The 48934-nt window shown below is 70.7% G+C and carries 51 protein-coding genes and 1 pseudogene (1 of these 52 cut by a window edge); 30 read left to right on the forward strand and 22 right to left on the reverse strand.

Annotated elements, in window-relative coordinates; translation table 11 throughout:
- Positions 1 to 228, reverse strand: partial view of a DoxX family protein gene (locus ACLQ26_RS17830; RefSeq protein ID WP_425745459.1) — the 5' portion only. Its footprint begins 219 nt before the window's first position; 228 of the gene's 447 nt are visible here — the first part of the coding sequence; it begins with the start codon at positions 226 to 228; the stop codon falls past the left edge of the window.
- 83 nt (positions 229 to 311) lie between these two features.
- Between ACLQ26_RS17830 and ACLQ26_RS17835 the strand changes: the two genes are divergently transcribed.
- A complete protein-coding gene (locus ACLQ26_RS17835; RefSeq protein ID WP_425745460.1) occupies positions 312 to 872 on the forward strand; it encodes a TetR/AcrR family transcriptional regulator in 561 nt (186 codons plus the stop codon).
- A gap of 191 nt (positions 873 to 1063) precedes the next feature.
- On the opposite strand, the gene ACLQ26_RS17840 is transcribed toward ACLQ26_RS17835, so the two are convergent.
- The 3 genes from ACLQ26_RS17840 to ACLQ26_RS17850 all read right to left on the reverse strand — a co-directional run bounded on the left by ACLQ26_RS17840 (position 1064) and on the right by ACLQ26_RS17850 (position 5273).
- Positions 1064 to 1561 (reverse strand): CAP family protein, encoded by a 498-nt coding sequence (locus ACLQ26_RS17840; RefSeq protein WP_425745461.1) that lies wholly within the window; start codon positions 1559 to 1561, stop codon positions 1064 to 1066.
- A 412-nt stretch (positions 1562 to 1973) separates the two neighbouring features.
- Positions 1974 to 3413: a GuaB1 family IMP dehydrogenase-related protein gene (locus ACLQ26_RS17845; RefSeq protein WP_425745462.1), complete on the reverse strand. Its 1440-nt coding sequence runs from the start codon at positions 3411 to 3413 to the stop codon at positions 1974 to 1976.
- Positions 3414 to 3521: 108 nt separating this feature from the next.
- The gene (locus tag ACLQ26_RS17850) at positions 3522 to 5273 is read right to left on the reverse strand and encodes an acetyl/propionyl/methylcrotonyl-CoA carboxylase subunit alpha (protein WP_425745463.1); all 1752 of its coding nucleotides are present in this window, start codon (positions 5271 to 5273) and stop codon (positions 3522 to 3524) included.
- A gap of 140 nt (positions 5274 to 5413) precedes the next feature.
- Here ACLQ26_RS17850 and ACLQ26_RS17855 point away from each other — a divergent pair, with 140 nt between their 5' ends.
- From ACLQ26_RS17855 to ACLQ26_RS17865, 3 genes are all read left to right on the forward strand, one after another.
- The gene (locus ACLQ26_RS17855) at positions 5414 to 6028 is read left to right on the forward strand and encodes a PadR family transcriptional regulator (RefSeq protein ID WP_425745510.1); all 615 of its coding nucleotides are present in this window, start codon (positions 5414 to 5416) and stop codon (positions 6026 to 6028) included.
- Positions 6029 to 6149: 121 nt separating this feature from the next.
- On the forward strand, positions 6150 to 7109 hold the full coding sequence (locus ACLQ26_RS17860) for an ATP-binding cassette domain-containing protein (protein WP_425745464.1): 960 nt from the start codon (positions 6150 to 6152) through the stop codon (positions 7107 to 7109).
- Positions 7110 to 7127: 18 nt separating this feature from the next.
- Positions 7128 to 7883, forward strand: a complete 756-nt coding sequence (locus tag ACLQ26_RS17865) for an ABC transporter permease (protein WP_363678449.1) — start codon at positions 7128 to 7130, stop codon at positions 7881 to 7883.
- A gap of 213 nt (positions 7884 to 8096) precedes the next feature.
- Here the strand turns inward: ACLQ26_RS17865 and ACLQ26_RS17870 are convergent, their stop codons facing one another.
- The 3 genes from ACLQ26_RS17870 to mycP all read right to left on the reverse strand — a co-directional run bounded on the left by ACLQ26_RS17870 (position 8097) and on the right by mycP (position 10834).
- Positions 8097 to 8750: an O-methyltransferase gene (locus tag ACLQ26_RS17870; protein ID WP_425745465.1), complete on the reverse strand. Its 654-nt coding sequence runs from the start codon at positions 8748 to 8750 to the stop codon at positions 8097 to 8099.
- Positions 8747 to 9535: a Maf family protein gene (locus ACLQ26_RS17875; RefSeq protein ID WP_425745466.1), complete on the reverse strand. Its 789-nt coding sequence runs from the start codon at positions 9533 to 9535 to the stop codon at positions 8747 to 8749. The genes ACLQ26_RS17870 and ACLQ26_RS17875 overlap by 4 nt, the downstream gene beginning before the upstream one ends.
- A gap of 183 nt (positions 9536 to 9718) precedes the next feature.
- Positions 9719 to 10834 carry a type VII secretion-associated serine protease mycosin gene (mycP, locus tag ACLQ26_RS17880; RefSeq protein ID WP_425745511.1) on the reverse strand — a complete coding sequence of 372 codons (1116 nt, stop codon included), beginning with the start codon at positions 10832 to 10834 and terminating at the stop codon, positions 9719 to 9721.
- An 847-nt stretch (positions 10835 to 11681) separates the two neighbouring features.
- On the opposite strand from mycP, the gene ACLQ26_RS17885 reads away from it, so the two are divergent.
- The gene (locus tag ACLQ26_RS17885; RefSeq protein WP_425745467.1) at positions 11682 to 11984 is read left to right on the forward strand and encodes a hypothetical protein; all 303 of its coding nucleotides are present in this window, start codon (positions 11682 to 11684) and stop codon (positions 11982 to 11984) included.
- 230 nt (positions 11985 to 12214) lie between these two features.
- Here the strand turns inward: ACLQ26_RS17885 and ACLQ26_RS17890 are convergent, their stop codons facing one another.
- Entirely contained in the window at positions 12215 to 12673 is a 459-nt protein-coding gene (locus tag ACLQ26_RS17890; RefSeq protein ID WP_425745468.1) for a hypothetical protein, read from the reverse strand.
- Positions 12674 to 12760: 87 nt separating this feature from the next.
- Complete coding sequence (locus ACLQ26_RS17895; protein ID WP_425745469.1) at positions 12761 to 12955, reverse strand: acyl-CoA carboxylase subunit epsilon; 195 nt, start codon at positions 12953 to 12955, stop codon at positions 12761 to 12763.
- Between the two features lie 90 nt (positions 12956 to 13045).
- Between ACLQ26_RS17895 and ACLQ26_RS17900 the strand changes: the two genes are divergently transcribed.
- Entirely contained in the window at positions 13046 to 15022 is a 1977-nt protein-coding gene (locus ACLQ26_RS17900; protein WP_425745470.1) for a protein kinase domain-containing protein, read from the forward strand.
- Positions 15023 to 15099: 77 nt separating this feature from the next.
- A complete protein-coding gene (locus ACLQ26_RS17905; protein ID WP_425745471.1) occupies positions 15100 to 15333 on the forward strand; it encodes a hypothetical protein in 234 nt (77 codons plus the stop codon).
- A gap of 82 nt (positions 15334 to 15415) precedes the next feature.
- On the opposite strand, the gene ACLQ26_RS17910 is transcribed toward ACLQ26_RS17905, so the two are convergent.
- Both ACLQ26_RS17910 and ACLQ26_RS17915 read right to left on the reverse strand, forming a co-directional pair.
- On the reverse strand, positions 15416 to 16168 hold the full coding sequence (locus ACLQ26_RS17910) for a GH25 family lysozyme (protein ID WP_393293471.1): 753 nt from the start codon (positions 16166 to 16168) through the stop codon (positions 15416 to 15418).
- 125 nt (positions 16169 to 16293) lie between these two features.
- Positions 16294 to 16838: pseudogene (locus tag ACLQ26_RS17915) on the reverse strand (Uma2 family endonuclease).
- A 90-nt stretch (positions 16839 to 16928) separates the two neighbouring features.
- On the opposite strand from ACLQ26_RS17915, the gene ACLQ26_RS17920 reads away from it, so the two are divergent.
- From ACLQ26_RS17920 to ACLQ26_RS17935, 4 genes are all read left to right on the forward strand, one after another.
- A complete protein-coding gene (locus ACLQ26_RS17920) occupies positions 16929 to 17672 on the forward strand; it encodes a M50 family metallopeptidase (RefSeq protein ID WP_425745472.1) in 744 nt (247 codons plus the stop codon).
- A gap of 83 nt (positions 17673 to 17755) precedes the next feature.
- Positions 17756 to 18739: a ketopantoate reductase family protein gene (locus ACLQ26_RS17925; RefSeq protein WP_425745473.1), complete on the forward strand. Its 984-nt coding sequence runs from the start codon at positions 17756 to 17758 to the stop codon at positions 18737 to 18739.
- A 62-nt stretch (positions 18740 to 18801) separates the two neighbouring features.
- Positions 18802 to 19302: a SigE family RNA polymerase sigma factor gene (locus ACLQ26_RS17930; protein ID WP_266248870.1), complete on the forward strand. Its 501-nt coding sequence runs from the start codon at positions 18802 to 18804 to the stop codon at positions 19300 to 19302.
- Positions 19295 to 20164, forward strand: a complete 870-nt coding sequence (locus ACLQ26_RS17935) for a hypothetical protein (RefSeq protein ID WP_425745474.1) — start codon at positions 19295 to 19297, stop codon at positions 20162 to 20164. The genes ACLQ26_RS17930 and ACLQ26_RS17935 overlap by 8 nt, the downstream gene beginning before the upstream one ends.
- A 21-nt stretch (positions 20165 to 20185) precedes the next feature.
- Here ACLQ26_RS17935 and ACLQ26_RS17940 read toward each other — a convergent pair whose 3' ends face one another.
- Entirely contained in the window at positions 20186 to 21769 is a 1584-nt protein-coding gene (locus tag ACLQ26_RS17940) for an acyl-CoA carboxylase subunit beta (protein ID WP_425745475.1), read from the reverse strand.
- 85 nt (positions 21770 to 21854) lie between these two features.
- Between ACLQ26_RS17940 and ACLQ26_RS17945 the strand changes: the two genes are divergently transcribed.
- A complete protein-coding gene (locus tag ACLQ26_RS17945) occupies positions 21855 to 22730 on the forward strand; it encodes a biotin--[acetyl-CoA-carboxylase] ligase (RefSeq protein ID WP_425745476.1) in 876 nt (291 codons plus the stop codon).
- Positions 22731 to 22842: 112 nt separating this feature from the next.
- Positions 22843 to 23415 (forward strand): PH domain-containing protein, encoded by a 573-nt coding sequence (locus ACLQ26_RS17950; protein ID WP_425745477.1) that lies wholly within the window; start codon positions 22843 to 22845, stop codon positions 23413 to 23415.
- Between the two features lie 46 nt (positions 23416 to 23461).
- Here ACLQ26_RS17950 and ACLQ26_RS17955 read toward each other — a convergent pair whose 3' ends face one another.
- From ACLQ26_RS17955 to ACLQ26_RS17965, 3 genes are all read right to left on the reverse strand, one after another.
- Positions 23462 to 24172 (reverse strand): MaoC/PaaZ C-terminal domain-containing protein, encoded by a 711-nt coding sequence (locus tag ACLQ26_RS17955; protein WP_425745478.1) that lies wholly within the window; start codon positions 24170 to 24172, stop codon positions 23462 to 23464.
- Positions 24169 to 24885: a GtrA family protein gene (locus tag ACLQ26_RS17960; protein ID WP_425745512.1), complete on the reverse strand. Its 717-nt coding sequence runs from the start codon at positions 24883 to 24885 to the stop codon at positions 24169 to 24171. Before ACLQ26_RS17960 ends, ACLQ26_RS17955 begins: the two co-directional genes overlap by 4 nt.
- Positions 24886 to 24948: 63 nt before the next feature.
- Complete coding sequence (locus ACLQ26_RS17965; RefSeq protein ID WP_425745513.1) at positions 24949 to 25485, reverse strand: GtrA family protein; 537 nt, start codon at positions 25483 to 25485, stop codon at positions 24949 to 24951.
- Between the two features lie 440 nt (positions 25486 to 25925).
- Here ACLQ26_RS17965 and ACLQ26_RS17970 point away from each other — a divergent pair, with 440 nt between their 5' ends.
- The 8 genes from ACLQ26_RS17970 to ACLQ26_RS18005 all read left to right on the forward strand — a co-directional run bounded on the left by ACLQ26_RS17970 (position 25926) and on the right by ACLQ26_RS18005 (position 34300).
- Positions 25926 to 27767: a phosphoenolpyruvate carboxykinase (GTP) gene (locus ACLQ26_RS17970; RefSeq protein WP_425745479.1), complete on the forward strand. Its 1842-nt coding sequence runs from the start codon at positions 25926 to 25928 to the stop codon at positions 27765 to 27767.
- Between the two features lie 37 nt (positions 27768 to 27804).
- Positions 27805 to 28662 carry a hypothetical protein gene (locus tag ACLQ26_RS17975; protein WP_425745480.1) on the forward strand — a complete coding sequence of 286 codons (858 nt, stop codon included), beginning with the start codon at positions 27805 to 27807 and terminating at the stop codon, positions 28660 to 28662.
- A 137-nt stretch (positions 28663 to 28799) separates the two neighbouring features.
- Complete coding sequence (locus ACLQ26_RS17980; protein ID WP_425745481.1) at positions 28800 to 29639, forward strand: ABC transporter ATP-binding protein; 840 nt, start codon at positions 28800 to 28802, stop codon at positions 29637 to 29639.
- Position 29640: 1 nt separating this feature from the next.
- Positions 29641 to 30372, forward strand: coding sequence for an ABC transporter permease (locus ACLQ26_RS17985; protein WP_425745482.1), 732 nt, complete (start codon positions 29641 to 29643; stop codon positions 30370 to 30372).
- Positions 30373 to 30392: 20 nt separating this feature from the next.
- Positions 30393 to 31565 (forward strand): sensor histidine kinase, encoded by a 1173-nt coding sequence (locus ACLQ26_RS17990; protein WP_425745483.1) that lies wholly within the window; start codon positions 30393 to 30395, stop codon positions 31563 to 31565.
- Entirely contained in the window at positions 31562 to 32167 is a 606-nt protein-coding gene (locus tag ACLQ26_RS17995; RefSeq protein ID WP_425745484.1) for a response regulator transcription factor, read from the forward strand. The genes ACLQ26_RS17990 and ACLQ26_RS17995 overlap by 4 nt, the downstream gene beginning before the upstream one ends.
- Positions 32168 to 32262: 95 nt before the next feature.
- On the forward strand, positions 32263 to 33498 hold the full coding sequence (locus ACLQ26_RS18000; protein WP_425745485.1) for an NAD(P)/FAD-dependent oxidoreductase: 1236 nt from the start codon (positions 32263 to 32265) through the stop codon (positions 33496 to 33498).
- 31 nt (positions 33499 to 33529) lie between these two features.
- Positions 33530 to 34300: an isoprenyl transferase gene (locus ACLQ26_RS18005; RefSeq protein ID WP_363678495.1), complete on the forward strand. Its 771-nt coding sequence runs from the start codon at positions 33530 to 33532 to the stop codon at positions 34298 to 34300.
- A gap of 28 nt (positions 34301 to 34328) precedes the next feature.
- On the opposite strand, the gene otsB is transcribed toward ACLQ26_RS18005, so the two are convergent.
- From otsB to ACLQ26_RS18020, 3 genes are all read right to left on the reverse strand, one after another.
- The gene (otsB, locus tag ACLQ26_RS18010) at positions 34329 to 35153 is read right to left on the reverse strand and encodes a trehalose-phosphatase (protein WP_425745486.1); all 825 of its coding nucleotides are present in this window, start codon (positions 35151 to 35153) and stop codon (positions 34329 to 34331) included.
- A gap of 67 nt (positions 35154 to 35220) precedes the next feature.
- Positions 35221 to 35574 carry a hypothetical protein gene (locus ACLQ26_RS18015; RefSeq protein ID WP_363678499.1) on the reverse strand — a complete coding sequence of 118 codons (354 nt, stop codon included), beginning with the start codon at positions 35572 to 35574 and terminating at the stop codon, positions 35221 to 35223.
- A gap of 162 nt (positions 35575 to 35736) precedes the next feature.
- Complete coding sequence (locus ACLQ26_RS18020; RefSeq protein WP_425745487.1) at positions 35737 to 36180, reverse strand: XRE family transcriptional regulator; 444 nt, start codon at positions 36178 to 36180, stop codon at positions 35737 to 35739.
- A gap of 264 nt (positions 36181 to 36444) precedes the next feature.
- Between ACLQ26_RS18020 and ACLQ26_RS18025 the strand changes: the two genes are divergently transcribed.
- From ACLQ26_RS18025 to ACLQ26_RS18050, 6 genes are all read left to right on the forward strand, one after another.
- Positions 36445 to 36801 carry a hypothetical protein gene (locus ACLQ26_RS18025; protein ID WP_425745488.1) on the forward strand — a complete coding sequence of 119 codons (357 nt, stop codon included), beginning with the start codon at positions 36445 to 36447 and terminating at the stop codon, positions 36799 to 36801.
- A 31-nt stretch (positions 36802 to 36832) separates the two neighbouring features.
- Entirely contained in the window at positions 36833 to 37168 is a 336-nt protein-coding gene (locus ACLQ26_RS18030) for a hypothetical protein (protein WP_007455629.1), read from the forward strand.
- Between the two features lie 469 nt (positions 37169 to 37637).
- Positions 37638 to 39053 carry a PhoH family protein gene (locus ACLQ26_RS18035; RefSeq protein ID WP_425745489.1) on the forward strand — a complete coding sequence of 472 codons (1416 nt, stop codon included), beginning with the start codon at positions 37638 to 37640 and terminating at the stop codon, positions 39051 to 39053.
- A gap of 285 nt (positions 39054 to 39338) precedes the next feature.
- Positions 39339 to 40019, forward strand: a complete 681-nt coding sequence (locus ACLQ26_RS18040) for a lytic transglycosylase domain-containing protein (RefSeq protein ID WP_425745490.1) — start codon at positions 39339 to 39341, stop codon at positions 40017 to 40019.
- A 117-nt stretch (positions 40020 to 40136) separates the two neighbouring features.
- Positions 40137 to 40790: a rhomboid family intramembrane serine protease gene (locus ACLQ26_RS18045; RefSeq protein WP_425745491.1), complete on the forward strand. Its 654-nt coding sequence runs from the start codon at positions 40137 to 40139 to the stop codon at positions 40788 to 40790.
- Positions 40791 to 40895: 105 nt separating this feature from the next.
- Positions 40896 to 41864, forward strand: coding sequence for an NAD(P)/FAD-dependent oxidoreductase (locus ACLQ26_RS18050; protein WP_425745514.1), 969 nt, complete (start codon positions 40896 to 40898; stop codon positions 41862 to 41864).
- Positions 41865 to 42170: 306 nt separating this feature from the next.
- Here ACLQ26_RS18050 and ACLQ26_RS18055 read toward each other — a convergent pair whose 3' ends face one another.
- A complete protein-coding gene (locus ACLQ26_RS18055; RefSeq protein WP_425745492.1) occupies positions 42171 to 43142 on the reverse strand; it encodes a DMT family transporter in 972 nt (323 codons plus the stop codon).
- On the reverse strand, positions 43139 to 44170 hold the full coding sequence (gene glpX, locus ACLQ26_RS18060) for a class II fructose-bisphosphatase (RefSeq protein WP_425745493.1): 1032 nt from the start codon (positions 44168 to 44170) through the stop codon (positions 43139 to 43141). The genes ACLQ26_RS18055 and glpX overlap by 4 nt, the downstream gene beginning before the upstream one ends.
- Before the next feature lie 158 nt (positions 44171 to 44328).
- Between glpX and ACLQ26_RS18065 the strand changes: the two genes are divergently transcribed.
- The 3 genes from ACLQ26_RS18065 (at position 44329) to ACLQ26_RS18075 (ending at position 47225) form a co-directional block, all read left to right on the forward strand.
- Complete coding sequence (locus ACLQ26_RS18065) at positions 44329 to 45213, forward strand: DUF4245 family protein (protein WP_425745494.1); 885 nt, start codon at positions 44329 to 44331, stop codon at positions 45211 to 45213.
- A gap of 114 nt (positions 45214 to 45327) precedes the next feature.
- A complete protein-coding gene (locus tag ACLQ26_RS18070) occupies positions 45328 to 46140 on the forward strand; it encodes a hypothetical protein (RefSeq protein WP_425745495.1) in 813 nt (270 codons plus the stop codon).
- Between the two features lie 233 nt (positions 46141 to 46373).
- Positions 46374 to 47225, forward strand: coding sequence for a hypothetical protein (locus tag ACLQ26_RS18075; RefSeq protein ID WP_425745496.1), 852 nt, complete (start codon positions 46374 to 46376; stop codon positions 47223 to 47225).
- Between the two features lie 64 nt (positions 47226 to 47289).
- Here ACLQ26_RS18075 and ACLQ26_RS18080 read toward each other — a convergent pair whose 3' ends face one another.
- Together ACLQ26_RS18080 and xseA are read right to left on the reverse strand one after the other, a co-directional pair.
- Entirely contained in the window at positions 47290 to 47511 is a 222-nt protein-coding gene (locus ACLQ26_RS18080) for an exodeoxyribonuclease VII small subunit (RefSeq protein ID WP_204943368.1), read from the reverse strand.
- A 30-nt stretch (positions 47512 to 47541) separates the two neighbouring features.
- Positions 47542 to 48792: an exodeoxyribonuclease VII large subunit gene (xseA, locus tag ACLQ26_RS18085; RefSeq protein ID WP_425745497.1), complete on the reverse strand. Its 1251-nt coding sequence runs from the start codon at positions 48790 to 48792 to the stop codon at positions 47542 to 47544.
- Positions 48793 to 48934 lie beyond the last annotated feature (142 nt).

Below are 48934 nucleotides of genomic sequence, written 5' to 3' on the forward strand. Positions count from 1 at the left end.
CACGCCGGTGAGGGTGACCAGCAGGTCCGGTCGCGGCAGGCCCGGCGGGACCATCGCGATCAGGCCGGCGCGGCGTCGACCGGCGAAGTGCGCGAGACCGGTCACCACGAACAGCAGCGCCAGCCCGACCCGTAGTGCGGGGTGCCAGCCGTCGAGGGCGGCGACGCCGGCCAGGCCGGCCAATCGGGCCAGGGTGGTGCCGACGATCAGGGCGATCAGGGGTGCCATCGGAGTCCTCCTCGAAGAAACTTGTCAGTGACAAGATTGCGAGACCGGATGGCATCTTGTCAATGACAAGATAGGGTTCGGGCATGACCGAGACGCGCGCGTACCACCACGGCGACCTGCGCCGCGCCCTGCTCGCCGCGGCCCTGGAGGCCATCGAGGAGGTGGGGCCAGCCGCGCTGAGCCTGCGCGACCTCGCCCGTCGTGCCGGCGTCTCACACGCCGCGCCCGCACACCATTTCGGCGACAAGGCGGGCCTGCTCACCGCGCTCGCCGCTCAGGGCTTCGACCTGCTGGCCCAGGCGTTGGTAGCCACGCACGACGACTTTCTGGAGGCCGGTGTCGCGTACGTCGACTTCGCCGTCACGCACCGCGCGTACTTCGAGGTGATGTTCCGGCCCGAGCTTCACCGGGCCGACGACCCCGAGCTGATCGCCGCACGGGAGCGTTCCGGTGCCGCGCTCCGCTCCGGAGTGGCCGCTCTGTCCGGCGGCGGTGGTCCGGTCGACACCGACCGGGACGCGCTCGCGGCCTGGTCGATCGCCCACGGCTTCGCGACCCTCTGGTTGTCGGGTGCCCTACCGGAGCGCGTCGGCGGCAACCCACGTGAGGCGGCCCGCGTCGTGCTACGCCGACTGTCGGCCTGAGAGCACCCGCCCGCGGCCTTTCACGGTGTCGATCATGGAGCATTCTCTAACCGGCTTGCACGGCTGAACGCGCCGGAATCGACGTGAAATTCCACGTTGACTAGTGCGATCCACCGAGGTGGGAAATTCCAGGCTTGATTCGCGGCCGAGCATTCCCTCCAGGCGCATCCCGCGCCTGGAGGGAATGGCATTCAGGCTTGTTTCGGCGACACGTTCGCCGCGAAGCTTCCCCTCATGTTCCCGGGTGGGGAGAAGTTCGCCACGATGAACGTCTCGTAGTACTCGGCGCCCTGACCCGCGACTCGCCCTATGCCCACCTTGGTGCTGCCTTTCCACACCGTTGCGGTGAAGTGACCGACGACCCCGGAGTGGGGGCCCTCCGGGCTGGTGAAGTTGAAATTGTCGACCTCGCTGTACCAGTCGGAGGTCGCTCCGGCTGCCGCTCCCGGCGTACCCGGAGTGGATGTGGCCTGCCAGGCCGCATTCTCGCCGTACTGCTGGCGGTCGAGACCGTCGTGGCTGATCTGCCCGGCCGCGGACATCTTCGCCGCCCGCGACTTGGCATATTCCACCAGTTGCGGGTCGAGAGTGAGCGGTGGCGCCCCGTGCTGCGCCCGGTAACTGTTGATCTGACTCAACGCTTCCTGGAGAAATGCCGGGTCCGTGTGGTCCGCAAACGCTTCGCGCATGATTTCTCAACTTTCGCCGAGGAATTGTTTCGGGCGCCCGCCACATCTTGTCACGGTTCAATCACACGCGGCAAGTGTGCTCACCACAATGTCAGTCATCGAGTTGGCTGGCCGGTGTAAATCTCATCAATATGGTGCTATAGCGGAATTGTTGTGTCCTATTAGCGACATCGAAATCCTGTCGTTCGATACTCCCGTTGGAAGCAATTTGCAGCGCGATCCCGATCGACCGGGTGTCACCAGAAGTCGCATTACTCCGGCAACACGGACGGCAGGGCATGGACGTGTCCGCCCGGCAGAAGGCGGTGAACAACCCCACGCCCGTGTCCACCAGGCTCGCAAAGAGCGCGCTGTCACGATCTTGAGAACGTGGAACTCCTGGCCAGACTGCCGCCGGAAGGCGGGACGCGCGTCACCAACTGGTGGGCAGGGGCATTCCCTCGGTGAAACCGGCGGCGCTCTGCACGCCGACGATCGCCCGCTCGTGGAACTGCGTCAGGTTGCGTGCGCCGGCGTAGGTGAACGCGCTGCGTACCCCGGCGATGATCTCGTCGATCAGGTCCTCGACGCCGGGCCGGGTGGGGTCCAGATACATCCGGGCCGAGGAGATGCCCTCCTCGAACACCGCCTTGCGGGCCCGGTCGTAGGGGCTGTCGTCGGCGGTGCGGGCGCTTACCGCGCGCGCCGAGGCCATCCCGAAGCTCTCCTTGTACCGCCGGCCGTCCGGCTCGGTGTAGAGGTCGCCGGGGGACTCGTAGGTGCCGGCGAACCAGGAGCCGATCATCACGTTCGACGCGCCGGCGGCGAGCGCGAGCGCCACGTCGCGGGGGTGCCGGACGCCACCGTCGGCCCAGACGTGCCGGCCCAGCTCACGGGCCGCCGTCGAGCAGTCGAGCACTGCGGAGAACTGCGGCCGACCCACCCCGGTCATCATCCGGGTGGTGCACATCGCGCCCGGCCCGACACCCACCTTGATGATGTCGGCGCCCGCGTCGACCAGGTCGCGGACGCCCTCGGCGGTGACCACGTTGCCGGCCGCCACCGGTACGCCCGGGTCCAGCTTGCGGACCGCCCGCAACGCCGAGATCATCCGCTCCTGGTGACCGTGCGCGGTGTCCACGACCAGCGTGTCCACACCCGCCTCCAGCAGCGCGGCGGCCTTGCCTGTGACGTCGCCGTTGATCCCGACCGCCGCCGCGATGCGCAGCCGACCCCGGTCGTCCACGGCAGGCGTGTAGAGGGTGGCCCGTAGCGCGCCCTGCCGGGTCAGCACACCGACCAGCCGGCCGTCCGCGTCCACCACCGGGGCGAGTCGGCGTCGACCGGCGGAGAGCCTGTCGAAGCCGGTACGCGGGTCCGCGTCCGCGGGCACGGTGTGCAGCTCGGTGGACATCACGTGCCGCAGCTGGGCGAACCGGTCCACGCCCAGGGTGTCCGCCTCGGTGACCACACCCATCGGCCGACCGGCCTCGTCGACCACTATCACCGCGCCGTGCGACCGCTTCGGCAGCAGGTGGATGGCGTCGCCGACGGTCTCGGTGGGGCCCAGGGTGATGGGCGTGTCGTAGACCAGGTGCCGCTGCTTGACCCAGGCGACGACGTTCGCGACGACCTCGATCGGGATGTCCTGCGGGATCACGGCGATCGCACCGCGCCGGGCCACCGTCTCGGCCATCCGCCGCCCGGCGACCGCCGTCATGTTCGACACCACAAGCGGAATGGTGGTGCCGGTGCCGTCACCGGTCGACAGGTCCACGTCCAGCCGGGAGCCGAGGTCGGAGCGGGCCGGCGCCATGAAGACGTCGGTATAGGTCAGGTCGTGCGCGGGGGCCGCGCCGTGAAGGAACCGCACCTGGCCATCATTCCCGGCTCCGGCCGCCCGCGCCCACCTCGGTGCCGCAAACCACCCCCGTCGCACTCCCGCCGGCGGGATGAAGTATCCGGGCCTGGGGCAAAGCCCTCAGGAGATGGTGCAGATGGGCGCCCCGGCGGTGATCACGGCGCCGACCTCGGCGGTGAGTCCGCTGACCGTACCCGCCTTGTGGGCGTGCAGCGGCTGCTCCATCTTCATCGCCTCCAGCACCACCACCAGGTCTCCCTCGGCCACCGTGTCGCCCTCGGCGACCGCGATCTTGACGATGGTGCCCTGCATGGGAGACGTGAGCGCGTCGCCGCCGACAGGTGCTCCTGCCGTGGCCCCGCCCCCGCGACGGGTCGGCTTACGGGAGGCGGGTGCCGCGGTGGTCGTACTCCCGCCGAAGCCGGCGGGGAGGCTGACCTCGATGCGCTTGCCGCCGACCTCGACCACGACGGTGTCGCGTTCCGCCGGCGCCTCGGCGGCGCCGGCGGCGGCGGCGAACGGCGGCACGGTGTTGTGGAACTCGGTCTCGATCCACCGGGTGTGCACGGTGAACGGTTCGGCGGTGAATGCCTCGTCCCGCACGACCAGCCGGTGGAACGGCAGCGCGGTGGCCATCCCGTCGACGACCATCTCGTCAAGCGCGCGGCGGGCGCGCTCCAACGCCTCGGTCCGCGTCTCACCGACGATGATCACCTTGGCCAGCAGTGAGTCGAAGTTGCCGCCGATCACGTCGCCGGCCGAGATGCCGGTGTCCACCCGGACGCCCGGGCCGCTGGGCAGGCGCAACGTGGTGACGGTGCCCGGCGCGGGCAGGAAGTTGCGCCCCGGGTCCTCGCCGTTGATGCGGAACTCGATGGCGTGCCCGCGCGGCGTCGGGTCCTCGGTGATCCGCAGTTTGTCGCCGTCGGCGATCCGGAACTGCTCGCGGACCAGGTCGATGCCGGCGGTCTCCTCGGTGACCGGGTGCTCGACCTGGAGCCGGGTGTTGACCTCCAGGAAGGAGATCGTGCCGTCCTTGCCGACCAGGTACTCCACCGTGCCGGCGCCGTGGTAGCCGGCCTCCCGGCAGATCGCCTTGGCGCTGTCGTGGATCTGGGCACGCTGGGCGTCGGTGAGGAACGGCGCGGGCGCCTCCTCCACGAGCTTCTGGTGCCGGCGCTGCAGGGAGCAGTCCCGGGTGCCCACCACGATCACGTTGCCGTGCTGGTCGGCGAGGACCTGCGCCTCCACGTGCCGGGGCTGGTCCAGGTAGCGCTCGACGAAGCACTCGCCCCGGCCGAACGCCGCGACCGCCTCGCGGGTGGCCGACTCGAAGAGCTGGGGGATCTCCTCCATGGTCCGGGCGACCTTGAGGCCGCGCCCGCCACCGCCGAACGCGGCCTTGATGGCGACCGGCAGCCCGTGGTCGACGGCGAACGCCATCACCTCGTCCGGGCTGCCCACCGGGTCCGGGGTGCCCGGGACCAGCGGGGCGCCGGCGCGCTGGGCGATGTGCCGGGCGGTCACCTTGTCGCCCAGGTCGCGGATCGCCTGCGGGGTGGGGCCGATCCAGGTCTGCCCGGCGTCGATGACCGCCTGGGCGAAGTCGGCGTTCTCGGACAGAAAGCCATAACCCGGGTGTACGGCGTCCGCGCCGGCCCGGGCGGCGACGTCGAGCAGCTTGTCGATGCGCAGGTAGGTCTCGGTCGCGCTGTCCCCGCCGAGCGCGTACGCCTCGTCCGCGAGCGTCGCGTGCAGGGCGTCCCGGTCGGAGTCCGCGTACACGGCGACGCTGCCCAGGCCGGCGTCGCGGCAGGCGCGGATGACCCGGACGGCGATCTCGCCGCGGTTGGCGATGAGTACCTTGCGCACCTTCGTGGCTCCTCCCGGCAGGTTACTGACGGGGAGTGTATCGGCCACCGTGTGGTGGCCCTAACGATCGCTCAGTGTGGGATGGGGCACTGAACTTAGTCAAACTTGCCTATTACGCTTGCTGGGTGTCTGCGACTCGGATGATGATTCTCGGCCTGGTGCGGTGGATGCAGCCCGTGCACGGCTACGACGTGCGCCGCGAGCTGTTGAGCTGGAGCGCCGACAAGTGGGCGAACGTGCAGCCCGGCTCGATCTATCACGCACTGCGCAAACTCAGTGAGGAGGGGCTGCTCCGCGCCGTCGCCACCGAGCAGGTAGGCGCTCGCCCGGCGCGGACCACCTACGAGGTGACCCCCAAGGGCGAGGACGAGTTCGAGACGCTGCTGCGCAACTTCTGGTGGAACCTCAGCGAGCCGTCCGACCCGTTCGCGGCGGCGTTCTCCTTCCTGCCCGCCATGCCGCGCGCCGAGGCCGCCGCGGCCCTGCGTAACCGGGCCAACCTGCTGCGGGCCGGTGTCGAGTCGATGCGTGCATCCCTCGAGTCGGACTGGGTGCGTAACCGGAAGCCGGTGCACGTGGGTTGGATGTTCGAGCTGTGGGCGGCGCGGGCCGAGGCGGAGATGGGCTGGTGCGAGCGGATCGCGGAGCGGATCGACTCCGGAGTGTCGTACCTGCCTGGTGAGCTGGAGAACGTCGAGGGTTGGTCGGGGTGGAAGGACGGCCCTGAGGGCAGCCGGTCGACCACGGCGGAATAATCAACGTTGACTAGAAGAGTTATATCGCGTTAGCCTGCTGGCGGCACAGCGGGGGAGTGCGCCGTTCGGCGTCGTCCCACTCGACGGCCGGCACCGCCGGCCCGACCGACCAGGAGCAGAAATGATCGAGACCAGGGGGCTGCGGAAGTCGTTCCGCTCCCGCGCGGGTCGAGAGACGAAGACGGTTGACGCCGTGCGGGGCGTCAACCTCCAGGTCGCCGAGGGCGAGATCTTCGGCTTCCTCGGCCCCAACGGCGCCGGCAAGACCACCACGCTGCGGATGCTCGCCACGCTTATCGAGCCGGACGGCGGCGAGGCCACCATCGCCGGGGCCGACCTGCGCAAGGATCCGGCGGAGGTGCGGCGTCGCATCGGGTACGTCCCGCAGGGCGGCAGCACCTGGGACGAGTCCACCGCCCGCGAGGAGCTGGTCCTGCACGCCCGCATGTACGGCATCGGCAAGGCCGACGCGCAGCAGCGCGCGACCCGCGCGCTGGACGCCTTCCAGCTCACCGAGTACGCCGACCGCAAGTGCAAGACCTACTCCGGCGGTCAGCGCCGGCGCGTCGAGATCGCGCTCGGCATCATCCACGAGCCGAAGATCGTCTTCCTGGACGAGCCGACCACAGGCCTCGACCCGCAGAGCCGCGCCCACATGTGGGACGAGATCCGGCGACTGCGCAGCGACGGCATGACCGTCTTCATCACCACGCACTACCTGGACGAGGCCGACGCGCTCTGCGACCGGATCGCGATCATGGACAACGGCGAGGTCGTCGCCGAGGGCACACCGACCGAACTCAAGCGGGAGATCTCCGGCGACGTCGTGCTCGTCGGTCTCGACCTGGCCGCCACCCCGCAGGCCGCCAAGCTGCTCGACGGCGAGCCGTACGTCAACAAGCTGGAGACCGCCGACGAGGGCGGCCTGCGCCTCTACGTCGACGAGGGCGCCACAGCCATTCCCCAGGTGCTGCGCCGACTCGACCACGCCGGGCTGGAGCTGCGCTCGATCGAGCTGCACCGGCCCAGCCTGGACGACGTCTTCCTCACCAAGACCGGCCGCTCGCTGCGCGAGTCCTGACCACCGGAGAGACGACTCATGAAATTCGCCCGTGACACGTGGCTGATCTTCCAGCGGCAGATCCAGCTCCTGCTGCGCAACCCGGTCTGGGTCTTCGTCGGCGTGTTCCAGCCGGTGATGTACCTGCTGCTCTTCGCCCCGCTGCTCAAGCCCGCCCTGAACGCGCCCACCCAGGCCGCCGCCTACAAGATCTTCGTACCGGGTCTGCTGGTGCTGCTGGCCATCTTCGGCGGCCTGTTCCAGGGCTTCGGCCTGATCGCCGAACTGCGCGCCGGCGTCATCGAACGGTCCCGGGTCACCCCGATCAGCCGGCTCGCCCTGCTGCTCGGCCGCTCGCTGCGCGACGTGGTCTCGCTCATCGTGCAGGCCGTCATCATCACCCTGCTGGCGCTCCTGTTCGACCTGCGGGTGTTCATCGGTGACCTGCTGCTCGCGTACCTCATGCTCGCCCTCATCGCGCTCATGACCTCGGCCGTCTCGTACGGTGTCGCACTCAAGGTCAAGAGCGAGGACGCGCTGGCCCCACTGATGAACACCGTGGCGCAGCCGGTGCTGCTGCTCTCCGGCATCCTGCTCCCGCTGACCTTCGCTCCCGGCTGGTTGCAGGGCATCGCCGACTGGAACCCGTTCTCCTGGGCGGTCGACGGCACCCGCGCGCTCTTCGCCGGCGACCTGGGCAGCGACAAGGTCTGGCAGGGCCTCAGCATCACCGCGGTCCTCGCCGCGCTGGGTGTCTTCTGGGCCGCCCGCCAGTTCGCCCGCAGCGTCCGCTGACGTCTTCGACCATCGGGGTGCCCCTTGTCTGGGGGCACCCCGATGTCGTGCTGTCCGGCTGTCGGCGTTCGCTCCGTGGTGCGTGGCGTTCCGCGTTCGGTGCGTGGCGTTTCGGCGCTCGTCGCTGGTGGGCGCTGCTGGCCGGTGGTGCCGGCGCTCGCCGGCGCTGGGCGGTGCTCGCCTGTGCTGGCTGGTGCTGGGCGGTCGCGGCGGTCAGCGCACTCGGGCGAGGGTGAGGCCGTCCGCGATCGGCAGCATCACCGGGTCGACCCGTACGTCGGCGAGCACCTCGTCGTTGAAGGCGGCGATCGCCCGGTCGTTGGCGTCCCGCGGGGCGAGCACCCGCCCGCCGCGCAGCACGTTGTCGACGGCGATCACCCCGCCCGGCCGCATCCGGGGCACCAGCTCGGCCCAGTAGACCGGATACCCGGTCTTGTCCGCGTCGATGAACGCGAAGTCCAGGTGACGCTCGTGCGGCAACTCCCGCAGCGTCTCGCCGGCCGGGCCGATGCGCAGGTCGATGCGATCCTGCACGCCCGCGCGGGCCCAGTACCGCCTGGCGATGCCGGTGAACTCCTCGGAGATGTCGAAGCAGGTCAGCCGCCCGCCCTCGGGCAACCCCCGGGCGATGGCCAGCGCCGACAATCCGGTGAACGTGCCCACCTCGACGGCTTGCCGTACGCCCAGCAGCCGGGTCAGGAACGTCAGGAACGCGGCCTGCTCCGGCGCCACCTGCATGGTGGCGTGCTCCGGCAGCACCGACCGGGTCTCCTCGGCCAGATCCCGAATGATCTCGTCCGGTGGGGCGCCGTGCGCGACCAGGTAGGCGTGCAACTCGTCGGTGAGCGGGATCGACTTGGTGGTCATGAACGGACGTTACCGAGCGGCTCGACCGATTGGCCGCCAGGCGCGACAGTTGTCCACAGGTCAGTTATCTGCAGACCCAGTTCGGCGAGGAGCCGACGCAACAGCGGCATCGACAGCCCGACGACAGTCCCCGGGTCACCCTCGATCCGCTCCACGAACGGCCCGCCCAACCCGTCGATCGTGAATGCGCCGGCCACCGCCAGCGGCTCGCCGGTGGCAACGTACGCGGCGATCTCGTCATCGCTGATGTCCGCAAAATGGACAGTCGTCGAGGCAACCGCCTCCGCGCGCCGGCCGGTGACACTGTCGATAAGACAGTGCCCACTGTGCAGCACACCACTGCGCCCCCGCATCCGCAGCCAGCGCTGGGTAGCGTCCGCCGGATCCGCCGGCTTGCCGAGAATCTCCCCGTCGAACGCGAGCACCGAGTCGCAGCCGATAATCAGCGTCCGCTGCCCGGTCCCGGTGCTGGCCGTCTTGCCGGTTTCGTTGCGGGTGCCGGCCGTGGTTCCGTTGCCGGTGTTGGCCGTGCTCCCATTGCTGGCCGTGTTTCCGGTCGCGGTGTCTTCGTTGGCGCTGGTGGCCGGACTCAGTCGGGCCAGCACGGCCTGCGCCTTGAGCCGGGCCAGTTCCAGGCACAGATCCTCGGCCCGGTCGGTCACGACCACGGATTCGTCCACCCCGCTGACCAGCACGTCCGGTTGGATGCCAGCGGCCTGTAGAGACTTGCGACGAGCAGGGCTGGCCGAGGCGAGCACGAGGCGGAGCGGCAGAGAATCAGACACCAGCCCGACGTTACCGGCTCACCACCCACCACACCGGTCCACCCGGCCGCCCGTCGCGCTCTCCCGCCCCGCCGCGCGACGCCATGCCCTTGATCCACTCGACTTCCTGGAGATCGCGGTATCCCACTCGCCCGGACACCCCGATATCAAGGAACCCGAGTCGATCAAGGCGTGCCGGCCCGATCAGCGACTGATTCTGGGTGGCGGATCATCACTGCGCCGACGGCGCCGCGCCACCAGCGCCCATCCGGCGCCAATGGCCGCGATCGCAGCCAGGGTGGCCAGGCCGCGGACTTGAGCGCCATCATCGCCCCCACCAGGCCGAGCATCGTCCGTCGCGGTGGGGCCAGCGCCGGCCGGAGCGCTGACCGACTCAAACCCCAACGGGGGTACGTCCGCCGTCAGCGCCGCGACAAGATCGATCACGCCGTACCCGTACTCGTCGTCCCGGCCAGGCGGACCTTTGTCGATGGCCGTGGCCGTGAGCCGATGCGCCACCTCCTGGGCCGGCAGGTAGGGGTACTTCGACCTGATCAACGCCGCCGCCCCAGCCACAATCGCCGTGGCGTCAGATGTACCAGTGCCTCTGCGGTACTTGCCGTTAATGCTCGTGCTGTAGATGTCGACCGCAGGTGCAACCACATCAATCTCAGGGCCGGTCACCGAAACTTCGGCATGAGTCCCGTCGCGGCCTATCCCTCCGACAGCGATCACCCCTGGATATGATGCTGGAAATCCAACATGCTGCTCCCGTGGGTTATTCCCAGCTGCTGCGACAATTAGAATATTCGCTCGCATCGCAGCATCTACAGCTCGTTGCAGATTCAGGCTTGGTCCAGAGACCGAAGAGATGCTGATAATATCCGCCCCTTTTGTGGTCGAATATTCGATGGCAGTGGCAAGGTTGTCGCTGTCACCCTGCTCATCTAACATTTGAATCCGGATGGGAAGAATGCTGGATTCCGGAGCGATTCCAAGTGCCCCCGAGTTTCCGCCACTTCCATGTGCTGCGATTAAGCCTGCCATTCCCGTGCCGTGACTGCTGATATCGGTGTGGCCGTCACCGGTTTCTCCCGAGATGACGTCACTGCCGGGCAGTAGGTTCTTCTGTAGATCGGGGTGTCTCTCTACGCCCGTGTCTGGCACGGCAACCATAACTCCGCTCCCGCGGCTGATCTTTTGGGCTTCAGAGGCGTGAAGATACTTCAGATGCCACTGGTCGTCGCGGATCAGATGGGCGTTGTTCGGCTCGGGGGAAGCATAAGCTGGTAACGAGAAATGCAGTGTGACGAGCGTGATGCCAAGACTAAGTAGAAGCGTCCAAGAGGCACGCGGCCTACCTATCGAACCCGATTGCCGGGCCGGGGTCGATCGGCTTGTGCGTGTCCGGGGGACGGACCACCGGGTCAACACCCTTATCTGTCTCCCATGGATTATCGGGGTCCCAGCGACGTGGTTCGCTGCGATCTTCCTGAGAAGTTGGACGAGTTGCGTTGCTAGGCGCTGGGGTGGCATTCGGCATACCGCCGAACGGCGGGAATCCCTGCGGGAGGCCGAGAGCGCGGCCAGCGCCTGGCCGGGATCCAGCTCCGCCGGTAGGTCCGGTTCCGGCACCTCCGCCGCCAATTACCCCACCAACTGGATTGATGCGGCGAGGTGATGTGCCGGCAGTCGGGGCTCCTCCAATCAGCCCGCCGGGTGGCGAGGGGCGTTGTGGTGCAGTGGGGAGCATGTTTGGCGGTGTGGCAGTGCCTCCCCTCGGACGGTTCGCTGAATATTCGCCAGATTGAGGAAGGGGCAAGTCAGCGGTTGGTGGCGCGCCCGGTCGAAGCGGTGCGATAGCAGGACCAAGTGCTGGAGTCGGATGCGTCGGTGGCGTCGGTGCCAGACCCAGACTAGCGATCCCCGAAGTGCCCGCTAGTGCACCGCCAGCCGAACCCAGGACCGGCCCAGTAACGGGAGAATTTGATGTAACGACAGGCTGCATAGTCGTGTGGGAACGTGCTGCGGAAGGCGTTCGCGCAGGCACGGCCACGATTGGGGGAATAATCGGGGCGGCTGTTCCGCCGTATACGTCTGAGTTCGCCTGGTCGGCGACCGGTTTAGATGTTGGCGGGGGTGGTGGTTGGCGGAGGGTGACTTGGGCTTGTTGGAGTTCACCGCTGAGGTTGAACATCATGGACCGCGCTTGAACATTCAGCCGTTCCAGATCGCCGTCCGTCACCGGCGACTCGACCACCCGGTTGCCCATGATCGCCTTCGGGTCGGCGGCTGTGGCGTCGTACGCCTGCTTCTGGTGGAGCTTGGTCGCGTACTCCTCGTGGATTTTGCGAAGCTCGGCGCGGGTGCTGCCGATGGCCTGGGTGGCGGCGGACAGCGCGGCGTAGTTGGCGGCGGCGGCGTCGTGGGTGTGCCGCACCTTGGCGATCAGGTCGTCGAGTTGGGCTAGGTACGTGCCGGAGGCGGCGCTGGTTTCCGGGGGCCACGCTTCGGCGAGTCCACGCCGGTACTCCTGGAGTCGGCCGAGGTGGATCTGGGCCAGGTCGCAGACCTTGCGCCAGCCGGCGACCTGTTTCCAGTGGTTGGTGGTGTCGTGGTCCTGGAGGCACGCCCACATGCTGTTGACGTCCATCAGGTGCCAGTTGGTCTGGTCGCCGGTGCGGCCGTTGCCCCGTTCGATCATGGCAGGACCACCGGCCTCTGGCTCTCGGGGCCGGTGGGGTCGGTCAGCATCGGTGTCCGGCCGCCGGGCAGGACGGCTCCCGGGTCGGCCAGGGCCCGTTGGACGTCCACGGCGCGAGCGGCGGAGAAGGCGTCGCTGTCGGCGTACTGGGTGGCTACCCGGTCGGCGGCGGCGGCGAGGTGACCGGTGGCGCCCCGGACGGCGTACACCATGTCGGCGGTGGCCTGCTGCGTCTCGTGGTGGGCGTGCAGGAAGGTGACCAGCTCGATGAACGCGTCGCAGGGGTTGGGCACCTGAGCGGACATGTCATCGGCGATGTACGACAGGTGGGGCGCGTAGTTGCTCTCGACCTCGGCGGCGAGCCGGTCGGCGAACTCGCGGAGCTGGCGGATGTCGGCCTCGATGCCGCCATAGCCGCGCAGCCAGGGGGCCGGCTGGTCCTCTTCGGGGATCATCGATCCTCCCTATCCGTCACGACACCGTTTCCCTGAGTGAGGTTAACGGCTGGACGCCACTCTGGCAGCCCCCGCGTGGCGGGTCGGTCAGCGGGGAAGGCCTGAGGTGCGCCAGGTGTCGCGCCCGGCCGGCCGTGCACTGCGGGACCACGCGGACGTGGTCGCCGGAGCGGGGGCGGCGGCCGGGCGGGACCGCACGATGAGCGCACCGACCAGAGCGGCCAACTCCTCGGCGGTGGGCACGCCGCGAACGACCCGGAACAGGGGCTCTTCGGCAGACATGCCGCCAGCGTACGCGGCCCGAAGTCGTCCGAGGCGCACAGTGGCGTGCCGGCGGTGTGAGCGTCGGCGGGTCCGGGTACCGTCTCACCGATGTCGAACGCGCTTCCCCAACTCGTCGCTGACCGATACCGGCTTCTGTCGCCGCTCGGCCAGGGTGGCATGGGTCGGGTGTGGAAGGCGCGCGACGAGGTGTTGCACCGGGACGTCGCCATCAAGGAGTTGGTGCCGCCTCCCGGCCTCACCGACGAGGAACGCCGCGAGATGCGGGAGCGTTCGCTGCGCGAGGCGCGGGCCATCGCCCGGCTCAACCACGTAAACGTGGTTCGCATCTTCGACGTGCTGCGCACCGACGGCGATCCGTGGATCGTCATGGAGTACGTGGCGTCGAAGTCGTTGCAGGACACCCTCGCCGAGGACGGGCCGGTGTCGGTGGCCCAGACCATCGAGATCGGCCTCGGGGTGCTGGGCGCGTTGAACGCGGCCCACAAGGCTGGCGTCATGCACCGCGACGTCAAGCCGGGCAACGTGCTGCTGGGCGACGACGGCCGGGTGGTGTTGACCGATTTCGGTCTCGCCACGATCCCGGGCGATCCCAACGTGACCCGCACCGGCATGGTGCTCGGTTCGCCCGCGTACATCTCGCCGGAGCGGGCGCGGGAGGGCACCGCCGGTCCGGAGGCCGACCTGTGGTCGCTGGGCGCGACGCTCTACGCGGCGGTCGAGGGCAAGTCGCCGTACGCGCGGCCGTCCGCGATCGCCACGCTGGCCGCGCTGGCGACCGAGCCGATGCCGCCGCCGAAGAACGCCGGCCCACTCAAGCCGGTGCTCAACGGGCTGCTCCAGAAGGACCCGAACGAGCGGATCACCGCCGAGGTGGCCGAGCGGTTGCTGCGCCGCGCCGGGGGCAAGCGGGCGCGGGGGATCTCGCTGCTCGATGGCGTACGCCGGCCGGGGCCCAACGGTCCGCGCGAGCCGCGACCGCCGCTCGTGCCGGCGCCGCGCCCCGCCGAGGAGAGCGCGGCCCGCCCGGTGTCGCCGCCCGCGCCGCGTACCCCGCCGCCGGTCGCCGCCGCTGCCGCTACGCCCGCTGTCGACGCCACGCCGACGGAGGTCGTGCCGGCCGACGCCGACCCGACGGCGGCGGTACCGGCCGAGCCGACCGCGAAGATTGACCGCCCGTCCGAGGCCGAGCCGACCGCGACGGTGGCGGCCGCCGACGACAAACCCGATGACGGTACGACCCAAGCCGACGACGACGAGCCGACGGCCGTCGACGGGCCGCCGGTGGCACCGGAGCAGCGCAAACCGTCGACTCCCACGTCGGTGATGCCTCCGGTGGGCCCGGCCGGGCGCGCGCCGGTGCCGGCGTTCGACGGTACGAAGCCGAACAACACCCGCCGCAACGTGCTGATCGGGGCGCTGGTGGCCCTGCTGCTGATCGGCCTCGTGGTGATCGTGCCGATGCTGACAAAGGGCGACGACAACGAGACGCCGCAGGTCGCCCCGACGACCGGGGCGGCCGTGACGTCGGCCCCGCCGCAGTCTGCGGCTCCGACGGCATCGTCGCCCACGGGCGCGCCGAGCGCTACGCCGTCGGCTACGCCCTCGGCCGACCCGAACGCGCTGCCGGCGGGTTGGAAGCTGTACCGGGGGCCGACTTTCTCCATCCCGCTTCCACCCGGCTGGAGCGGCCGTCAGACCAGAAAGGACACCTTCGTCTTCAACCAGCCCAACGGGCCCGGCATCATGCTGATCCAGTGGACCCCCACCCCGAAGAAGGACGCGGTCGCCGACTGGAAGGCGATCGAACCTGACCGTCGGGATCTGGTCTCCAACTACCAGTTGGTGGGCAGCATCAAGGCTTGCGACTGGTACCGGACCTGCGCCGACTGGGAGTGGTTGGAGACCCGGGACAACACCCGCATCCACGTGCGCAACCGGGGCTTCGTAACCGCCACCAACAGGGGTTTCGCCATCCGGTGGGAGATCGCGGAGAAGGACTGGCAGGCCAACCTCGCCAACTTCGACCAGGTCGTCAAGGGCTTCGTGCCCGACCGCAGGAACTGAGTGCCGCCGCGAGATCCATTCGCATGTTCTTGCGTCGTTCGGGGTATCTGATCTCCAACGACGGAGGGAGGTGCGACATGAGCTACCGATACAGGAGCGCCCGGCCCCGGCTGGCACTGTGGATGCTCGTCGCACTAGGCGATGTGGCACTGCTGCTGATCAGCGTTGGGCTTCCGGTACTCGTCGCGCTGTTGGGCGTCGTTGCCATCACCGTTGGCGCGGTGGGCGTCCGGCGGCTCAGCCGGCGGGACGCGCTGGTCCGCGAGGATGTTCCGGTGATGGTGCCGGCGATGAGCCGACGGCGGGCCTGACCCGTACGCGGTGGCGTGGCGGCAGCCGGACCGATTGTCGACCGTGTGGTGACCGTCGATCCCGCTGCCGCCAACCGCCCGCTCAGGTGTTGTTGGCCAACGCGATCAGCCGGGTGCGGTCGCCGTTCCAGTAGTTGCGGTCCACATTGCCGCTGATCCCGGAGACGGCGCCGCTGCTCGTGTACTGCCAGAAGCTGTACACCGAGGCGCCGGCCGGCAGGGCGCCAGGCGTGCTCGACCAGCGGGCCAGCCAGAGCGGGTGGTTGGCCCACGGGCCGGTCCAGCTGCCCGTGCACTGGTTCCACCAGCTCGTCGTGGTGTAGATGACCGCGTACCGGCCGGTGCGGGAACGGTAGGTGTTCAGGAAGTCCTGCACCCAGTTGCGCATCCCGGTGGTGCTCAACCCGTAGCAGTAGCCCCCGCTGTACGGGTTGGCCTCGATGTCCAGCGCCGCCGGGAGGGTGCGGCTGTCCGCCGACCAGGCGCCGCCGTTGGACGCCAGGTAGTTGGCCTGCGTCGAGCCGGCGGAGATGTTGGGCCGGGCGAAGTGGTACGCGCCGCGGATCACCCCGGCGTTGTACGAGTTGACGTAGTTCGCGTTGAAGGCGGAGTCCTTGACGCTTGTGCCCTCGGTCGCCTTGATGAAGGCGAACTGGATGCCCGCGTTGCGGACGCTCGTCCAGTTGATGGTGCCCTGGTAGTGGGAGACGTCGACGCCGGGCGTGGTGGCCGCCGCCGCCGGGCCGGCGGTCGCGACCAGTGTCGCCGCCGCGGTGGCGAGGACGGTGAGGCCGGCCGCGAGCGCGCGGCGCAGCGATGATCCGGTACGGGCCATGAGTGCCTCCAGAGAAGCGGTCTATTGACGACCATCTTTGGAGGTAACTGCCCTAGATCACAAGAGTTGTTGAAGAAAGTTTCATCGACGGCCGTCGTTCCTCCTGGTGACCGGAGCCGGAACAGTCAGCGCAGGGTGGCCGGGTCGAGCTGCCAGCGGAAGGGTTCGACCACGGTCAGCGTCTCGCCGGGCTTGGCCACTGGTCCTCGACGTAGTGCTCGCCGTCCAGCCGGAACAGCCGCAGCGAGTGACCGTCGCCGTCCTGCTCGACAAGCAGGTACCAGGGGATCCGCGCGATGGCGTAGAGCTGCATCTTGACCAGTCGGTCGGCGGCCGCGTTGCCGGGCGAGACGACCTCACCGACAAGCGTCACCTCGGTAGCCTCCACCACCGTGCCCTCGTCGTCGGTCTCCGCGACGACCAGGTCCGGGATCGCAATCCGATCCACCCCGAGCCGTACGTTTACCGCTCTGAAGACCGCGAGGCCGCCTGCGGCACGCTCGACGTGGTCGGCCAGGCGGCGAGACACCAACTGATGCCGCTTGCTCGGGACCGGGCTGAGGAGCAGGCTCCCGTCGAGCAGTTCGATCCGGTCCGGCGTCTCACCGAGAGCGAAGTAGTCGGCCTCGGTCCAGGGGCCGATGTGGTGTTCCAAGGGCACCGGTCTCATCTGCTATCACCTCAGTTCCCGCTCAGTCTGCTGCGTCACGAGCCGGTGCCTCGCGAGCGACACGGAACGCCGCCGGTAGGCTCGCGCCCCATGATGTCGATCGACGGGCTGGACGATCTGTGGGACACGCTGTTCGGCGCGCAGCCGGACCCGCCCCCGCTGCTGGTGCTGATAACCGCAGCAGTCGCGCTGGTGGTGGTGTCCACCCGGCTGCCGTGGCGGATCGCCCGCAACGCCATCACCATCGCGCACGAGGGCGGGCACGCCCTGGTCGCGCTGCTCACCGGCCGCAAGCTGCGCGGCATCCGGCTGCACTCGGACACCTCCGGGCTGACGCTCTCCGCCGGACGGCCCACCGGACCGGGCATGATCCTCACGCTGCTGGCCGGCTACGTCGCCCCGCCGCTGGTCGGGTTGGCCGGCGCCTGGCTGCTCGGCGGCAACCGGATCACGCTGCTGCTCTGGGTGGCGGTGGTGCTGCTGCTCGCCATGCTCGTCATGATCCGTAATGCCTTCGGCGTGGTATCGCTGCTGGTCACCGGGGCGGTGGTGCTCGCCGTCTCGTGGTACGCGACGCCGCAGGTGCAGGCCGCGTTCGCGTACGCCGGAGTGTGGTTCCTGCTGCTGGGCGGGGTGCGACCGGTGGTCGAGCTGCAACGGCTGCGCGCACGAGGCCGGATGCCCGCCTCCGACGCCGACCAGCTCGCCGGGCTGACCCCGTTCCCGGCGTTCTTCTGGGTGGTCCTCTTCGCCCTGGTCAACCTGGCCGCCCTGGTAGCCGGCGCGCTTCTCCTCACCGGCTCGATCCTCACCGACGCCGGTCTGACGCTCTGACCGCGACGACCGGGCCGGGCGACCCGGGCACGGCCGCTGGGTCGACAACGGCCGCGCCGGGCCGAGGCGGGCAGAATGAGGTCATGCGATACGTGATCATCGGGGCGGGCGCGGTCGGCGGGACCATCGGCGTACGGCTGGCGGAGGCCGACCGGGACGTGACACTTGTGGCGCGCGGCGCGCACCTGGACGCGATCCGGGATCGCGGCCTGACGCTGCGGCAGCCCGACGGTGACGTGACCGCCCGGCTCGCCGCCGTAGACGGTCCGGGCGACCGCCCCCTGCCGGCCGACACGGTGCTGGTGCTCACCGTCAAGTCGCAGGACACCGAGGCCGCGTTGGCGACGTGGGTGGACGCGCCGGTCGCCGGTGGTGGCACGGCCGGCGAACGGCTGCCGCTGCTCACCGCGCAGAACGGGGTGGCGAACGAGCGGGCCGCCCTGCGGCTCTTCGCCGACGTGCACGCGGTCTGCGTCTGGCTGCCCGCCACCCACCTGGACCCGGGCGAGGTGGTGGCCAACGGGCATCCGCACCCCGGGATGCTCCACCTCGGCCGCTACCCGGGCGGCGCCGACGACACCGACCGGGCGATCGCCGCCGACCTGACCGCCGCGGGCTTCGTCGCGCCGGTGCGGGAGGACGTGCTGCGCTGGAAGTACGGCAAGCTGCTCAACAACCTCGGCAACGGCCTCCAGGCGCTGCTCGGGCGGGACATCCCGGACGCGCTGGCCGAGCGGGTACGCGCCGAGGGTCTCGCCGCGCTCGCCGCCGCGCGCATCCCGCACACCTCCCCGGAGGAGGAGGCGGCCGAACGCGGCGATCTGGTCCAGCAGCGCCCGGTCGACGGTGCGGACCGCTCCGGCGGCTCCACGTGGCAGAGCCTCGCCCGGGGCGCCGGCTCGACCGAGGTCGATCACCTCAACGGAGAGGTCGCGCTGCTCGGGCGGCTGCACGGCGTACCGACACCGGCAAACGTGGCCGTGCAGCGGGCGGTACGGCGGGCGGTCCGGGAACGGATCGCGGCCGGCGCGTTCCCGCTCGCCGAGCTGGAGAAGATGATCGCCTGACCGGGGCAACCGAGGGCCCCGCCCGGCGCGTGTTCCCTGCGACCGACACGGGGAGGTAGCGGGTGCCGGACGTCGACGGGTTCGACGAGTTCTACCGGGGGAGCCGACAACGGCTGCTCGGCTTCGTCTACGCCCTCACCGGTGACCGGGTCGAGGCCCAGGACGCGGTGCAGGAGGCGTACATCCGGGCCTGGCAGCGCTGGTCGACGATCAGCGGGTACGACGACCCGGAGGCATGGGTGCGGGTGGTGGCGAGCCGCATCGCGGTGAGTCGCTGGCGCAGCCTGCGCAGTCGCGCCCGCGCCTACCTGCGGCACGGGGCCACCGAGACCGTTCCCGGGCCGGGCACCGACACGGTCGAGGTGGTGGCAGCGCTGCGTCGACTGCCCGAGGAGCAGCGCACCGCCATCGCCCTGTACTACCTGATGGGCATGCCGGTCGCCGAGGTGGCGCGGGAGACCGCCGCCCCGGTGGGCACGGTCAAGGCCCGGCTCTCCCGCGGGCGGACGGCGCTCGCCGGCCTGCTCGCCGTCTCTGACCTGGAGGAGGCCACCGATGCGTGATGACGACCTGGCATTCGTCGAACGGGTCCACCGGGACCTGCGTGACGTCACGTGGCCGGAGCCGGAGGAGATCCGGGCGGCGGCACGCAGGCGTAGGCGTCGCACTGCCGCGTTGGCGGCGGTCGCGGTGCTCGCGGCGGTGGCCGGCCCGGCGTACGCCCTGAAGGACCGGGCGGAGCCTCCGCCCACGGCGGCGACGCGGGTGCCTGTCGACGCCAGCCCCGCCCGGGCGGAGATCCCACTCGACTCCCTGCTGGCTGTCACCGAGGTGCCGGTGAAAAACGCCGTGCAGCTCGGCGACGCCGGCCTCGGTGAGACCGTCCGACTGGATCCGACGTTGCAGAGGTGCGGCGATGACCGTGGCGTGGCGGCGGTGCCCGCGTACTCCCGTTACTCCCGGTCGCAGACCCTGTTGTCGCCGACGAGGGACGGCAGGGCACCCGCCCGGGTCGAACTCAGCCAGGACGTCTACCGGCTGGATCCGCTGGTGAGCGCGCGACTCTTCACTCACCTGAGGGCGCTGCTCGACGCCTGCCCGGAATGGCATGTCGTCGAGAACGTCGTCTCGGCGGGCGAGACGACGCCGAACGAGAGCAAGCACGCCTGGGAGACGGCGGCGAGCAGCTTCGCCGGTGACGAGTCGATTCTGGTGCGGCACGTGCCGTTCGCCCCGCGTGGCCCGGCCTCCGGAAGGACGCTCCAGCGCTCAACGCCGGTGGGGATGACAGTCGTGGTCCGGGTCGGTGACCTGGTAACGGTGCTGGTGCCCGACCCGGGCCTGGGCCTGGGTGACGCGGATCTCGAAGCGCTGGGCCGCACGGCCGCCCAACGACTGTGCCCCGCCGCCAACCCGGCCTGCTGACCGATCAGGGGGCCGGCGCGATCAGAGCGGGATGTTGCCGTGCTTCTTCGGCGGCAGGGTCTCGCGCTTGGTGCGCAGGACGCGGAGCGCCCGGACGATCTGGGTGCGCGTCTCGTGCGGCGGGATCACCGAGTCGACATAGCCGCGTTCGGCCGCCACGTACGGGTTGGCCAAGGTGTCCTCGTACTCGGCGATCTTGTCGGCCCGGACCGCGGCCGGGTCCTCGGCGCCGGCCAGCTCGGAGCGGTAGAGGATGTTCACCGCACCCTGCGCGCCCATCACGGCGATCTGCGCGGTCGGCCAGGCGAAGTTCAGGTCGGCGCCGAGGTGCTTGGAACCCATCACGTCGTACGCCCCGCCGTACGCCTTGCGGGTGATCACGGTGACCTTCGGGACTGTCGCCTCGGCGTACGCGTAGATGAGCTTCGCGCCCCGGCGGATGATGCCGTCCCACTCCTGGCCGGTGCCGGGCAGGAAGCCGGGCACGTCCACGAAGGTCAGCACCGGGATGTTGAACGCGTCGCAGGTGCGCACGAACCGGGCGGCCTTCTCGGAGGCGGCGATGTCGAGCGTGCCGGCGAAGTGCATGGGCTGGTTGGCCACCACACCGACCGGCCGGCCCTCCACCCGGCCGTAGCCGACGACGATGTTCTGCGCGTAGAGCGGCTGGACCTCCAGGAACTCCCCGTCGTCGAGGACGTGCTCGATGACCGTGTGGATGTCGTACGGCTGGTTCGCCGAGTCCGGGACCAGCGTGTCCAGCTCGCGGTCCTCGTCGGTGATCGTCAGGTCGGCGGCGGCGTCGAAGACGACAGGCTCGTCGAGGTTGTTCGACGGCAGGTACGACAGCAGGGCCTTGACGTAGTCGACCGCGTCGTCCTCGTCGCTGGCGAGGTAGTGCGCGTTGCCGCTGCGCGTGTTGTGCGTGCGGGCCCCACCCAGCTCCTCCATGCCGACGTCCTCGCCGGTCACCGTCTTGATCACGTCGGGGCCGGTGATGAACATGTGTGAGGTCTGGTCGACCATCACCGTGAAGTCGGTGACTGCCGGGGAGTAGACCGCGCCGCCGGCGCAGGGCCCCATCACCAGCGAAATCTGCGGGATGACCCCGGAGGCCCGGACGTTGCGGAAGAAGATCTCCCCGTACAGGCCGAGCGAGACGACGCCCTCCTGGATGCGCGCGCCGCCGGAGTCGTTGATGCCTACCACCGGGCAGCCGATCTTCATGGCGAGGTCCATCACCTTGACGATCTTCTCGCCGAAGACCTCGCCGAGCGAGCCACCGAAGACAGTGAAGTCCTGCGCGAACACGCACACCTGCCGGCCGTCGACAGTGCCGTAGCCGGTGACCACGCCGTCGCCGTACGGGCGGTTGCGCTCCAGCCCGAAGGCCGTGGACCGGTGCCGGGCCAGCTCGTCCAGCTCGACGAAGGAGCCCTCGTCGAGCAGCATCTCGATCCGCTCGCGGGCGGTCTTCTTGCCCCGCGCGTGCTGCTTCTCGACCGCCCGCGCCGACCCGGCGTGCACCGCCTCGTCGACCCGGCGCTCCAGGTCCGCCAGCTTGCCCGCCGTGCTGTGGATGTTGGTCCCGGTCTCGGTAGTCACCCAGGGAATATAACGATGGTTCAGGTCGGCGCGTCTGTGCAGTACGCCTCAGTGCCTCCCACGATCACCGCCGTAGGCTGACGGGATGCCGGGCTCCCCGTACACCGATCTCGACCGACCGCCGCTGTCGGCGGCCCGGCTGCGGCGCGCCCTTGTCGCGCCGAACGGGCCGTGGGCCCGCCTGGAGCTGTATGCCGAGACCGGCTCGACAAACGCGGACGTGGCCGAGGCCGCCGCGGCCGGTGAGCCGGAGGGCCTGGTCGTGGTGGCCGAGCGGCAGACCGCCGGCCGTGGCCGGCGCGGTCGGGTCTGGCAGTCACCGCCGCGGGCGGGAATCACCACAAGCGTGCTGCTCCGGCCCGGCGAGGCCGCGCCGGACCGCGACTGGCCGGCGGTGCCACCGACCGGGTACGGCTGGTTGCCCCTGCTCGCCGGTGTCGCGCTTGTCGAGGCGGTCGACCGGTTGGCCGAGTTGGAGGCCACCCTCAAGTGGCCCAACGACCTGCTCATCGGCGACGCCAAGTGCGCCGGCGTGCTGGCCGAGGCGGTGCCCGGACGTTCCCCGGCACAACCGCCTGCCATCGTCCTCGGCATCGGGCTCAACGTGACCCTGCGCGCCGACGAGTTGCCGGTGAACCCGACCGGGTTGCCGGCCACCTCGCTGCGACTGGCCGGTGCGGCGGCCACCGACCGGGACCCGCTGCTGCGGGCCCTGCTGCGGGCCCTCGCCGAGTGGTACGACCGTTGGCGTTCCGCCGGTGGGGACGCCGTGACCAGCGGCCTGCGCGACGCCTACCTGGCGGCCTGCGCGACGGTCGGCCGCGAGGTGCGTGTCCTGCTTCCCGGCGGCGACGACCTGACCGGCACCGCCACCGGCGTGGACCCCGACGGCCAACTCCTGGTCACCAGCGCTACGGGCGAGCGTGCCCTGGCCGCCGGCGACGTCCTGCATCTGCGCTGACGCCGCACAAGTGCAAGATCACGGACAGCGGGTGGGGCCGCGTGGCGGATGTCGGGGCGGGGCTCGGGGGGTTTACGGTCGGCGCGTCGAGTAACTGGCGTTGGAGGTTGTCGTGGCGTTTCCCGAAGACGTGCTCACGAAGGACGAGCACGTCGTGCTGCACCTGCACCCGCACTGGAAGGCGCTGATCCGGCCGATCACGGTGCTGGTGCTGGCCATCGCCGCGGTGGTGGTCGGCGTGCTCCTGCTGCCCGAGAGCAGCGGTGGTTCGATCGCGCTGGCCGTGATCGGAGTGATCGGCCTGGTCGCGGTCCTCTGGCTCGGTCTGTGGCCGTTCCTGGTCTGGCGTACCACCCACTACCTGTTCACAAACGAGCGCGTGCTGTTGCAGCAGGGTGTCTTCTCGCGGGACCGGCGGGACCTTCCGCTCACCCGGATCAACGACCACTCGATGAACCAGCACTTCTTCGAGCGGCTGCTCGGCTGCGGCACCCTCACGATCGAGTCGGCAGGTGAGCGCGGCCAGTCGGTGCTCGCCGATGTGCCGGGTGTCAGCCGGGTGCAGACCACCCTCTACGAGCTGGTCGAGGCGCAGCACGACAAGCACTCGCTCGGCGACGGGGAGATGCGTGACATCCTCGCCGACATGCGCGAGGGCAAGCCGCTGCGTGACACCACGAGCTGATCGCGATCGGCACTGACCGTCCCGGCCCGAGCATCGGGCGGGACGGTCAGGCGCGCTTGTCGGCCCCGGGCCCCACGGCCTCGGACGGCGTGGCCGGAGTCTCGGCCTCGGGCGGCCCGCTCTCGGCGGGCCTGCTCTCCGACGGTCCGGTTCCGGCCGGTCCGCTCTCCGACGAGCTGGTCTCGGGCGGTCCGCCCTCCGGCGGGCCGACCTCGGCTGGTGAGTCGCCCTCGGCCGGTGTGGCGTCGGGGTTCGTCTCGACCGGCCGGAGCGCGAACCAGCCACGGAAGCGGGTCCGCAGCACCTCCTGCTCGGGACGGTTGTCCGGGCCGAGGCGGAGCATGGTGCCGGTGAGGATGACGGTGCCGAGCCCGGGGCGGGCGGACGACGGGCGGGCGCCCATCACGTCGACCCGGACGGCGAGGCGGTCACCGGCGCGTACCGGGGCGAGCCACCGCAACTCCTCCAGACCGGGGGAGGCGTCCGCCGCCGCGCGCGACAGCAGGTGATCGACGTACGCCCGCATGAACAGGCTGACCGTGTAGAAGCCGCTGGCGATCACTCCGCCGTGCCGGCTGGCCTCGGCCAGCTGCGGGTCGACGTGATACCACTGCGGGTCGAAGCGACGGGCGAAGGCAAGCATCTCGTCGCCGTCCACGGTCACCGTCCCGAGGTCGACGGTGAGCCCCGGGACGAGATCCTCGAAGAACAGCTCGGCGGGCGCTCCGGTTCCGGAACGGGTGGCGGGAGGCGTCACCGGCGGGGCGAGCGACGGGTGCCGGCGTGCAGCTCCGCGGCGAGTTCCGCGTCCAGGTCGGCGGAGAGGCCGGCGGTCATCGGTGTGGGCCGTTGCTGGGTGGGAGCGGCGCCGGTCGGGCCGGGCGTCGGGTCGGGTCGGTCACTGGCCTGCGCCTCTTCCAGCTCGGAGACGGATTCGGCCAGCTCGGCGACCGGGTCCATCTCGGCCAGGGTGTCCCACTCGTCGCGCGGGATGTCGTGCCAGGTCGGCTCGGCCTTCGCCTTGTCCTCGGCCGGCGAGACGGGCTGGAAGACGAAGGTCCGGTACGACCAGAACCGGAACAGCGTGCCCAGCAGGACACCAGCGGTCTTCGCCACGTTCAGCGCCAGCAGCCCGTGCACGCCGAGCCCGTACTTGGCCGCGGCCACGGCGCCCAGTTCGATGAGCAGGCCGGCCCCGTTGAACAGGAAGAACAGGAGGTATTCCCGACGAAGCGCCGATTTCGGACGATCCCGGTACGTCCAGTGGCGATTCATCAGATACGACGTGATCGTTGCGACGAGTGTCGCGATCACGTTCGCCTTCAACTGACCATTGGCGAAAACGGTAAGTGCAAGGGCATTGAACACCGCGTAATTGATGACGGTGTTGATGCCGCCGACGATGCCGAATTTGAGCGCCTCGCGGATGAACTTCTGCCAGCGCTCAGGCAACAGACGGACAAGACGCATGCGAAACACCTTAGGGCAGTCGGTGAAGCCGGCGATCACCGGCCGGACGAGGTGGGCGGCAGGTCACGCCCCGTGGTCCCGGTCGTGCTCCACCTGCGGAACGATCGGAGTTCCCGCTTCGACAAAGACGAACCGCCGGTAGGACCAGAATCGGAACAGCGTCCCGAGGCCCGTGCCGACGATGAAGCTGGCGATGTTGTCGGCGAGCTGCGTCTGGAACACGGCCGGCCAGATGCTGCCGAGCCCGTAGCGGCTGATCGCGAGGCAGGCCACCGCGATGCCGAGGCCGACGGCGTTGAAGAAGAAGAACAGCGCGTACTCCCGCGCGGGGTTGCTGCGCTGGCGGTGCCGCCAGGTCCAGAACCGGTTGCCGATGAAGGCGAAGGTCGCCGCGATCACTGTCGAGATCGTCTTCGCGGTGACCTGTTCCATGCCCCGCACGGTCGTCAGGTAGTTGAAGAGCGCGAAGTCGATGAGGAAGGCGATCCCGCCCACGGTGGCGAACTTGCTCAGCTCGCGTACGAGGTGACCGAAACGGTCGAACAGCCCGCGGATCAGACCCGGTCGGGTCTGCCGGGAACCCGGTTGATCCCCGGTCATCGTGGCGGCCACGGGGCGAGCTTACCGGCTGCCGGCCAGTCGGCGGGGTAGCAACGGCGACGGGACATCGTCGCTCGTGCCAGCCCCTTTCGCCCAGTACGCCGCAGTTGAACGCAGCGTAACCACAGGGGAGGACTGATGCGCCCCGGAACGGGAATCCCCGCACCGGTCGGCCGGGGGGTTGACGGTCCGACCGGAACGCGCGTCGACCGGGGTGCACAACAAGATTTGCGTGAAACTGCGCAGGAAAGCGGGTATCAGATCGTGATGCCGCAGCGTGGCCGTATCTTGTGCAGTTCTTCACAACCCGTCCCACTGTCTAGGAAGGCTGCCCGGTTTACGCTGAGGCCAATCCCAGGTTTCCACGAAGGCGGCGCGCGGCGTCGCTGAGACTCGTGCATCCCATAGATCGGTCAGCGTCGACCACAAGGAGATGTGTCATGGTTGCTCCGGCTGTAGTGCGGGGTATCGATCAGGCCCCGACGTCCCATCCGAAACTGCTTGCCTGGGTCCGTGAGGTCGCGGAACTGACCACCCCCGACCGGGTCGTGTGGGTGGACGGGTCGGACGAGGAGTGGCGTCGCCTCACCGATGAGCTGGTCGAGGCCGGCACCCTCATCCGGCTGAACCCGGAGAAGAAGCCGAACTCGTTCTACGCGCGCACCGACCCGACGGATGTCGCCCGGGTCGAGGAGCGCACCTACATCTGCTCCGTCGACGAGGCGGACGCCGGCCCCACCAACAACTGGATGGCGCCGGCCGAGATGAAGCGGACGATGACCGAGCTGTACCGCGGTTCGATGCGCGGTCGCACCATGTACGTCATCCCGTTCGTGATGGGCCCGGTCGAGGCCGCGAGCCCCATGTTCGGCGTAGAGATCACCGACAGCCCGTACGTGGTCGCCTCGATGCGCATCATGACGCGGATGGGGGCGCGCGTCCTCGAGGCGATGGGCGACGACGCCGACTTCGTGCACGCGCTGCACTCGATCGGCGCCCCGCTCGCCCCGGGCCAGCAGGACGTGGCGTGGCCGTGCAACGAGACCAAGTACATCTCGCACTTCCCGGAGACCCGGGAGATCTGGTCGTACGGGTCCGGCTACGGCGGCAACTCGCTGCTCGGCAAGAAGTGCTACTCGCTGCGCATCGCCAGCGTGATGGGCCGGGACGAGGGCTGGCTCGCCGAGCACATGCTCATCCTCAAGATCACCTCGCCGGAGGGCAGGGTCCACCACATCGCCGGCGCCTTCCCGTCCGCGTGCGGCAAGACCAACCTGGCCATGGTGGAGCCGACCATCCCGGGGTGGAAGGTCGAGACGATCGGCGACGACATCGCCTGGATGCGGTTCGGCCCGGACGGCCGGCTCTACGCGGTCAACCCGGAGTACGGCCTCTTCGGCGTGGCGCCCGGCACCGACTGGAAGACCAACGCCAACGCCATGCGGACGCTGGACCGGGGCAACTCCGTCTTCACGAACGTCGGCCTCACCGACGACGGTGACGTCTGGTGGGAGGGCATGGGTGAGCCCCCGGCGCACCTGATCGACTGGAAGGGCAACGACTGGACGCCGGAGAGCGACGGACTCTCCTCCCACGCGAACAGCCGGTTCTGCACTCCGATCACCCAGTGCCCGATCCTCGCCGACGAGTACTTCGACCCGAACGGCGTTCCGATCGACGCGATCCTCTTCGGTGGTCGCCGTAAGGACACCATCCCGCTTGTCACCGAGGCCCGCGACTGGGTGCACGGCGTCTACATGGGCGCGACGCTCTCCTCGGAGACCACCGCCGCCGCGTCCGGCGCGGTGGGCGTGGTCCGCCGCGACCCGATGGCGATGCTGCCGTTCATCGGCTACCACGCGGGTGACTACTTCCGGCACTGGATCGAGATGGGCAAGGGCACCGACGGCGACGAGGCCAAGCTGCCGAAGATCTACTACGTGAACTGGTTCCGTAAGGACCCGGACGGCTCGTTCCTGTGGCCGGGCTTCGGGGAGAACTCCCGGGTGCTCAAGTGGGTCGTCGAGCGGCTCGAGGGCACGGCCGACGCGGTCGAGACCCCGGTGGGCATGGTGCCGACGCCCGATTCGCTCGACGTCGAGGGCCTGGACATGACCCCGGAGGACGTCCGGATCGCGCTGAAGGTCGACCCGGACGAGTGGCGCAACGAGCTGCCGATGATCACCGAGTGGTTCGAGAAGTTCGGTGACAAGCTGCCCGGCGTGCTCTGGGCCGAGCTGGACGCGCTGCGCGCCCGCCTGGACGCCGCACCGACGCGCTAGGTGTGAAGAGCGCGCCCTGCGGGCAACAACGGATCCCATGAGGACGGCCGCCGAGACCGAGGTCCGGCGGCCGTCCGCCGTCCGGGTGCTCACCTTCCTGCTCGCGACGACGGCGGCGGCCACCGTCGTGGTCGAGCTGCTCAACTGGTGGTACGCCCCGGAGCAGGGCTTCGGACTGGCCGTGCGCACCGGCTGGGCGATGCTGCGCTCGTTCGGCTTCCTACTGCTGATCGGGCACGTCCGCCGGGGCCGTACGGTGGCCCGCCCGTTCGGGTTGATCCTCGCGGTCACCACGATCTTCGCCGTCGGCCGGCTGATCGTGCCCCGGCAGGGGGTGCCGCCACTGCCCGGACTGCTCGGCTTCGCCGTCCTGACCGCGCTCTGTGTGACTGTGGTCTGGCTGCTCTACCGCTCGTCGGCGCTCGCCGGGCATTTCGTCCGGCACCGACCCCGGCTGGTCATCGACAAGGCCGGCATCTCCTGGCGGGAGACCCCGCCGCGCCGACCGCAGGCCAGCGGTTGGCTGCTGACCAGCCGGGTGGCGGCGTTCACCTACAGCCCGCTGATGCTGGTGCCGGCCCTGGTGGCGACAGGCGCCATCCTGGACGATCGTCTGTCCGCCGTACCCGCCGTGCTGTTCTGGTTCGGTGCGGGCATCGCGGCCAGTTACGCGGTGCTGTTCTGCACCGCGTTCCTGATGCGCGGCAAGCACTGGGCGCGTGGCCTGCTTGTCGTCGTCACGCTCGCCGTCCTCGCCGTGGACCTGCCGCTGTGCTGGTGGCTGCTGGGCCTGGACGGCCTGGTGCGCGACGGCGCGCCCCTGGTGGCCGCCGCCGGCCTGGCTCTCTACGGCCTGCGCCGCGCGGCCCGAGCCCCGGACGCCGCAGGGGCCTGACCCCGGCCTGCCCGGGACAATTGTCACCGCGCACCCCGTACCGGTGGCTCTGCCGGCACCGTCCGCCCGTTCGTAGCGTGCTGGGCATGGGTGACATCGCCGTACAACTCACTGGACTTACCCGATCGTTCGGACCCGTGCGAGCCCTTGCCGGCATCGACCTGAGCATCGCGCGGGGCAGCATCGTCGCACTGCTCGGCCCCAACGGGGCGGGCAAGACGACAGCCATCTCGATCATGCTCGGTCTCACCCCTGCCGACGCCGGAACGGTGGCCCTGTTCGGCGGCTCCCCGACCGAGGCGGTCCGGGCCGGCCGGGTCGGCGCGATGCTCCAGGGGGCCGGAGTCGTGCCCGCCGCCACCGTTCGAGAGGTGATCGAGTTGGCCCGCGCGCTGTATCCGCGCCCGTCGGCCAGCGAGTGGATCCTCTCGACGGCCGGACTGACGGGCCGGGCGGATCGTCGGCTGGACCGACTCTCCGGCGGGGAGGCGCAGCGCGCCCGGTTCGCGTTCGCGCTGGCCGGCGGGCCGGAGCTGCTGGTCCTCGACGAGCCCACCGCGAGCATGGACGTCGCCGCCCGGCAGGAGTTCTGGGCCGCCCTGGGCAGGTACGCCGCCGAGGGCAACACCGTCCTGTTCAGCACCCACCAGTTACACGAGGCCGACGAGCACGCCGAACGGATCGTGGTGCTGGCCGCGGGCCGGGTGGTGGCCGACGCGCCGCCCGCCCGGATCCGTGCCCTCGCGGGTAGCCGCACCGTCGCCTTCGACGTTGCCGGCGCACCTGTCACTGGGCTGGACCTGCTGCCCGGTGTGCGGACGGTGGAGGTGCGGGGTGACCGGGTGGTGCTCACCACCGACGACGCCGACGCCACTGTCATCGCGTTGGCGGGCGCCCGCGGTTGGCGCGGCCTGGAGGTCTCCGTCGCACTGGAACCCGCCTTCCTCACTCTCACCGCCGCCGAAGGGGAGCACTGACATGCGCGCCTACCTACGATTCGAGCTGCGCCGGCTGGCCCGGGACCCTCGTCTCCTGCTGTTCTCGGTCCTCGGCCCGGTTCTCACGTACCTGATCTTCTCCGGATTCGCCGACGGCGGCGACCAGTTGGAGGGCGTGGACGCGCCCGCCGCGCTCATGGTCGGCCTGGCCGGGTACGGCGCCGTCGCGGGCGTGCTCTCGGTGGGGTCGTCGGTCGCTCAGGAGCGTGCGGTCGGCTGGCTGCACCAACTTCGCCTCACCCCGCTGCCGCCCTGGCGCGCAGTAGTGGTGAAGGCCCTGGTCAGCACGCTGATCGGGGTGCCGTCGGTGGTCGCGGTCGGTGTCGCGGGGCGGCTCCAGCAGCACGTCCACCTGGACGCCGCCCGCTGGGTCGTACTGCTGCTGGTCTTGTGGATCGGCTCGGTACCGTTCGCCCTGCTCGGTCTCGCCATCGGCTACGGGCTCGCTCCGCAGTTGGCCCAGCCGGTCAACTTCCTGGCCTTCCTCGGCCTGTCTGTCCTCGGTGGCCTGCTGCTGCCGGTGACGTACTTCCCCGCCGCGCTGCGGCACCTGGCGCACGCGCTACCGACCTACCGGTACGCCGAACTCGGCTGGCGGTCGGTCGCCGGGCAGGCACCCACCCCGTCCGGGCTGGGCCTGCTCATGGTCTGGACCGTGCTCTTCGCCGCCGTCGCGGCGTGGGCCTACCGACGCGCGGCCGTGGGTCGTTGACCACCGATACGGTCTTCACCATGCCTGGTAGCACCGATATGCCTGGTGGCACGGACGCCACGACGTCCGTCGACCGCAGCCGGCGGCGCCGAGGCGTCGTGCTCGTGATGGCCCACACGTTGTGGTTGTGGCTGCTGCTGCCGCCGGCCACCGCGATCGTGCGAGGACAGGTCCACCCGGTGCCGGTAGCGGCGGTCGGGCTGGCCCTCTTCGCGCTGCTCTACCTCGCCCTGGTGGCGGTGCCCGTGGCCGGACTGGCCGTCCGACCGGCGCTGCACCACACCGGGCTGGCCCTGCTCGCGCTCCTCGGGGTCACGCTCGCCGCCGCGTACGCGGGTGCTTCGGAGGGCTGGCTGGCCCTGCTGATGTACGTGTGTTCGGCGGGCGCGGTGGGACTGCTTCAGGTCGGGTGGGGCTTCGGCTGGGTCGGCGGCAGCGTCGCGGCCGTGCTGACGATCGGGGCAGCCCGACGCGTACCGGGCGACAACACCGCCCAGATCGCGCTGATCACGCTGCTCGCGGGGGCCATGACCCTGGCGTTCGCCCGGGTGGCCCGTCTGGTGGACGAGTTGCGTCGCACCCAGCGTGAGCTGGCCCGCACGGTGGTCGAGCGGGAACGGCTCCGGTTCGCCAAGGACCTGCACGACCTGCTCGGCCACACGCTGTCGCTGGTCGTGGTGAAGGCCGAGGTGGTGCGTCGGCTCACCGCGACGGACCCGCAGCGGGCCACCGCCGAGGCGGCCGACATCGAGCGGATCGGTCGTACCGCCCTCGCCGAGGTGCGGGAGGCGGTCACCGGCTACCGCGAGCACAGCTTCAGCCGCGAACTGGACAACGCCCGTACCGTCCTGGCCGATGTCGGCATCACGGTCACCGTGCGGGCCGGCGGGCAGCTCGACGTCGAGACCGACGACGTGTTCGCCTGGGTGCTCCGAGAGGGGGTGACGAACGTGCTACGACACAGCCGGGCGTCGCGTTGCGCCATCGAGGTCGACACCGACGCCGACGGGTCGGTGCTCACCGTCCGGGACAACGGCGTGGGCGGCCGACCGACGTTCGGCAACGGCCTGCGAGGGCTCACCGAGCGGCTCGATCAGGCGGGCGGCACCCTGCAGGCCGGCCCGGCGCCCGGTGGAGGTCTGCAGCTCACCGTCCGGGTCCCCGCGAGTCGGGTCGCGACGGTGGCCGGATGATCCGGCTGTTGCTCGCGGAGGACCAGGGCATGATGCGCGGCGCGCTGGCCCTGCTGTTGAACCTCGAGCCCGACATGGAGGTGGTGGCCGAGGCCCGAACCGTCGCCGAGACGTTGGAGGCGGCCCGCCGGAGTCGCCCGGACGTGGCACTGCTGGACATCGAGATGCCCGATGGCAGCGGCCTGGACACGGCGGCCCTCCTGCGGGAGCAGGTGCCCGACTGCCGGGTGCTGATCCTCACCACGTTCGGCCGGCCCGGCTACCTCCGACAGGCGATGGAAGCCGGCGCGGCGGGGTTCCTGGTCAAGGACGGGCCGGTGGAGGAACTCGCGGTGACCGTCCGCCGGATACTCGCCGGTGAGCGGGTGATCGATCCGGCGCTCGCGGCGGCCGCGTTGTCGGCCGGGCCGAACCCGCTCACCGACCGGGAGCGGCACGTGCTTGCCGCTGCCGTGGACGGTGCCCCGGTCGCCGACATCGCCGCCCGGCTCCACCTGTCCGAGAGCACCGTCCGCAACTACCTGTCGGCGGCCATCGGCAAGACCGGCACCCGTAACCGGATCAAGGCCGCCCACCGGGCCAGAGCCAACGGTTGGATCTGACGACCGGCCCCGGCCCGCCCGGACGGTGTGGGTGTTCGGCCGGCTCCGGCCGTGCGGCACCGGGCTGGTCGAGCCGCCAGGGGGCAGGATGGCGGATGGCGTCTGTCACAGCGGCTGACGTCGGCGACGCGGGCGGACCGCCGGGCGGGGCAGGAGCGGGCCGCCCACCGAACGGAGGGAGGCGCGCCGTGAGCGACGAGTTCGACGTGGTGGTGGTGGGAGCGGGACCGGCCGGGGCGGCTGCCGCGCTCACGGCCCGCCGGGCGGGCGCCAGCGTGCTGCTGCTGGACCGGGCCGACTTCCCCCGGGACAAGGCGTGCGGCGACGGGATCGCGGCACACTCGGTGGACGTGCTCGCCGAGCTGGGCGTCACCGAGGCGGTCGCCGGGTACGCTCCGCTGCCCGCGCTGCGGATGGTGTCGCCGGGCGGCCAGGCGGTCGCTCGGGCGCTGCCCCGGCCCGCGTACACAGTGCCTCGGGAGGTCTTCGACGCGCGGCTGGTGGCGGCGGCGGTGGCCGCCGGGGCGCAGTTGCGGCGGCACAACGTCCGCCGGGTCCAGCCGCGCGCCGACCGGGTGGTGCTCGACGGGGAGCTGTCCGGCCGGGTGGTGGTGGGCGCGGACGGCGCCGGGTCGGTGGTGCGCCGCGCCCTCGGCCACGAGGTGAATCCCGACCGGCACCTTGCGCTTGCCATCCGGGGATACGCTCCGGCGCTGCCCGGCCCGCCGGAGCAGCTCATCGTCACGTCGAAGGCGCGCTGGCCGGCGTACGCCTGGTCGTTCCCGATCGGCGACGGGCGGGCGAACGTCGGGTACGGGGAGGTCCTGCGCGGCGAGCCACTGAGCCGGGCGTACCTGCTGGATCGGCTCGCCGCGTTGCTGCCCGGCACCGACCTGTCGACGGTGACCGCCCTGCGCGCCCACCACCTGCCCCTGTCCACGCACCGGCCGGCGCCGGGCCGGGACCGCACCCTGCTGGCCGGCGACGCCCTGTCGCTGATCAACCCGTTCACCGGGGAGGGCATCTTCTACGCGCTGCTCTCCGGTGCGCTGGCCGGAGCCGCGGCGGCCCGTACGCCCGAGGCGGCCGCACGTCGCTACGCCGTGGGTCTGCGTCGTCGCCTCGGCACCCACCTGCGGCACAGCTCGGTTGCCGCGTGGCTGGCGCGACGGCGGCGAGTGGTCGACGCGGCGGTCCGGGCGGCCCGCCGGGACGACCGCGTCTTCGACGATGTGGTCGAGCTCGGGCTCGGCGACGGGCGGCTCACGGCCCGTACGCTGGGCATGATCGGCATCGAACTGACCGGCGGGGATCGCCCTCCGAAGGGGTGATCCTGCCGGCGGGTCGCTACGCTGCTAGGTGATGACGCTGCGGAACCTTATCTACTCCGTGTACGAGCGCCGGCTCACGGCGAAGCTCGCGGGCAAGCCGGTGCCCCGACACGTCGGGGTGATGTGCGACGGAAACCGCCGGTGGGCGAGGGAGATGGGCTACGTCGACCCCAACGACGGGCACCGGGTCGGCGCGGCGAAGATCAAGCACGTCCTCGGTTGGTGTGACCAGGCCGGCATCGGTCACGTGACCCTCTACCTGCTGGCCACCGACAATCTGCGCCGCCCGGCCAGCGAGCTGGATCCGCTGCTGCAGATCATCGAGGACCTGGTGGTGGAGCTGGCCGAGGAGGGCAACCCCTGGCGGCTGCGCATCGTCGGCGCACTGGACCTGCTGCCCGCGCAGACGGCGGCGGCGCTCAAGGGCGCCGAGGAGCGCACCCGGGATCGCAGCGGCGGCGCTGAGGTCAACATCGCCGTCGGCTACGGCGGCCGGCGGGAGATCACCGACGCGGTCCGTTCGCTGCTGCTGGAGCACGCTGCCTCCGGCGGAACCATCGAGGAGCTGGCCGAGGTGCTGGACGTCGAGCACATCGCCGAGCACCTCTACACCCGCGGCCAGCCCGACCCCGACCTGGTCATCCGCACCAGCGGGGAGCAGCGGCTGTCCGGGTTCATGCTCTGGCAGTCCGCGCACTCGGAGTTCTACTTCTGCGAGCTCAACTGGCCGGATTTCCGGCACATCGACTTCCTGCGCGCGCTGCGCTCGTACGCGACACGTCAGCGCCGCTACGGGGCGTGAACCCCGCCGGGACGGGAGCCGGTCGGGGTCAGGGCAGCCGGGTCAGGGCCCGGGTGAGGAAGTCACCCAGTGCGGCCGGGGACTCGATGGTCAGGTCGGCGGCGTCGGCCACCTCCTGACCGGTCTCCGGGTTGGCGACGGCCACGCAGACGCCGAAGAAGTCCGGATCGGCCTCGGCGCGGGCGCGCAGCGCGGCGAACGCCTTGATGTCGGACACGTCGTCGCCGAAGTACCAGGCGCCGGTGGCGCCCTGGACCACCTCGCCGATCACCATGCCCTTGTCCCGGTCGACGGGCGGCTTGAGCTCCAGCACCATCCGGCCGGCCTGCACCCGCAGCCCCAGCCGGTCGGCCTGTGCCTGCCCCCACTGCTGCACGGTCGAGCCGAGCTGCGGCGCGGTACGCCAGTGCAGCGCGACCGAGAGCCGCTTGTACTCGACGAGCGTGCCCGGTGGCAGCTCCGCCCGGGCCAGGTCGGCCAGCTCGGCCATGGTGGGCACCCACGGCAGGGCGGTGGGCTCGGTGACGGTCTCCCCACCGGAGTGGCTGTGCTCCAGCCCGTAGAGGCCGTAGAGGTCGACGCCGCTCAGCTCGCCGAGGCGATCCCGGAGGAACTCGACGGGCCGCGCGGAGACGATCGCGATCCGCTGCACCACCGGAGCCAGTGCCTCGATCGCGGCCAGGGCGTTCGGCGCGGGGCGCACCGCCGTCGGGTCGTCGTCGACGGGCGCGAGTGTGCCGTCGAAGTCGAAGAAGAGCACGGTTCCGCCCGCCCGGCCGGCGGTGACCTGCCATGCCTGGTCGGCGTTCAACGGGGTTCTCGGCTGGTGGTTGCCCAGATTCAACGGCGGCACGCGCGTCAGCGTACCCCGGCGTTGAGGGCTCATTCCTGGCCGAGCACCACCGCTCGGCGGCGCGCGGTCAGCGTTCGGCGGCTCCTCGTCCGCGGCGCCCGAACGGCACCACAGCCGCGTCCTGACCGTGGCTGAGCAGGTAGCCCTCCACGAAGCCGGTGTTGCGGTCCCCGGTGTGGGTCTCGATCTCGTTGAGGCGTGCCACCAGGAACTCGGTGAGGGCGCTGATCCGGTCGTCGAGTCGCTCGTGCAGCTCGGCGACGACGGCCAGGATGACCGCCGTACCGGCGCTGGTGAGCGCGAGAAGGTTGACGAGCAGCGGCAGCTGCCCACCGTTGACCGCGAGGGTCACCACGTTGCCGGTCGCCCACAGTGTCATCGACACCGTGGCGACCACGACTGCCCACCACTTCAGGGTCATGGACAGACCCCTCCTTATGTCCCGCAGGGCTGGGTTCGGCCTTGTCCCGTCCCCCCGCCGATGACGAGCCCAAGCAGTACGAGTAGGGACGCTAGCGTGCCCGTTGTGGCCCCGGAGCGAAACGAATGAACCTGACCAGGCGTTCTTTCGCCATCTGAGGAACTACCCTGCTTGATTACCTCTATTTCGGACATCGACCGGCAACGTTGGGCGATATGCGAGGTATCTAATGGTTTCGCGGATGTGGAACTTCTCCGCGTCCGACACGTTCGGGTCGACCAGGCGACGCAGCAGGGCCTCCACGTCCGGGTCCATCGGCGGGGTCGGCTGGCCGGCGCGGGGGCCGCTCGCGGTGCGGTCCCAGCCGAGCGCGGCGAAGGCGGCGGCGGGGTTCAGGCCCAGACCCTCGCAGAAGGCGACGACGCGTTCGGCCTCGGGATCGCTGGCCCAGTCCCCGCGGACCCACCGGTTGATGGTCTGCCGCGAGACGCCGGTACGCCGCGACACCTCGGTGCCGCTCCAGGCCCGCGTCGCTCGCGCCTCGTCGAGGGCGCGCCGGACGAAGGTGGCGAAGGCGATTTTTCGCGCATTGGCCGTCTCGGTCACCCCGTGACGGTACGGCCAGCCGGGCGCGGGTGTGCGCCCAGGCACGCTGCTGTCACGCGGACGTGACGGCACTCTCGGATTTGCGGTAAACGATCCAGCGCCGCTCTGGAGGGGTGTCACCCGGGCAGAATAGATGCCCGTAGTGGCGAATGTAAGCGGACGAAAAGCTGATACTGTCACGCTCATGGGACAATCTACGGTGTGTCACGTGCATGAGACGATTGGTGCTCACATGCGTCACGCCCCCGGTGCCGAGGGGGTGTGGTGACCGAGCTCGCCACCCGAGCCCAGGCCTTCGGGCTGATCGCCGAGGGAGTGGCCGCGGGGCTGAGCGCCCCCTGGCGCCTCTACCTCGCCCGAGGCTGCCGATACCTGTCGCTGAGCGTCGGCGACCGCACCGAGTGGAACGCCTGGCGTACCCACCTCGGCTGCCCCGAGTTGAGCGTCCGTGTCTACGACGCCGGCGGGGAGATCCGCCGGTCCTCCGTGGCCGAGGTCGTGCTGGACGGCTGCCGGATCAGCGTCGAGCTGGTCGAGGAGGTCAGCACCGACGACCTGGACCGGCTGCTGGTCGCGGATCCCACCGTCGACCCCACCACTGTCGAGCCGGAGGAACGATGATCCGGCGTACGGGCCGGGCCGGGGCCGCCCGATGAGCCCGTTCCTCGTGGTCTTCCTCGTCCTGGTGCTCGGTGCCACCAGCTACGCGGCCGGTCGCCTGCACGGGCAGCTCAGCTACCGCATCGGCTACCGCTTCGGCTATCGGCAGGGCTACTTCGACGGCGACCGGGGCGCCTGGAACCGGCGTCGACGCGACGCCCAGGCGGCGATCGCCTCCGCCCTGTCGGTCTCCTCGGCGGGGGCCGTCCGCTCCGCAGGCACGGTGGCCCGCCCCGGCACCACGTACACCGGCTCGTCGTTCACCGCGCCGGCCGCCCCGATCACCGGGCGGCACCCGACCGGCACGCTCGTTCGACGGACCGGCTGAGCCGGCCGGCGGGCCGCCGCGGGCGGTCCCGCCGACCGGCGCGGAGAAACGCGGTGCGTCGTCCGCGGCGGACACGCACCGTCGGGGCCACGTCAGACCGGTGACTGTGGTCCCGCCGGCCGGGATGCGCGCAGGGGGCATGCATCCCGGCCGGCTCGCCGCGCCGCCGGCTCCGCCGGTTCCGGTCGCCGGTGTCGTCCCGTCCGGCGCCGGATCGGCCGTGGTGAGGACCTGGCGGGTCATCCGACCGGGCGGTGTTCACGCGGCCGTTCCCGGAGATCCACGATCGCCCCTAGCCGGGACGGTCCGCCGCCGCTAGCGTCTAGGCATGGCACGGGGTTCTCCCGAGCCAGCCGGCCCGCCCGGATCTGCGACCTCGCACACGGGGTTCCGCATCCGACCCCGTGTCCCCGGGCACCGGACGAGGCGGAACACGGGTGGCCGGGTGCCCATCCGTCGGAGCAGGCCTGTGACGACTCGCCGTACCACCGCCGGTGCCGACCAGACCCCGGCCGCGACTGCCACGACCCGCCGTGCCCCCCGGAGCCGCCGTACTGCGGCAACCGCGCCGGCCGACCCCAAGGAGCCGCGACCAGCGGGCCAGGCGTTCGTTCTGGACACGTCGGTGCTGCTGTCCGATCCTGCGGCGTTCCACCGCTTCGCCGAGCACGAGGTGGTGCTGCCGCTGGTGGTCATCACCGAGTTGGAGGGCAAGCGGCACCATCCGGAGCTGGGCTGGTTCGCCAGGCAGTCGCTGCGGATGCTCGACGAACTGCGGATCCAGCACGGCCGGCTGGACACGCCGGTGCCCGCCAACGACGTGGGCGGCACGCTGCGGGTCGAGCTGAACCACACCGACGACGGGGTGCTGCCTCCCGGGTTCCGCACCGAGAGCAACGACGCCCGGATCCTCTCCGTGGCGCTCAACCTCGCCGCCGAGGGTCGGGACGTCACGCTTGTCAGCAAGGACATGCCGCTGCGGGTCAAGGCCGCCTCGGTGGGCCTGCGCGCCGACGAGTACCGGCACGGTCAGGCCGGTGACCCCACCTGGACGGGCATGTCCGAGCTGAATCTGAGCGAGGAGCAGATCTCCGCGCTGTACGCAGGCGACACGCTCGACCTCGACGAGGCGGCGGGTCTGTCCTGTCACACCGGCCTGGTGCTGCACTCGGGGCGCGGTTCCGCGCTGGGTCGGGTTCTGCCGGACAAGTCCGTCCGGTTGGTCCGGGGCGACCGGGAGGCGTTCGGCCTGCACGGCCGATCGGCCGAGCAGCGGGTCGCCCTCGACCTGCTGCTCGACGAGACGATCGGAATCGTCTCGCTGGGTGGGCGGGCCGGCACCGGCAAGTCCGCGTTGGCGCTCTGCGCCGGCCTGGAGGCGGTGATGGAGCGTCGCCGGCACAAGAAGGTGATCGTCTTCCGCCCGCTGTACGCCGTCGGCGGTCAGGAGCTGGGCTATCTGCCCGGGTCCGAGTCGGAGAAGATGTCGCCGTGGGCGCAGGCGGTCTTCGACACGCTCGGCGCGGTGGTGCACGAGAACGTGCTGGAGGAGGTCACCTCGCGCGGCATCCTCGAGGTGCTGCCGCTGACCCACATCCGAGGGCGCAGCCTGCACGACGCCTTCGTGATCGTGGACGAGGCCCAGTCGCTGGAGCGCGGCGTGCTGCTGACCGTGCTGTCCCGGATCGGGCAGGGCTCCCGGGTGGTGCTCACCCACGACGTCGCGCAGCGGGACAATCTGCGGGTGGGCAGGCACGACGGCGTGACGGCGGTGATCGAGGCGTTGAAGGGGCATCCTCTCTTCGCCCACGTCACGCTCAGCCGGTCGGAGCGGTCGCCGATCGCCGCGATGGTGACCGACCTCCTGGAGGACATCCCGCTGTGATGGGGCTTTTATAGGCTTTCGTCCACATTATCGGTGTGGCCCAAATCACAAACATGCCGGTTGGTTTCCCATCAGCCTCACTGTGCGCGATCGTGTCCCACGAGCGCCCACGCACCACGGGCATCGTTGGTGATCGTTCGTGATCGTTCGTCCGAGGTCTGGGCGGCATCGGTGACGGTCGGTGCGTCGGCGCGACCGGCTCACCGGTCGGGGCGCTCACGGCACGGCTGAGGGCCACCTGGCCTGCGCCGCGCCGTGTCCATGCCCCCGACGAAGGGACACTTCGTGAGTCGGCTGTGGAGCCGGTTGGGCGCCCGTACGGCCGCTGTCGCGCTGCTCTCCGTGGGCGTCGCCGGTGGTTTCTACCTGGGCGAAGATCGGGAAACCCAGCAACAGGGCCTGACCGCGCAGGCAAGCGTCGAGGTCGACCGGATCGACTTCGCCTACCAGCGCGAGCGCCAGGCCAGCCACCAGATCGCGTTCGCGCGGCAACGGGCCGCCGAATACCAGGCGAAGCTGCGGGCGGCGCAGGTCGCCAAGGAGGCCGCCGAGCGGGCCCGCAGGGCCGAGGCCGCCGCGGCGTCCCGCAAGCGCGAGCGCGAGGCCGCCGCCAAGGAGGTCGCCAAGCCGTACGACGGGCCGATCCCGGCGTCCTGCGCGGAGTACAGCGGCAACCGTAAGATCGGCTGCGCGCTGATGCTCGAGGCGGGCTTCGGCATCGCCGAGTTCCCCTGCCTGGACAAGCTCTGGAACAAGGAGAGCGGCTGGAACCACAAGGCCCGCAACTCCTCGTCCGGCGCGTACGGCATTCCGCAGGCGTACCCCGGCAGCAAGATGGGCTCGATCGCGGACGACTGGCAGACCAACCCCGCCACCCAGATCAAGTGGGGCCTGAGCTACGTCAAGGGCAAGTACGACACGCCCTGTGGCGCCTGGTCGCACTTCCAGAGCGCGGGCTCGTACTGACGACGTCGAACGGCGGGGCCGGGTGGGCGACCACCTGCCCCGCCGTTCGCGCGTACACCGGGCAGGGAGGCGGGACGTGAGTGGCGGTCGGCCCCTTTTGCTGATAGCAGTTGGGGGGTGACCCTGCACCCGTCCAACGGCGACCCCTACCGGTTCGGCACCGAGGCGTTCTACGCCGCGCTCGGTCGGGCCTTCGTCGCCATGTGTGCGGTGGTCCCGTTCCTCTTCCTCATCGAGGCCGTCGACCAGGGGCTGGCGTTCGGCCTGGACGCGACCGCCGGCATCATCCCGCACCGCATCGACGGCCTGGACGGGGTCTTCTTCTCACCGTTCCTGCACCACGGCTTCGACCACCTCTACAGCAACAGCATCCCGCTGATCCTGCTGGGCACCTTCGTGCTGGCGGCCGGCACCCGCCGGTTCCTCTGGTCGACCCTGGTCATCATCCTGGTCAGCGGGCTCGGCGTGTGGTTCACCGGCTCACCCAACTCGGTGGTCGTCGGCGCCAGCGGCGTCATCTTCGGCTACCTGGGCATCCTGCTCACCCGGGGCATCATCGAGCGCAGCTGGTGGAACTTCGCCGTCTTCCTCCTGGTCGGTCTGCTCTACGGCTGGCAGTTGGTAGGCATCCTCCCCACCGACGAGCGGATCTCCTGGCAGGGGCACCTGTTCGGCCTGCTCGGTGGCGTGGTGGCGGCGATCCTGTTCCGTCGGCGGCGACCGAGCGTGGACGGCACCGACTACTCGGGTTCCACCCTCAGCCTGCCCTGACCCGCTCCTCGGCGCGCCTCTGGGACATGCTTGCCCGACCGCTGCGCCCCGCCTACCGTCGAGATCAGCACGCGTTGATCCGTGAGCGGAAAGCGACGGTACGCCATGCGCGAGGTCGATGTCGCCGTGATCGGGGCCGGTCCCGCCGGCCTCTTCGCCGCGTACTACGCCGGGTTCCGAGGGTTGTCGGTGGCGGTGATCGACGCGCTTCCGGAACCGGGCGGCCAGGTCACCGCCATGTACCCGGAGAAGCTCATCCTCGACGTGGCCGGCTTCCCCGCCGTGAAGGGCCGCGACCTGGTCGCCAACCTCGTCGCCCAGGCTGCGCCGTTCGGCCCGCAGTACCTGCTCGGCACGAGGGCCGAGAAACTGTCGTACGCCGATGACCGGCCGGTGCTCGGCCTTGCCGGCGGCGAGCAGCTCGGCTGCGGCGCGGTCGTGGTCACCGGCGGGCTCGGCAGCTTCAGCCCGCGCCCACTGCCCTGCGCGGACGGCGCCCCCGGCACCGGCATCGTCTACTTCGTCACCGACCCGGCCGAGCTGGCCGACCGGGACGTCCTCATCGTCGGCGGCGGTGACTCCGCCTTCGACTGGGCGCTGGCCCTGCAACCGCTGGCCCGCTCGGTGACGCTCGTGCACCGGCGGGAGAAGTTCCGGGCGCACGCCTCGACCGTCGCCCGGGTGCTGTCGCTGCCGGTGCGGGTGGTGGTCAACGCCGAGGTCACCCGCCTGCTCGGGGACGCCACGGTGACCGCCGCCGAGGTGACAGTGCGCGGCGGCGCGGCCGAGACCCTGCCGGTGGACACGGTGGTCGCCGCCCTCGGCTTCACCGCCGACCTGGGCCCGCTCGCCGAATGGGGTCTCCGGCTGGACCGCCGGCACATCCTGGTGGACAGCGCCATGGCGACGAACCTGCCCCGGGTCTTCGCGGCCGGCGACATCACCGAGTACCCGGGCAAGGTGCGGCTCATCGCCACCGGCTTCGGCGAGGCCGCGACGGCTGTCAACAACGCGGCGGTGGCCATCGACCCCGACGCCCACCTGTTCCCCGGGCACTCCTCCGACGCCGGCTGACCGCCGGTAGCGGACACTGACTACCCCCTTGCCAGTCCTATCCGCAGCGGCCCGTGTCGTCTCGCTGACCCCGCCCTCGCCATGATCAGGTGATGAGAAGTAGGTCAGGAACCCCTCCCGGCAGCTACTTTTCATCACCTGATCATGCTTGCGCAGCGCGCATCCGCCGGTACGGCTAGGTGAACGGCGTGCGCCTGGTCCACCCGACGAACGCCGTCAACCGGCCCGACCTCGGCGAATGACAACAACAGCAGGAGCCCCGGTCACCCGTGCTGGTTGCCGGGGCATCTTCGTTCTGCGGGTACGTCAGCGGCGGGCGGGTGGCGCCAGCGCGGCGATCAGCACGGCCACCATGGTCAGCGCGGCCCCGAGCAGGGTGTTCACGCCGGGGTGGGAGGCCGCCGTGGGCAGTACCAGGTCCAGCAGGACCGCCCCCACGATCTGGCCGGCGATGGTGGCCAGGCCGAGCAGCAGCACACCGGTGAACCGTACGATCGCGGCGGCGATCGTGATGAACACGATGCCTATCGGTCCGCCCAGGTAGAGCCACGGCTCGCTCGGCAGGTGGCCGGTCGGCCAACCTCGTACCGCGAGGTCGATGGCGAATGCCACGAGCAGGGTGGCCGTGCCGACGGCGAAGTTGACGAGCGTGGCGGTGAACGCGCTGTCGGCCGCCGCCCGGACCCGCCCGTTGACCGCCTGTTGCCAGGCCGTGCCCACCCCGGCGACCAGGGGCAGCAGGGCCAGCTCCAGCGCGCCCGGAGCGCCGAGCCGGTCACCGACGGCCAGGCCGACCGCGAGCACGGTGAGGACGGCGCCGGCCAGCCGTTGCCGGGTCACCGGTTGCCGGCCGGTCGGACCGATGCCGGCCCGGTCCACGGCGAGGCTGCTGCCGGACTGTCCGGCGACCACGGCCACGGTGAAGACCGCCACGCCCAACGTGCCGATGGTGAGGCCCTGGGAGGCCACCAGGAACGCCCCGCACATGCCGCCCAGGCACTGCCACGGCCTGAGCGCGCCGGTCGCGAGGGCGCGCCGTAGCGCGGTCAGCCCGCGTCGCCCGCCAGGAGTGGCGGGCACCAGCACCAGCAGGACCAGCAGACCCAGCCCGAACGAGACCACAGCGGCGGCGAACCCGTCGGCCAGGCGTACGCCCAGCTCGCCGTTGATCCGAGACTGCACCGCCACCGCGACCCCGGAGACCGACGCCAGCGCGACACCGAGGATCCGGCGGGTGGCCGACAGGGTCTGCGGGGTCGCCGTGTCGGCGGCCGTCACTCCTGCTCGGCCAGCGGACGACCGTCGAAGTCGACAGCGGAGTAGAGAGCCAGCTTCTCCAACCGGTGGTACGAGTCGATCACCCGGATGGTGCCGCTCTTCGAGCGCATCACGATCGACTGGGTGTACGCGCCGCCGGCCCGGTACCGCACTCCGCGCAGCAGGTCCCCCGAGGTGACCCCGGTTGCCACGAAGAAGCAGTTGTCCCCGGTGACCAGGTCGTCGGTGGCGAGCACCCGGTCCAGGTCGTGCCCGGCGGCGAGCGCCTTCTCCCGCTCCCGGTCGTCCTGCGGCCAGAGCTTGGCCTGCATCGCCCCGCCCATGCACTTCAGCGCGCAGGCCGAGATGATGCCCTCGGGCGTGCCGCCGATGCCCATCAGCACGTCGACGTCCGACTCGCCCCGGGCCGCCGCGATGGTGCCGGCGATGTCGCCGTCGGAGATGAACCGGATGCCCGCCCCGGTCCGGCGGATCTGGGCGACCAGGTCGTCGTGGCGGCTGCGATCCAGCACACAGACCGTCACCTCGGACACGTCGGTGCCCTTGACCTTGGCGATCCGGCGCAGGTTCTCGGCAACCCCGGCGTTGATGTCGATCACGTCGGCGTACGCGGGACCGACGGCGAGCTTCTCCATGTAGAAGACCGCGCTCGGGTCGAACATCGCACCCCGCTCGGAGACGGCGAGCACCGCCACCGCGTTCGGCATGCCCTTGCTCATCAGGGTGGTTCCGTCGACCGGGTCGACCGCGACGTCCACCTCCGGGCCGGTGCCGTCGCCGACGTGTTCACCGTTGAAGAGCATCGGGGCGTTGTCCTTCTCGCCCTCGCCGATCACGACGATGCCACGCATCTGGATCGAGTTGATCAGCTTGCGCATGGCGTCGACGGCGGCGCCGTCGCCACCCTCCTTGTCGCCCCGGCCGACCCAGCGGCCGGCGGCCATCGCCGCGGCCTCGGTGACCCGGACCAGGTCGAGGGCCAGGTTACGGTCGAGATCCTGTGGGATCCGCGTCCTGGTGTTCGTCATGACGGCTGCTCCTCCTCGCGACGGTGCGGGGACGGCCGGCGGCGGAGCGGTCCCGCTGCCGGCTTTGTCGCTGATCCTCACACGATGGCCGAACGGGCGTCGGTGCGGGGCGGTGATGGGCCGGATACCGCCTGTCGGGCAGCTGCGAAGATGGCAGGGTGGAACCCGCACAGCCTGCCGACCGCGTACCCGCCGACCGCACGCCGCCCGATGGGCAGCAGCCGCCGGCCGACCTCCCCGCCGGCGTCGAGCCCGCCGCGACGGGCCCGACGATCCCGGCAGCCGGCGAGTCGGCCCTTGTCGCCGGTGAGCCGACTCCGGCGACCGGTGAGCCGGCCCTTGTCGCCGGTGAGCCGGCCCTTACGGCTGGCGGGTCGGCACCGGCTTCCGGTGAGCCGGCGCCGGTCGCGCCGGAGTCGGCGGGGCAGCCGTCGGTGGCCCGGCCGGTGGCGGGTGGCGTCGCCGGCGGGCCCGACGACGCCACGGGGACCGGTGAGCGGCCCGCGCCGCCGCCGCGGGTGGCGGCGGCGGCGACCAAGGCCGAGCGGTCGCCGAAGGACATGGCGATCTCGCTGCTGGTGCTGCTGATCCCGATCGCGCTGCTGCTGGCGTTCTACCGGGGCTTCCTCGGCGGCGATCAGGCCACGACCGTCGACGCGGCCCCGGCGATCGAGCAGGCGCGGTCGGCGAACACCTTCCCGGTGAGCGAGCCGCAGGGGCTCGGCTCCGGCTGGCGTACGGTCAGCGCCCGCTACCAGACCGTCGATGGCGGGGCGAACCTACGGATCGGTTACCTCACGCCGGAGGGACGGGGCGTTCAGCTGCTGCAGAGCAACGTGCCGGCGGAGCGGTTGCTGCCGGCCGAGCTGACCGACCAGAGTCAGCCGCAGGGCCCTACGGAGCTGGGTGGGCGTACCTGGCAGCTCTACACGGCCCGGGGCAACCAGCAGGCGCTGGTCCTGTTGGAGCCGACCCGCACGGTGCTCGTCGTCGGCGATGCCCGCGACAACGAGCTGCGCGACCTCGCCGGCGCGCTGAGCTGATCGATTTCGCATCGATGGACCTCCGCTGACGGACGTATCCGTTACGCTCCCTCGGCTCGGTCCGGTCCGCGTTCCGCGGCCGGGCCATGTCCGTCTTCATGAAGTGAGATCTCAGTGAACATTCGACGGTGGAGCTTCGGCTTCCTCGCCGCCACCCTGCTCGTTCCCGGCCTGGCCGCGTGCTCGTCCGACGCTGCCGAGCCGGCGGCCGCCCCGAGCTCGTCCGCCCCGGCCGTGCCGGCCGATCCGAAGGAGGCACTGCTCGCCTCCACCAAGGAGATGGCCAAGGGCGACTTCACCTTCACCGTTACCGGCGCCGACATGACCGGCGGCGGCCTGGTGCACAAGCCCAGCAACAGCGCGCAGCTCACCATGAAGCTGGGCGACGCCTCCGAGGACGTTTCGATGGAGATGGATCTCATCTACATCGACTCGGAGAGCTGGGTGAAGATGGACCTCGGTGGGGCCGTGGCCGCCATGATTCCCGGCGGGACGAAGAACAAGGGCAAGTACCAGCACCTGGACAAGACCAAGATCAAGGACCTCAAGGATCTCCAGCTCGACCCGGAGACGCTCGACCCGGTCGACAGCGAGACGCTGGTCAAGGGTGTTACCGACGTGCAGAAGACAGGTGAGGGCACCTACAGCGGCAAGATCGACATCAGCGCCTCCACCGATTCGGTCGCCCTCGACGAGGACGTTGTCAAGGCGCTGGGCGCGCAGGCCAAGGCGCTGCCGTTCACGGCCAAGCTGGACCCGCAGGGCCGCCTCACCGAGTTGGTCATCCCGGTGCCGGCCGCCGGCGAGGCCGCCGCGCACGAGATCAAGATCGCGTACACGGGCTACGGTGCCGGTACCGGCGCGAAGAAGCCGCCGGCGGACAAGATCGTCGAGGCTCCCGCGGAGACGTACGAGCTGTTCAAGTAAGCAGTCACGGCGGACCGGGGCGGCCTCAGGTCGCCCCGGTCCTGACTTTTCCGGCGTCCGTCGACACGGCAACCGGACAGAAGGGTGATTGTCCGCCCCGTCGACAGGGAACAAAGAGGGAGTGATTCGGGCGCGCTGCTCGGCCCGGATCGCGCGACGTGGCCGACGGGCTGCCGCGTCGCCCGGTTTCCGGCGCCGACCAGGTCGTCGGGTGACCCCCTTGGGAGACACGTATGACTGTTCGACGACTCGGTGCCGGCCTGGTAGCCGCCGCCCTGTTCACGCCCGCCCTGGCCGCCTGCGCGGCCGGCACGACCGGCACCGCCGGATCGACCGCGTCCCCGACGGTGAGCGCGTCAGGTGCGCCCAGCGCGTCCGGCGGTGCGCCGGTGTCGGGCGACGCCAAGCAGGCGCTGCTCGACTCCACCAAGGAGATCAGCAACGGCAACTTCAGGTTCACGCTCTCCGGCGCCGGTTCCACCGCCGAGGGGCAGGTACACCAGCCGAGCCAGAGCGCCGCGATGAAGTTCTCCATCGGCGGCCCCTCCTCCGACCTCGCCATGAAGCTGGACGTCATCCACGCCAAGCCGGACAGCTGGGTGAAGCTGGAGCTGACCGGCCCCACCGCCGACAGTCTGCCCGCCATCAAGCAGCTCAACCTCGGCAAGTACCAGCACCTCGACCAGGCCCGCATCAAGGGCAACAAGAACCTCGGCTTCGACTTCGAGAAGGTCGACCCGGCCGGCAGCGCGGTGCTGACCCAGGGCATCACCGAGGTCCGCAGCACCGGCACCGGCACGTACGCCGGCACCATCGACGTCACCAAGGCCGCCGAGGCCGGCTCGCTGAACGCCGCCACGATCGCGGCGCTGGGCACCCAGGCGAAGACTGTCCCGTTCACCGCGAAGGTAGACCCGCAGGGCCGGCTCAGCGAGCTGGTGTTGCAGCTCCCGGCCGGCGGTCAGACCACCGCTCAGGAGATCAAGATGACGTACTCCGACTACGGCGCCGCCACCGCCGCGCAGAAGCCGCCGGCGGACCAGGTCGTCGAGGCGCCGGCCGAGCTCTACAGCCTGTTCAACTGATCGTCGTACGGCGGTGGGGCGGCTCCGGTCGCCCCACCGACGGTTCCAGTCTCTCGGCCTGCGGTCAGGAGGTGGACTCCTGGCGGGCGGCGTCGATCCGCGCCCGCGCGCCGTCCAGCCAGCGCTGGCAGATCACCGCCAACGCCTCGCCGCGCTCCCAGAGCGCCAGCGACTCCTCGAGGGACGTGCCGCCCGCCTCCAGCCTCTCGACCACCGATGCCAGTTCGGCGCGGGCCTGCTCGTAGCTGAGCCGTTCGTCCGGCCCGGCCTTCGTGTCGTCAGTCATCGCGTCCATCTCAGCACACGCCTGCCCGGGTCACCGCGTCGCCACGTCGCCGTCGACGGTGGCGGCCAGCTCACCGTCGGCGAGGCGTACCCGCAGCGGGTCGCCCTTGCCCACCTCGGCCGCCGCCCGCACGACGTGCCCGTCGGCGCGCTGCACGATGGCGTACCCCCGGTCGAGGGTGGCGGCGGGGGAGAGGGCGCGCAGCCGCGCCAGGGTGTGCCGCAGGTCGTCGTCGGCGCCGGCGAGCCGGTGGTCCAGGCAGCGCCCGGCCCGCTGGCGCAGCGCGGCCAGCTCGGTCATGCGGTGCTCGACCATCACCTGCGGGCGGGCCAGCACCGGCCGGGACCGCAGGCTGTCGAGACGGTGGGACTCCCGGTCGACGAGGTTGTGGACGGCCCGTTGGAGGCGGTGCCGGGCCTGGCCGATGAGGCGTACCTCCTCGGTGAGGTCGGGGACCACGCGCTTGGCCGCGTCGGTCGGGGTGGAGGCGCGCAGGTCGGCGACGTAGTCGATGAGCGGCGCGTCCGTCTCGTGGCCGATCGCGCTGACCACAGGTGTACGGCAGCCGAAGACGGCCCGGCAGAGTGCCTCGTCGGAGAAGGGCAGCAGGTCCTCGATGCCGCCACCGCCCCGGGCGATGATGATCACGTCGATGCTCGGGTCGGCATCCAGCACCTTGAGCGCGTCGATGATCTGCGGCACGGCGGACGGGCCCTGCACGGCGACGTTCACCGTCCGGAACTCCACGGCGGGCCAGCGTCGCCGGGCGTTTGTCAGCACGTCCCGCTCGGCGGCCGACGCGCGGCCGGTGATCAGCCCGATCCGGCCCGGGAGGAACGGCAGTCGCCGCTTGCGAGCCCGGTCGAACAACCCCTCGGCGGCGAGCAGCTTCTTGAGCTTCTCCAGCCGGGCCAGCAGCTCACCGAGCCCCACCTGCCGGATCTCGTCGGCCCGCAGGCTCAGCGTGCCCCGCGCGGCGTAGAACTCCGGCTTGGCGTGCAGCACCACGCGGGCGCCCTCGCGCAGCTCCGGCGCGCCGGCGTCAAGCACGTCGCGGTTGGTGGTGACGGTCAGGCTCAGGTCTGCGGACGGGTCACGCAGGGTCAGGAAGACGGTGGTGGCCCCGGGACGGCGGCTGATCTGCGCCACCTGCCCGTCCACCCACACCCAGCCCAGCTTGGCGATCCACGCCCCGACCTTCTGCGAGACAACCCGAACCGGCCAGGGCTCCTCCGCGCTACTGCGCGCAGCTTCCCCACTGCCCCCACCAACCCCACTCACGCGCCCACCCTACGACCACCCCCGCCAGACCCCGTCGATCATGAAGTTATTGCCTTGGTTGGCGGCTTGGGGTCAAGGGGTGAGTGCAATCGTTAGGCGGCGATGAGGTGGTCCAGGCGTTCGGCTGGGGTTGCCCAGTCGA

This window comes from Micromonospora sp. DT43 (assembly GCF_049841645.1).
Classification (GTDB): Bacteria; Actinomycetota; Actinomycetes; order Mycobacteriales; family Micromonosporaceae; genus Micromonospora.

Coding starts and splice junctions, on each gene's coding strand:
- ACLQ26_RS17920 (WP_425745472.1), top strand. CDS start 16,929: ATGATGTCGATCGACGGGCTGGACGATCTGTGGGACACGCTGTTCGGC.
- ACLQ26_RS17900 (WP_425745470.1), top strand. CDS start 13,046: ATGTCGAACGCGCTTCCCCAACTCGTCGCTGACCGATACCGGCTTCTG.
- ACLQ26_RS17895 (WP_425745469.1), bottom strand. CDS start 12,955: ATGTCTGCCGAAGAGCCCCTGTTCCGGGTCGTTCGCGGCGTGCCCACC.
- ACLQ26_RS17960 (WP_425745512.1), bottom strand. CDS start 24,885: ATGCGTCTTGTCCGTCTGTTGCCTGAGCGCTGGCAGAAGTTCATCCGC.
- ACLQ26_RS17870 (WP_425745465.1), bottom strand. CDS start 8,750: ATGACCACCAAGTCGATCCCGCTCACCGACGAGTTGCACGCCTACCTG.
- ACLQ26_RS17865 (WP_363678449.1), top strand. CDS start 7,128: ATGAAATTCGCCCGTGACACGTGGCTGATCTTCCAGCGGCAGATCCAG.
- ACLQ26_RS17935 (WP_425745474.1), top strand. CDS start 19,295: ATGCGTGATGACGACCTGGCATTCGTCGAACGGGTCCACCGGGACCTG.
- ACLQ26_RS17925 (WP_425745473.1), top strand. CDS start 17,756: ATGCGATACGTGATCATCGGGGCGGGCGCGGTCGGCGGGACCATCGGC.
- ACLQ26_RS18005 (WP_363678495.1), top strand. CDS start 33,530: ATGACGCTGCGGAACCTTATCTACTCCGTGTACGAGCGCCGGCTCACG.
- ACLQ26_RS17910 (WP_393293471.1), bottom strand. CDS start 16,168: ATGGCCCGTACCGGATCATCGCTGCGCCGCGCGCTCGCGGCCGGCCTC.
- ACLQ26_RS17990 (WP_425745483.1), top strand. CDS start 30,393: ATGCCTGGTAGCACCGATATGCCTGGTGGCACGGACGCCACGACGTCC.
- ACLQ26_RS17855 (WP_425745510.1), top strand. CDS start 5,414: ATGATGATTCTCGGCCTGGTGCGGTGGATGCAGCCCGTGCACGGCTAC.
- ACLQ26_RS17890 (WP_425745468.1), bottom strand. CDS start 12,673: ATGATCCCCGAAGAGGACCAGCCGGCCCCCTGGCTGCGCGGCTATGGC.
- ACLQ26_RS17985 (WP_425745482.1), top strand. CDS start 29,641: ATGCGCGCCTACCTACGATTCGAGCTGCGCCGGCTGGCCCGGGACCCT.
- ACLQ26_RS18075 (WP_425745496.1), top strand. CDS start 46,374: ATGACTGTTCGACGACTCGGTGCCGGCCTGGTAGCCGCCGCCCTGTTC.
- ACLQ26_RS17905 (WP_425745471.1), top strand. CDS start 15,100: ATGAGCTACCGATACAGGAGCGCCCGGCCCCGGCTGGCACTGTGGATG.
- ACLQ26_RS18080 (WP_204943368.1), bottom strand. CDS start 47,511: ATGACTGACGACACGAAGGCCGGGCCGGACGAACGGCTCAGCTACGAG.
- ACLQ26_RS17835 (WP_425745460.1), top strand. CDS start 312: ATGACCGAGACGCGCGCGTACCACCACGGCGACCTGCGCCGCGCCCTG.
- ACLQ26_RS17860 (WP_425745464.1), top strand. CDS start 6,150: ATGATCGAGACCAGGGGGCTGCGGAAGTCGTTCCGCTCCCGCGCGGGT.
- ACLQ26_RS17945 (WP_425745476.1), top strand. CDS start 21,855: ATGCCGGGCTCCCCGTACACCGATCTCGACCGACCGCCGCTGTCGGCG.
- ACLQ26_RS18050 (WP_425745514.1), top strand. CDS start 40,896: ATGCGCGAGGTCGATGTCGCCGTGATCGGGGCCGGTCCCGCCGGCCTC.
- ACLQ26_RS17975 (WP_425745480.1), top strand. CDS start 27,805: ATGAGGACGGCCGCCGAGACCGAGGTCCGGCGGCCGTCCGCCGTCCGG.
- ACLQ26_RS17995 (WP_425745484.1), top strand. CDS start 31,562: ATGATCCGGCTGTTGCTCGCGGAGGACCAGGGCATGATGCGCGGCGCG.
- ACLQ26_RS17970 (WP_425745479.1), top strand. CDS start 25,926: ATGGTTGCTCCGGCTGTAGTGCGGGGTATCGATCAGGCCCCGACGTCC.
- ACLQ26_RS18000 (WP_425745485.1), top strand. CDS start 32,263: ATGGCGTCTGTCACAGCGGCTGACGTCGGCGACGCGGGCGGACCGCCG.
- glpX (WP_425745493.1), bottom strand. CDS start 44,170: ATGACGAACACCAGGACGCGGATCCCACAGGATCTCGACCGTAACCTG.
- ACLQ26_RS18015 (WP_363678499.1), bottom strand. CDS start 35,574: ATGACCCTGAAGTGGTGGGCAGTCGTGGTCGCCACGGTGTCGATGACA.
- ACLQ26_RS18030 (WP_007455629.1), top strand. CDS start 36,833: ATGAGCCCGTTCCTCGTGGTCTTCCTCGTCCTGGTGCTCGGTGCCACC.
- ACLQ26_RS17965 (WP_425745513.1), bottom strand. CDS start 25,485: ATGACCGGGGATCAACCGGGTTCCCGGCAGACCCGACCGGGTCTGATC.
- ACLQ26_RS17840 (WP_425745461.1), bottom strand. CDS start 1,561: ATGCGCGAAGCGTTTGCGGACCACACGGACCCGGCATTTCTCCAGGAA.